The sequence below is a fragment of the Hymenobacter glacialis genome, from assembly GCF_001816165.1.
Classification (GTDB): Bacteria; Bacteroidota; Bacteroidia; order Cytophagales; family Hymenobacteraceae; genus Hymenobacter; species Hymenobacter glacialis.
In genome coordinates, this window is the sequence record NZ_MDZC01000068.1 from 172,161 (window position 1) to 219,626 (window position 47,466).

General features: G+C 60.7%; 41 protein-coding genes (1 of these 41 cut by a window edge). 18 read left to right on the forward strand and 23 right to left on the reverse strand.

The genetic code is table 11. The features are described from left to right. Nucleotides 1–1,231 carry the 3' portion of a geranylgeranyl reductase family protein gene (locus BEN48_RS11035; RefSeq protein ID WP_070734828.1) on the forward strand. It extends 8 nt beyond the left edge of the window, so the window shows 1,231 of its 1,239 coding nt (coding positions 9–1,239); its start codon lies beyond the left edge, outside the window; it ends in the stop codon at nucleotides 1,229–1,231. A 158-nt stretch (nucleotides 1,232–1,389) separates the two neighbouring features. On the opposite strand, the gene BEN48_RS11040 is transcribed toward BEN48_RS11035, so the two are convergent. Both BEN48_RS11040 and BEN48_RS11045 read right to left on the reverse strand, forming a co-directional pair. Further along, complete coding sequence (locus tag BEN48_RS11040) at nucleotides 1,390–2,310, reverse strand: tetratricopeptide repeat protein (RefSeq protein ID WP_070734830.1); 921 nt, start codon at nucleotides 2,308–2,310, stop codon at nucleotides 1,390–1,392. 447 nt (nucleotides 2,311–2,757) lie between these two features. Continuing rightward, nucleotides 2,758–3,426, reverse strand: a complete 669-nt coding sequence (locus BEN48_RS11045) for a recombinase family protein (protein ID WP_070734832.1) — start codon at nucleotides 3,424–3,426, stop codon at nucleotides 2,758–2,760. A 400-nt stretch (nucleotides 3,427–3,826) separates the two neighbouring features. Here BEN48_RS11045 and BEN48_RS11050 point away from each other — a divergent pair, with 400 nt between their 5' ends. Then, nucleotides 3,827–4,192, forward strand: coding sequence for a hypothetical protein (locus BEN48_RS11050; protein ID WP_158010158.1), 366 nt, complete (start codon nucleotides 3,827–3,829; stop codon nucleotides 4,190–4,192). Between the two features lie 194 nt (nucleotides 4,193–4,386). Beyond that, nucleotides 4,387–4,839 carry a hypothetical protein gene (locus BEN48_RS11055; RefSeq protein WP_070734837.1) on the forward strand — a complete coding sequence of 151 codons (453 nt, stop codon included), beginning with the start codon at nucleotides 4,387–4,389 and terminating at the stop codon, nucleotides 4,837–4,839. A gap of 608 nt (nucleotides 4,840–5,447) precedes the next feature. Here BEN48_RS11055 and BEN48_RS11060 read toward each other — a convergent pair. The 3 genes from BEN48_RS11060 to BEN48_RS11070 are packed head-to-tail and all read right to left on the reverse strand — an operon-like array spanning nucleotide 5,448 to nucleotide 7,980. After that, entirely contained in the window at nucleotides 5,448–6,350 is a 903-nt protein-coding gene (locus tag BEN48_RS11060) for an IS3 family transposase (RefSeq protein WP_083320981.1), read from the reverse strand. Beyond that, nucleotides 6,347–6,655, reverse strand: a complete 309-nt coding sequence (locus BEN48_RS11065; RefSeq protein ID WP_070734839.1) for a transposase — start codon at nucleotides 6,653–6,655, stop codon at nucleotides 6,347–6,349. Before BEN48_RS11065 ends, BEN48_RS11060 begins: the two co-directional genes overlap by 4 nt. A 38-nt stretch (nucleotides 6,656–6,693) precedes the next feature. Continuing rightward, nucleotides 6,694–7,980: a tyrosine-type recombinase/integrase gene (locus BEN48_RS11070; protein WP_070734841.1), complete on the reverse strand. Its 1,287-nt coding sequence runs from the start codon at nucleotides 7,978–7,980 to the stop codon at nucleotides 6,694–6,696. Nucleotides 7,981–8,074: 94 nt separating this feature from the next. Between BEN48_RS11070 and lpdA the strand changes: the two genes are divergently transcribed. From lpdA to BEN48_RS19785, 3 genes are all read left to right on the forward strand, one after another. Beyond that, nucleotides 8,075–9,469, forward strand: coding sequence for a dihydrolipoyl dehydrogenase (gene lpdA, locus BEN48_RS11075; RefSeq protein ID WP_070734843.1), 1,395 nt, complete (start codon nucleotides 8,075–8,077; stop codon nucleotides 9,467–9,469). Nucleotides 9,470–9,575: 106 nt separating this feature from the next. Then, the gene (locus tag BEN48_RS11080; RefSeq protein ID WP_241502246.1) at nucleotides 9,576–10,340 is read left to right on the forward strand and encodes a virulence RhuM family protein; all 765 of its coding nucleotides are present in this window, start codon (nucleotides 9,576–9,578) and stop codon (nucleotides 10,338–10,340) included. A 3-nt stretch (nucleotides 10,341–10,343) separates the two neighbouring features. Next, entirely contained in the window at nucleotides 10,344–10,556 is a 213-nt protein-coding gene (locus BEN48_RS19785) for a Fic family protein (protein ID WP_262490088.1), read from the forward strand. A gap of 21 nt (nucleotides 10,557–10,577) precedes the next feature. Here BEN48_RS19785 and BEN48_RS11085 read toward each other — a convergent pair whose 3' ends face one another. After that, on the reverse strand, nucleotides 10,578–11,606 hold the full coding sequence (locus BEN48_RS11085) for an energy transducer TonB (RefSeq protein ID WP_083320982.1): 1,029 nt from the start codon (nucleotides 11,604–11,606) through the stop codon (nucleotides 10,578–10,580). A gap of 35 nt (nucleotides 11,607–11,641) precedes the next feature. Then, the gene (locus BEN48_RS11090; RefSeq protein WP_070734846.1) at nucleotides 11,642–12,574 is read right to left on the reverse strand and encodes a DMT family transporter; all 933 of its coding nucleotides are present in this window, start codon (nucleotides 12,572–12,574) and stop codon (nucleotides 11,642–11,644) included. 114 nt (nucleotides 12,575–12,688) lie between these two features. Here BEN48_RS11090 and BEN48_RS11095 point away from each other — a divergent pair, with 114 nt between their 5' ends. The 3 genes from BEN48_RS11095 to BEN48_RS11105 all read left to right on the forward strand — a co-directional run bounded on the left by BEN48_RS11095 (nucleotide 12,689) and on the right by BEN48_RS11105 (nucleotide 17,115). Next, entirely contained in the window at nucleotides 12,689–14,017 is a 1,329-nt protein-coding gene (locus BEN48_RS11095) for a replication-associated recombination protein A (RefSeq protein WP_070734848.1), read from the forward strand. A gap of 373 nt (nucleotides 14,018–14,390) precedes the next feature. After that, complete coding sequence (gene sppA / locus BEN48_RS11100) at nucleotides 14,391–16,154, forward strand: signal peptide peptidase SppA (RefSeq protein WP_070734851.1); 1,764 nt, start codon at nucleotides 14,391–14,393, stop codon at nucleotides 16,152–16,154. 139 nt (nucleotides 16,155–16,293) lie between these two features. After that, nucleotides 16,294–17,115: a purine-nucleoside phosphorylase gene (locus tag BEN48_RS11105; RefSeq protein ID WP_070734853.1), complete on the forward strand. Its 822-nt coding sequence runs from the start codon at nucleotides 16,294–16,296 to the stop codon at nucleotides 17,113–17,115. 139 nt (nucleotides 17,116–17,254) lie between these two features. Here the strand turns inward: BEN48_RS11105 and BEN48_RS11110 are convergent, their stop codons facing one another. The 4 genes from BEN48_RS11110 to BEN48_RS11125 all read right to left on the reverse strand — a co-directional run bounded on the left by BEN48_RS11110 (nucleotide 17,255) and on the right by BEN48_RS11125 (nucleotide 21,399). Further along, on the reverse strand, nucleotides 17,255–18,151 hold the full coding sequence (locus BEN48_RS11110; protein WP_070734855.1) for a DUF4249 domain-containing protein: 897 nt from the start codon (nucleotides 18,149–18,151) through the stop codon (nucleotides 17,255–17,257). Next, complete coding sequence (locus tag BEN48_RS11115) at nucleotides 18,151–20,511, reverse strand: TonB-dependent receptor (RefSeq protein WP_083320983.1); 2,361 nt, start codon at nucleotides 20,509–20,511, stop codon at nucleotides 18,151–18,153. The genes BEN48_RS11110 and BEN48_RS11115 overlap by 1 nt, the downstream gene beginning before the upstream one ends. Nucleotides 20,512–20,614: 103 nt before the next feature. Continuing rightward, a complete protein-coding gene (gene trxA / locus BEN48_RS11120; protein WP_083320984.1) occupies nucleotides 20,615–20,926 on the reverse strand; it encodes a thioredoxin in 312 nt (103 codons plus the stop codon). A gap of 143 nt (nucleotides 20,927–21,069) precedes the next feature. Next, complete coding sequence (locus BEN48_RS11125) at nucleotides 21,070–21,399, reverse strand: hypothetical protein (RefSeq protein WP_070734860.1); 330 nt, start codon at nucleotides 21,397–21,399, stop codon at nucleotides 21,070–21,072. A 290-nt stretch (nucleotides 21,400–21,689) separates the two neighbouring features. On the opposite strand from BEN48_RS11125, the gene BEN48_RS11130 reads away from it, so the two are divergent. Both BEN48_RS11130 and BEN48_RS11135 read left to right on the forward strand, forming a co-directional pair. After that, nucleotides 21,690–22,019 carry an HNH endonuclease gene (locus tag BEN48_RS11130; RefSeq protein ID WP_241502248.1) on the forward strand — a complete coding sequence of 110 codons (330 nt, stop codon included), beginning with the start codon at nucleotides 21,690–21,692 and terminating at the stop codon, nucleotides 22,017–22,019. A 61-nt stretch (nucleotides 22,020–22,080) separates the two neighbouring features. Next, a complete protein-coding gene (locus BEN48_RS11135) occupies nucleotides 22,081–23,145 on the forward strand; it encodes a DUF6687 family protein (RefSeq protein WP_070734862.1) in 1,065 nt (354 codons plus the stop codon). Nucleotides 23,146–23,164: 19 nt separating this feature from the next. On the opposite strand, the gene BEN48_RS11140 is transcribed toward BEN48_RS11135, so the two are convergent. The 6 genes from BEN48_RS11140 to BEN48_RS11160 form a co-directional block, all read right to left on the reverse strand. Continuing rightward, nucleotides 23,165–24,925 carry an SbcC/MukB-like Walker B domain-containing protein gene (locus BEN48_RS11140; RefSeq protein WP_125932593.1) on the reverse strand — a complete coding sequence of 587 codons (1,761 nt, stop codon included), beginning with the start codon at nucleotides 24,923–24,925 and terminating at the stop codon, nucleotides 23,165–23,167. Next, complete coding sequence (locus BEN48_RS11145) at nucleotides 24,871–26,574, reverse strand: AAA family ATPase (protein ID WP_070734865.1); 1,704 nt, start codon at nucleotides 26,572–26,574, stop codon at nucleotides 24,871–24,873. The genes BEN48_RS11140 and BEN48_RS11145 overlap by 55 nt, the downstream gene beginning before the upstream one ends. Beyond that, nucleotides 26,571–27,809: an exonuclease subunit SbcD gene (sbcD, locus tag BEN48_RS11150; protein WP_070734868.1), complete on the reverse strand. Its 1,239-nt coding sequence runs from the start codon at nucleotides 27,807–27,809 to the stop codon at nucleotides 26,571–26,573. The genes BEN48_RS11145 and sbcD overlap by 4 nt, the downstream gene beginning before the upstream one ends. 126 nt (nucleotides 27,810–27,935) lie before the next feature. Further along, entirely contained in the window at nucleotides 27,936–28,439 is a 504-nt protein-coding gene (locus BEN48_RS18775; RefSeq protein ID WP_125932594.1) for a hypothetical protein, read from the reverse strand. Between the two features lie 75 nt (nucleotides 28,440–28,514). Then, the gene (locus BEN48_RS11155) at nucleotides 28,515–29,894 is read right to left on the reverse strand and encodes an MBL fold metallo-hydrolase (RefSeq protein WP_083320985.1); all 1,380 of its coding nucleotides are present in this window, start codon (nucleotides 29,892–29,894) and stop codon (nucleotides 28,515–28,517) included. 157 nt (nucleotides 29,895–30,051) lie between these two features. Further along, entirely contained in the window at nucleotides 30,052–30,489 is a 438-nt protein-coding gene (locus BEN48_RS11160) for a hypothetical protein (protein ID WP_070734870.1), read from the reverse strand. A gap of 537 nt (nucleotides 30,490–31,026) precedes the next feature. On the opposite strand from BEN48_RS11160, the gene BEN48_RS11165 reads away from it, so the two are divergent. After that, complete coding sequence (locus BEN48_RS11165; RefSeq protein WP_070734872.1) at nucleotides 31,027–32,607, forward strand: amino acid permease; 1,581 nt, start codon at nucleotides 31,027–31,029, stop codon at nucleotides 32,605–32,607. A 247-nt stretch (nucleotides 32,608–32,854) separates the two neighbouring features. On the opposite strand, the gene BEN48_RS11170 is transcribed toward BEN48_RS11165, so the two are convergent. Further along, nucleotides 32,855–34,387, reverse strand: coding sequence for a carbon-nitrogen hydrolase family protein (locus BEN48_RS11170; protein ID WP_070734874.1), 1,533 nt, complete (start codon nucleotides 34,385–34,387; stop codon nucleotides 32,855–32,857). A gap of 223 nt (nucleotides 34,388–34,610) precedes the next feature. Here BEN48_RS11170 and BEN48_RS11175 point away from each other — a divergent pair, with 223 nt between their 5' ends. Both BEN48_RS11175 and BEN48_RS11180 read left to right on the forward strand, forming a co-directional pair. Further along, nucleotides 34,611–35,144, forward strand: a complete 534-nt coding sequence (locus BEN48_RS11175; protein ID WP_070734876.1) for a hypothetical protein — start codon at nucleotides 34,611–34,613, stop codon at nucleotides 35,142–35,144. Nucleotides 35,145–35,211: 67 nt separating this feature from the next. After that, the gene (locus BEN48_RS11180) at nucleotides 35,212–35,751 is read left to right on the forward strand and encodes a hypothetical protein (protein ID WP_070734877.1); all 540 of its coding nucleotides are present in this window, start codon (nucleotides 35,212–35,214) and stop codon (nucleotides 35,749–35,751) included. Here the strand turns inward: BEN48_RS11180 and BEN48_RS11185 are convergent. Then, nucleotides 35,748–35,957: a hypervirulence associated TUDOR domain-containing protein gene (locus BEN48_RS11185; RefSeq protein ID WP_070734879.1), complete on the reverse strand. Its 210-nt coding sequence runs from the start codon at nucleotides 35,955–35,957 to the stop codon at nucleotides 35,748–35,750. The two genes, BEN48_RS11180 and BEN48_RS11185, sit on opposite strands and share 4 nt — an antisense overlap. A gap of 176 nt (nucleotides 35,958–36,133) precedes the next feature. On the opposite strand from BEN48_RS11185, the gene BEN48_RS11190 reads away from it, so the two are divergent. The 4 genes from BEN48_RS11190 (at nucleotide 36,134) to BEN48_RS11205 (ending at nucleotide 43,823) form a co-directional block, all read left to right on the forward strand. Next, entirely contained in the window at nucleotides 36,134–39,235 is a 3,102-nt protein-coding gene (locus BEN48_RS11190) for an amidohydrolase family protein (protein WP_070734881.1), read from the forward strand. A 7-nt stretch (nucleotides 39,236–39,242) separates the two neighbouring features. Beyond that, on the forward strand, nucleotides 39,243–40,544 hold the full coding sequence (locus tag BEN48_RS11195) for an amidohydrolase family protein (protein ID WP_070734882.1): 1,302 nt from the start codon (nucleotides 39,243–39,245) through the stop codon (nucleotides 40,542–40,544). A 345-nt stretch (nucleotides 40,545–40,889) separates the two neighbouring features. Then, nucleotides 40,890–42,920, forward strand: coding sequence for an RICIN domain-containing protein (locus tag BEN48_RS11200; RefSeq protein WP_125932595.1), 2,031 nt, complete (start codon nucleotides 40,890–40,892; stop codon nucleotides 42,918–42,920). 15 nt (nucleotides 42,921–42,935) lie between these two features. Further along, nucleotides 42,936–43,823 carry a DUF6929 family protein gene (locus BEN48_RS11205; protein WP_070734885.1) on the forward strand — a complete coding sequence of 296 codons (888 nt, stop codon included), beginning with the start codon at nucleotides 42,936–42,938 and terminating at the stop codon, nucleotides 43,821–43,823. Nucleotides 43,824–43,847: 24 nt separating this feature from the next. Here the strand turns inward: BEN48_RS11205 and BEN48_RS19790 are convergent, their stop codons facing one another. The 4 genes from BEN48_RS19790 to BEN48_RS11225 form a co-directional block, all read right to left on the reverse strand. Continuing rightward, entirely contained in the window at nucleotides 43,848–44,282 is a 435-nt protein-coding gene (locus tag BEN48_RS19790) for a lactonase family protein (RefSeq protein WP_317043700.1), read from the reverse strand. Next, a complete protein-coding gene (locus tag BEN48_RS19795) occupies nucleotides 44,279–45,037 on the reverse strand; it encodes a lactonase family protein (protein ID WP_070734889.1) in 759 nt (252 codons plus the stop codon). Before BEN48_RS19795 ends, BEN48_RS19790 begins: the two co-directional genes overlap by 4 nt. Nucleotides 45,038–45,314: 277 nt before the next feature. Continuing rightward, nucleotides 45,315–45,803 carry a hypothetical protein gene (locus BEN48_RS11220; protein ID WP_070734891.1) on the reverse strand — a complete coding sequence of 163 codons (489 nt, stop codon included), beginning with the start codon at nucleotides 45,801–45,803 and terminating at the stop codon, nucleotides 45,315–45,317. Nucleotides 45,804–46,322: 519 nt separating this feature from the next. Further along, nucleotides 46,323–46,985 (reverse strand): YceI family protein, encoded by a 663-nt coding sequence (locus BEN48_RS11225; RefSeq protein WP_070734893.1) that lies wholly within the window; start codon nucleotides 46,983–46,985, stop codon nucleotides 46,323–46,325. Between the last annotated feature and the right edge of the window lie 481 nt (nucleotides 46,986–47,466).

Sequence of the window (47,466 nt, forward strand, 5' to 3'; positions counted from 1 at the left end):
CGATATCTGCATTTTGGGTGCGGGCCCCGGTGGCGCCACCGCCGCCCTGCACCTGGCCAACGCCGGCCACCCCTGCCTACTGCTGGACCGCGCCGCTTTCCCGCGCGACAAAGTGTGCGGCGACGCCCTAAGCGGCAAAGTCCTGAGCGAGCTGAAGCGAATTGACGAGAAGCTGACCAGCCAGTTGGCCGCTGCGCCCATGCAGGTGCCCAGCTGGGGCATCGATTTCTTTGCTCCCAACGGCCAGCAGCTCGGCATTCCCTTCAAGCCCGATTTCAACAAAAACACCGACCGCGCCGCCGGCCACGTAGCCAAGCGCATCGATTTCGATAATTTCCTGGTGGAGGAAGTGCGGCAGCGGCCCGAAATCGACTTTCGTGAAAACGTGGACGTGGCCCGCACCGAGCGCACCGCCACCGGCTGGCAGCTCCTCAACAAAGCCGGCGAGGAAGTGGCTACCTGCCGCATTCTGCTGGTGGCCAACGGGGCCCAGTCGGAGTTTGCGCGCAAAGTGGCCGGCCACGCCCTCGAGCCCGACCACCACTGCGCCGGCCTTCGCACCTACTACGACAACGTGACCGGGCTCAGCCCCAACAACTTCATCGAGCTGCACTTCATCAAGGATTTTCTGCCCGGCTACCTGTGGGTGTTTCCGCTGCCCAACGGCCAGGCCAACGTGGGCGTGGGCATGCTTTCGAAAACCGTGGCCGCCAAAAAAATCAACCTCCGCCAGCGGCTCGACGAAATTCTGACTACGCACCCCACCCTGGCCCCGCGCTTCGCACAGGCCGAGCGGCTGGGCCCCGTGCGGGGCTTTGGGTTGCCGCTGGGCTCGAAGCGCCGGCCGCTGTCGGGGGCCAACTACCTGCTGCTCGGCGATGCCGGCTCGCTCATCGACCCGTTTAGCGGCGAGGGTATTTCGCACGCCATGGTGAGCGGGCGCCACGCCGCCATCTGGGCCGCGCAAGCCGTGGCGAAAGGTGATTTCAGCCCCGCATTCCTCAAAAACTACGACAAAGCCGTGTACAACCGGCTCTGGCAGGAACTGCGCCTGAGCCGCGTGATGCAGCGCCTGCTCAACTTCCCCAGCCTGTTCAACATCGTGGCCAACCGCGCCGTGAACAACCCCACGCTGGCCGAAACCCTCTCCGCCATGTTCATGGACCTGGACCTGCGCGAGCGGCTGCGGCAGCCCAGCTTCTACTTCAAACTCCTGTTTGGCAGGAAGTAGAAGCCGGTTTAAAGCGGAGTTTAAGGAAGGGACAAAGGGCCGGTCATGCTGAGCGCAGCCGAAGCATCTCTACTGCAGTAGTAAACCCAATCGGTAGGGTCACTATTGCGGTAGAGATGCTTCGGCTCCGCTCAGCATGACGTTCTTAATTTATCGCTCTACTTCTTAATAGGGGTCGGGCGAGGCGCTACCTTAGCAGCTGGCGCTTTGATGGGTGCCCGGCCTTCGTTGCCCACGTAGCGCCGCAGACTCTTGGCGGCTTCGGGGTTGAGCTTGGTAGCCCGCTCCAAATCGCGGCGGGCTTCCGAGAGTTTATCGAACGAAGAATAACTGATACCGCGGTACTCCCAGGCGTCGGCGTAAGTGGAATCCAGCTCGATGGCGCGAGTGAAATCGGCCACAGCGGGCTTGTACTGGTACATCTGCATGCGGGCCACGCCCCTGCCGAAGAACGACTCTTTGTCATCGGGCCGGTACTTGATGGCCCCCGAGAAGTCGGCGGCGGCCGATTTGTACTGCTTCATCATCAGGCGGTTGACGCCGCGATTGTAAAAGGCGTCGGGGTTGGTGCGCTGGTAGCGCAGGGCGGCGGTGTAGTCGGGCAGGGCATCGGCGTATTGCTTGAGGTAGCTTTTGGCCTTGGCGCGCTGCAGCAGGGCAGTGCCGTTTTTGGGGTTGGCTTTCACATCCGCTTCGGCCGTGGCCAGCATGGTGCGGTACTCGGCCACGCTCATTTTCTTTTCCTTGGCCCGCTCCGCCGATGCGGCGGCGGCACTCGGTGCGGCTACCACGGCAGTTTCGGTGGCCGGACTGGCGGCAGGAATGCCTACCGTCGCGCCTGGGCTGGTGGCCACGGGCTCGCCGGTCACGGTGGGAGGGGCGGTAGGCAGCGTGCCGGCGTCGGCTACAGAAGCTGCGGTTCCAGCGGAATCAGCCCGCGTGGCGCCCGTGGCAACGGGTGCTTCCATGGGCTGGCTCATGGCCGAGGGTTTCTCCTTTTCGCTAACTGTAGTAGCGCAATTGGTAAGAAAAGCCAATAGCCCGAGGGCGGCCAGCGGCGTGCGGAAAGGTGATTTCATAAGAGCAAAGGGGGTAAAGGCAAGGCAAAATACGCCGGAGGCCGCGCCTTATACGGAGCTTGTTTAAGATTGGCTGTGGCGTTGCGCCATATGGGCAGCTAAAGTACAGCCGGCCGAAATAGCGGTGCGGTGCGGAGGCGCGGCTATCTTTGCGCTACAATGGGTGGGTCCCCCAGGCGGGCCCGGTGTACTTTTTTCTTCCTGAGAAGTTTATGGCATTGCAATTTGATTTGATTATATTTGAAAATAACAAATTGTAAAACACTATAAATCAGACGTATATATCTTACCTGCTTGATGAATTTTCGTTTAGTCCCACAGATAAGAAGAATTAAGGGGACTGATTATGGACTAATTTGGTATTTACAATTCCTTGCTAAGAATTGCACTATAACACTTTTTATCGGCCAATGGTCAGCCATTGCGCAGTTACTTTAGGATTGCGGCCTAGCTAGAAGGTGCGAGTTGCTTGGCAAGCCGGTAGACGTGGGTGGGGCTGTACTGGCCGCCACGCCGGGTCCGATACCCTTTCGCATTCAAGTGGTCCGCGACAGCTTTCAAAGTCATATTCAGTCTGAGCTTGTCGGCTACGATATCTGAGGCTTGGACGTTAGAAGTGTGAGCAGTGGCGTTGGCTTTCCGGACTTCAATGCTCTTGAGTCTCCCGGCGGCCGTCAGGTTAGCGGGGGTACCCAATTTTTCACCGCGTGCCTTCTTGGCTGCGAGCGCGTCCTTTGTCCGCTTGCTAATCATTTCGCGCTCGTGCTGGGCAATTACAGCGAAAATCCCAATATTTAGGGTGTTAGCGTCAGGCATGTCGCAGCACTGGAAGCTTACTCCGGAGTCCCTGAGTGCAAAAATGAAGCCCGCGTTCCTTGAGAGCCGGTCCAATTTGGCAATTAGTAAAACGGACCCTGTTCGTTTGGCTTGGTCGATGGCCTCCGTCAGTTTGCTGCGGTTGTCCTTCTTGCCAGATTCCACTTCTATGAATTCCGCCACCACTGTGGCGTGGCTGCCAACGAAGCTGGCCACGGCGGCCTGTTGCGCTTCCAAGCCCAAGCCGCTTTGTCCTTGCTTCTGGGTTGACACGCGGTAGTAAGCGACGTAGGTTTTCATTGGGCCGGGGTTGTTGTGGAGTGTTAGCCAAAGGTATGCGATATATTACATTTGTCAAACGTCCGTTTAATAAATGTAATGAGTTCCAATATCGAATTCCTTCACTCTTATGTTCTTCCATTATAAATGGCGTCTCCTGCCTCCACGATGAGAGAAAACTTGTGTATTAAGTCGTTGCCAACGTTGGTTTATCCGTTCAGAGCTACGGCTTTGGCCTTTTTGACTACTTTTTGAGCAAGATTTTGCAAGTGTAGTCCATAGCTAGGTGCAAATCGGAACAGTTTAATGAGGATATCGCTGCCATTAAAAGTTGCGTCGTGGGGTAGGCAACTATATGGGGCTTCTTTTCTACCTTCCGAATATGAAACAAATTATACTCTGGTTCTTATCGGGGCTCGTCTTGCTCAGCTGTTCTAAATCGTCGCCTGCCCCGAAGCTCGTGGGAACGTGGGAGCGGGTGTCCAGCCGCAAGCTCGTCGTGTACAACGATGGCCGGGCGCCCTACGACCAAACGGACGTGGACCCGCCGGGAAACTATTTGTGGGAGTTTGCCGCCGATGGGCAAGTCAAAATCATTAGTAGTGGCACTGTAGGCACCTCTACGTACACCTACAGCGGGGAAAATATCACCCTTAGTACTTCCAGAACCATTACTGGAGGTGTCTGGCGCGTAACCGAATTAACCGACCACCGGTTGGTGCTCGACATTCACCAATATGGCCACGGTGGCGCATCCATTAACTTCATCGGAACCTTCAAACGATAGCGACGGCTGTGGACAGGCCATTGGCTGTCGCTTTTGCCCGTCAAGAAGGCAACACAAACCATCACCCCTGCAATCGGCTTGCAAGTTCACGCAAACGGTAGGGCCTTGAACCCGCTCCGCTCAAGTGAAGGAGGGTATAAACGGTAGCAAGGTTCTATAATTGATACACCTACTGCTTCTACCTTTGAATTCCCATGAAAAAACGCTCTTTTCCACACCATGTTGCCTTCCTGTTGTGCTCCAGCTTAGCAGTGGGAAGCTGCGAGAAAAAGCAGGTGGCTCCCCAAACGCCCAGTCCTTCGGTTGCCAACCCCGCGTATCAGGATGCCACCATTATTGGGTTCGACCCCTGCACGGGCACGAGCGGGCGTGGGTTGGTCTTGGCCTTTGCCAAGGATACCGTCGTCACTTACACGTTCCCAGCCGGGGTGTATGAGTTTCCCGCCGCGCTCTTTCAAAACGGAAGCATCGACTGCTTTTTTCCCACCCCGGAGGCGGCTAAGTATAGGGTTCGGGTGGCCTATTACTCCACGCCGAACGCGGAAAAAGTCTATTCGCTATGCCTCGGCATTATCAACTTGGCAGACTTTAATCGCGTCACCAAAGGCCGACAAATCATCATTACCACCGCAGAGAAGCGGCCCTAGATTCCGACCACATCACGTTTCGGGAGGCATTCGAAGAAACGGTGGTGGCTTGAACGAGCTTTGTTAAAGAATAAAATATTTTGCTACTCGTAGAATGGTCTTCTTTGATAATAACTCGTCTACCTTAGCATGATGAAAAGAATCCTACTCTGCTCACTGGTGGGGCTTGCCTTGACAAACTGTTCCAAATCGTCGCCTGCTCCAACCCTTGTCGGCACATGGGAAAAGGTGTCCGTACGCTCGGTAACTGTGTACAAAGATGGTAAGGCGACCCGCGATGAAACGGAGCACATATCTCCGGGGAGCGTTTTGATGGAATTTACCGCCGATGGGCAACTCTTTTTTCCCCGTAGCAGCTGTATCTCGGGGTGCGGCGCCTACTCCTATAGCGGTGGAAACCTCACCATTCGTATCGTTGGTCAAAGTGTGCACCCGGTTAGCGAATTAACAGAACACCGGTTGGTGTTCCATACGCACAACGAGTCCAAAGACGAATCAACGGACCATACCTTAACTTGGAGGCGGTAGCGAACGGTTTGCGGAATAAAACAAGGTTTTTTATTGCCTGTTGGAGAAGTAGGAAAAACAGAGCACCTGAGGTGGTCCGATTAGTTTGGACAGTTTAGGGCAGTAGGTTGAAGAAGTTGTTGATGAGCGTGATAGGGCAGTTGGTAGCCGATGCTGGAGTGCAGCCGGTGGTGATTGTAGTAGTCAAAATACGTGGCGACGCTTTGCTGGGCATCGGCCAAGTCGGCAAACACGGGCCGGTCGCGGAGTTCGAGCACCTCCGTTTTGAGCCGGGACCACAGGCTCTCGGCCTGGGCGTTGTCGTAGCAGCCGCCGCGGCGGCTCTGCGAGCGCAGGGCCTGGTGGTCGTGGAGCAGTTGCCGGTAGGCGTTGCCGCAGTACTGCCCGCCGCGGTCGGAGTGCACGAGCAGGCCCGGGGTGGGCGGTTGGGAAAGAAAGCCCCGCTGCAAGGCCGTGGTGATGAGTTCTTCGGGCATGGTGGCCATGACGTGCCAGCCCACGACCTGCTTGCTGGCCATGTCCTGGAAGGCGCACAAATAGGCCCAGCAGCCGTTAGCGAGCGGTAAATACGTAATGTCTGACACCCACACGCGGTTGGCCCGGGTCGGCTTGGGCTGGTCCAGCAGCCGGTTGGGGGCACAGCGCAAGCCGTGGGTGGAATCGGTCGCGCGCGGGGTGTAGGCCTTGGGCTGGAGCGCGTGCAGGCCCCGGCGGCGCATGGCCGTGCGCAGGCGCTGGCGGCCCACCCGGTGGCCTTTTTCCCGCAGCGCCACCCGCAGCCGGCGGGTGCCGTAGCGGCGTTGATGCCCCCCAAAGACCTGGACCAGCGCCGTTTCCCAGGCCGGCGTCTTCGGACCTGCCACCGCCTGCTGCTGAGCGGCTTGCCAGGCATAGTAGCCGCTGGCGGGCACGCCCAGCACGTGGCAGAGCCGCCGCACCGGGTAGTGGCCGCGCTCGGCGGCGATGAAGCGGTAGCGGCTCATAGGGTCGGGGTCACCGAGAAGATGGCGATGGCTTTTTTTAAAATGTCTAACTCCTGCGCCTGCCGCCGGGCCAGGGCCCGCAGCTGGCGCAGCTCGGCCGCCGTGTCCGGGTCCAGGGCCGTCCCCAAGGCGGCCGCCACCGGCGTTTGGGCCGCTTTCTGCCACTGGTGGATGCGTTTGGGGTCAATGTTGAGTGCCCGCGCGGCGGCCTGGGTCGAGCGGCTTTGCTCGGCCAGGCGCAGGGCTTCGGCGCGGAAGGCCGCGTCGTACTTGCGGCGTTTGTCGGGTTTCGGGGTGTCTTTCATGACGAAGGAAAGATACCACCCTGTTCTGTCCAGATTATCTAGACCACCTCATTGTTCCCGATGGAAAACGTTTTGATGCTGCCTGCCTGCATGGACGGCATTTTCTTGCAGATGATGCGCAGGGTTTGGTTGAATTGGGATTCCGGAATCAACCGAAACGAGTGCCCGGCTTCCTCGAACAGTTGCCGGGCTTTGGCCGTGAGGGGAATGGCGACCTGTTTGCCCGTTTTCTGCGTGGCCAAGACGATGGCGCTGCCTTGCACGTTGGCAGCAGTCACGTTGTAGTCAGACCGGCGCAGCCCCGTTTCCACGGCAAAAAGGAATTGTTGCCGGACTTCGTGGTGGACGCGGGCTTTCAAGGGTAAGGCTTCAAGCTCCGCTACTTCTTGCGAGGAAAGGAAAATAATGTTCTCATCTTTTCCCGCTTTTACCATTTTGAATTTGCTGAAAAACCCCAACGGCAACCCTTCATCGTCCGCAAAGTATTTGTAGATGCCCTTGATTCGGCTCAGGATGCCCCGGATGGAATTGTTGGTGACGCCCCGCTTCACAAGGTGCTGTTGAAATTCTTGAAAAAAGGCAAGGTCAATGTCTTTTAATTTCAATTTGCTGTTGAACCGGTCAACCGTGTTGCCAATAACCGTGTAATTGCCCAACGTACTTTCCTTTACGTTGTTGAGCCGTTGAATCCGGATGTACTCGTGTAGCTTTTCTTTGAAGAGTGCGCTGCTGACCAATCCCATGTCTTCTTGTAGTTCCGTCACGTAGGCCCGTATTTCCTCCGCTTCAGCCTCCAACACGGCCAACCGCTGCTGAGAGTCGCGAAGTATGCGTTCAAAGCGCTGCTGTTTGGGGAGATGGTATTCAAGGATGTACTTATGCCCGTCTACCAAGCTGCGCAATTCCTTTAGCTCGGCTTCCAAGGCGTCAATCCGTTCTTCGCGCTCCGCAACGAGGCCCCACCCTTTATCAACCTTTTTGGCGCGTTCCTGCTTTTCTTCCGTTTCGATGGCAAGCATCGCTTCCACGTTGGCCCTCGTGACGGGGCGACCAACGGATTCAATGTCGCGACAAGCCCGTGCAAACGCTTTGGCCACGGTTTCGATGCGTTCATTCTTTTCCGGATGTAACGCATCCCTCATGCTAACTTTGCCTGTGGCTGGGTTGAAGTGCGTCGGTTTGACCGTTACCCCCGTTGATTTGGCCACAGTGCCTTTTCGGTAAATGAGGTAAACCGTTGGCTCACCTGTCTTTTTGCTTTCACCTTTCAGTTTGTAGAACATTACCGGGTTTGCCCGTGGGGCGATGATGGGTGCCTCTTTCAAAGATAGTTAGGCCCCGAAATCTACTCCCATCTTAGTCCCACTTCCTTTTTTACTCGCAAGTAAAACACTGATAAATAACACTTAAAAAATAAATATGGCATTGCAATTTGATTTGGTCGTGGTTGGCAGCGGCCCCGGCGGTTACGTAGCCGCCATTCGGGCGTCGCAACTGGGTTTGAAAGTAGGCGTGATTGAGCGCGAGTCGTTGGGCGGCATCTGCCTCAACTGGGGCTGCATCCCCACCAAAGCCCTGCTGAAAAGCGCGCAGGTGTTTGAATACCTCAACCACGCCGCCGACTACGGCCTGAAGGCCGAAGGCGTGAGCTACGATTTCGGCGCCGTAATCGGCCGCAGCCGTGGTGTGGCCGATGGCATGAGCAAGGGCATCAATTTCCTGTTTAAAAAGAACAAGATTGAAACCGTGATGGGCACCGGCAAAGTGCTGGCCCCCGGCAAAGTAGAGGTGACCAAAGCCGACGGCAGCAAAGAAACGGTGGAAGCCAAATCCATCATTCTGGCCACCGGCGCCCGCTCGCGCGAGCTGCCCACCATGCCCGTCGACAACAAAAAAATCATCGGCTACCGCAAGGCCATGACCATGGAGCAGCTGCCCAAGCGCCTCGTGGTGGTGGGTTCGGGCGCCATCGGCGTGGAGTTTGCCTACTTCTACCGCACCATGGGCTCGGAGGTGACGGTGGTGGAGTTCCTGCCACGCATTGTGCCGGTGGAGGACGAGGAAGTGTCGCGCCAGATGGAGAAGTCGTTCCGCAAAATCGGCGTGAACGTGCTCACCAACGCTGAAGTAACCAAAGTGGACACCGCCGGCGAAGGCTGCAAGGTGACCGTGAAAACCGCAAAGGGCGAGCAGGTAATTGAGTGCGACGTGGTGCTGAGCGCCGTGGGCGTGACCACCAACCTCGAAAACATTGGCCTCGAAGAGCTGGGCATCAACGTGGAGCGCGGCCGCATCATCGTGGATGACTTTTACCAGACCAACGTACCCGGCATCTACGCCATCGGCGACATTGTGCCCGGCCCCGCGCTGGCCCACGTGGCTTCGGCCGAAGGCATCATCTGCGTGGAGAAAATAGCCGGCCACCACCCCGAGCCGCTCAACTACCAGAACATCCCCGGCTGCACCTACGCCTCGCCCGAAATTGCCAGCGTGGGCTACACCGAAGCCGAAGCCAAAGCCAAAGGCTACGACGTGCTGGTGGGTAAGTTCCCCTTCTCGGCTTCGGGCAAAGCCAGCGCCGCCGGCGTGAAAGACGGCTTCGTGAAAGTCATCTTCGACAAGAAGTACGGCGAGTGGCTGGGCGCCCACATGATAGGCGCGAACGTGACCGAGATGATTGCCGAAGTAGTGGTGGCTCGCAAATTGGAAACCACGGGCATGGAAATCATCAAGGCCGTGCACCCGCACCCCACCATGTCGGAAGCCATTATGGAAGCCGCTGCGGCAGCTTACGGCGAGGTGATTCACCTGTAGAATGTCCTGCGTTTAGACGCAAAGAGGCCCGGCTGGTTCAGCCGGGCCTCTTTGCGTTTTGGTTATTGGAATCAGCTACCTTGCTACTACAGTCACCATTTTGAATATGTCTTCTACCGATAATATCCTACTCTACCAGGCGCCCGATGGGCAAACGCAATTGGAGGTGCAATTGGACCATGAAACCCTGTGGCTTAATCAAGCCCAATTAGCACAGCTTTTTGGTCGTGAACGGAGCGTTATAGGCAAACATTTGCGTAATATCTTCCAAACAGGCGAGCTTGTAGAAGAAAGCAATGTGCAAAAAATGCCCATTGCTTTTTCGGATAAACCCGTAAGATTTTATAATCTGGAAGTTATCATTTCAGTCGGCTACCGTGTTAATTCTATTAAGGGTACGCATTTTCGGCAGTGGGCTACCGGTATCCTGCGCCAGTACCTCGTGCAGGGCTATGCCTTAAATGAGAAGCGACTACGCGAAAGCGCCCGCCAACTGGCCGACCTCAAGCGGCTGGTGCAGTTGCAAGGCGAAGTGGCCATTAACCAGGAATTGACCTCCGACCAATCGGACGCGCTGCTGCGGGTGCTGGGCGACTACGCCCGCGCCCTCGACGTACTCGACCAGTACGACCATCAGCGGCTGCAGGTGCGCGGCACGGCCACCGAAGAGCCTTTTGAGCTGACGTATGAAGCGGGACTGAAAGCCGTGGACAGCCTGCGCACGCAGTTTGGTGGCAGCTCCTTGTTTGGGCGCGAGAAAGACGCCTCGTTCCAGAGCTCGGTTCGGTCACATTTTACCAGAGCTTTAATGGCGAAGACCTGTACCCGAGCGTGGAGGAAAAAGCCGCAAACCTGCTATATTTTGTGGTGAAAAATTCATTCATTTTCGGACGGAAACAAGCGCATCGCCGCCTTCTTATTCGTGTGGTTTCTCGACCGGAACCGCTGTCTATGCCACCCCGACGGCTCACGCCGGCTGGCCGATAATGCGCTGGTGGCCCTCACGCTGCTCATCGCCGAAAGCAAACCGGAGGACAAGGCCACGATGGTGACGCTGGTAGTGAATCTGATTAATCAGGACAATTAAAGGTAGCGGCTTGGCAACGCACTATTTAGGAACTGCGGTGACGGCTTCCGCGAAATTCAGGTACTTGAAAACGGGGGCGAGTTGAGCGTCCAAGGTAGCCTTATCGTCGGTAAAGGCAGGTGCGTTTTCTTGCTCCAGGTGCCAGGTGCCTACGTAGTGGACCTTGCCCGGCTGAACGGTGAACAGGTAGCGACTGGCTTGCAGAGAGTCGTTTGAGTGCGCCGGCTTGGGCTTGCGCACATTTTCCTCATGCATCTCGGCCCCGTACCACTTGCTTTCAGCAAATTCATACCTGTAGAGGGCGTAACGACCGGGCGGCACCACGTAGCAGAAGGGGTTTTCCCGGCGCGAGCGCAGCAGCGGTTTCACTTCCAGGAGCAGGGCTTTGCCCGTAGTGAGGTTGACCAGCCGGACGTGTTGGCTCAAACCGCCACTGCTGAAGCCCAGGCGTTGAATGCAATTTCCGTAAACCAGACCTTGCTGTGGGTCAAAAAGGCGGTTGTAGGGTGGCCAGGAAGGGTGAGGGTGAACAAATTTACGAAATGACCCCACATCCAGCGAATCGCTCAACGCCTGGTGTAGCTGCTTGCCGTCGATGTTAAAATTTATGGGCGCGGTGAACGAAACAGTCACCGGTCGGCCATTTTGCGTGCCAGGCTCCCATTGGATGGCGTCAAGGCGGTGAGCGTTGCGCAGCACTTCGGCATCCACATCGGCGCGTAGGCCTTTCACAATTTTAATGTCCTGTGTACGGCCCTGGCCATTCACGGAAAATGAAAAAAACACTTGGCCCGCAACGCCATCACGCAGGGCCCGGGGCGGGTAACGCACATCGGCGTTGATAAAGCGCTTGAACCGCTGGTTGGAAGGCACGGCGCTATCGCCGGGTGCCAGCACCGGGAAAACCGGCATCCGCTCAATGTAGGTGTATGTTTTTGGGCCGGTAGAGTCCGGGGTTGGCTTGGGAGTAGTCGGCAAGATTTGCGCCTGGGCGCTGCTCAATCCGCCGACCAGCCAGAGGATTCCTGAAATAAAAAGAGTGTTGCGCATAGAAGCACAAGGTAGGGAGCAAGAGTTGTTCCATTTCAGCTCTGCACCGTTTTTACCGCCACTTCTGACACCACCGCCTTTTTCGGCTTCTGGCTTACCAGCCACACGCCCAGAAAGATGAGCGCCGCCTGCCCGGCCTTGCCCCAGCTGAAATGGTCTTTGCCCAGGGCCACGGCGATGAGCACGGCCAGCACCGGCTGCAGGTAAATGTACACGCCCAGGAGGGCGGGGGAAGCGTACTTCAGGGCCCAGTTGTTGAGCAGGTAGGCCAGGATAGTGAGAAAAACCACCATGTAGCCGATTTCCAGCCAGATGTAGAGCGGGAAGCTGGCGTAGTCGGCCGTGAGGGCTTCGCGCCAGCCGAAAGGCACGGCGATGACCGCGCCCACCAGAAAAATGCGCGAGAGCACCGTGAAGGCATGGTACTTGCGCATGAGCGGCTGCACCAGCACCAAGTAGAGGCCGAAGACGGTGGCATTGGCCAGGATAAAAATGTTGCCCAGCGTGGCGTGCGGGTAGATAGCGGCCTGCGCGTTGCGGCTGAGAATGAGCGAGGCCGCGCCCGCCGCGCCCACCGCTATGCCCAGCACCCGCGGCAGCGTAATCTTCTCGCTCAGGAGCACCGCCGACGCAATGACCACGATAATGGGAGCGATGGTTTGCAGCAGCGAGGCACTGATGGGCGAAGTCAGGTTCAGACCCGAGAAAAACAGCAGCTGATTGACCCCAATGCCGCAAATGCCGCACAGAATGGACCGGACGTTGTCGGCCCGGCCAACGATTTTGTCCCGTGGCGCTACCACATATTTGATGATGGTGAAGAAGAGCACCGCGCCCACGATACGCAACGTGACAATGCCGAAGGGCCCCATGTAGCGCGGCATCACGTCCTTGGACAGCGAATAGTTGGCCGCGTAAATGACGGATACAAAGAACAGGGCCGCGTGCACGCGGAAGGAATTGCGCATAGATTAAAGCAAGCAGTAAGGCGACCTTTGTGGTTCGCCTCCTCGCGGTGCCAGAACCCGGTTTGCCGGTAATCGTTCTGGCAGCACGCGCTACAAAGGTCGCGCACCTTCCGCATGTCCTCTCTCTTTCCCGACGACGAACCCGCCGCTTTCGTGCCGCAACCCGGCCCCGGCCCCGATGCCCCGCTGGCCGAGCGCCAGCGCCCCCGCCGCCTGGCCGACTACGCCGGCCAGCAGCACCTGGTGGGCGAAACCGGCGTGCTGCGCCGCTACCTCAACGCCGGTCGGCTGCCCAGCCTCATTTTGTGGGGCCCGCCCGGCGTGGGAAAAACCACCCTGGCCCACCTGCTGGCCAGCGAGCTGAAACAGCCGTTTTCGGCCCTCAGCGCCATTAATGCCGGCGTGAAGGACGTGCGCGACGTTATCGACAAAGCCAAGCGGCAGCGGGGCACGGTGCTTTTTATTGATGAGATTCACCGCTTTAGCAAGGCGCAGCAGGATGCGCTGCTGGGCGCGGTGGAAAACGGCACCGTGACCCTAATTGGGGCCACCACAGAGAATCCTTCGTTTGAGGTGATTCCCGCGTTGCTTTCGCGCTGCCAGGTGTACGTGCTGGAGGCATTGAGCGCCGACACCCTGCGCGGGCTGGTGCAGAAAGCGCTGACGGAAGACGAGGCGCTAAAGAAGAAGAAGGTCACCCTGAAAGAAGACCATGCTCTGCTGGCCCTGAGCGGCGGCGACGCCCGCAAGCTGCTCAACCTGCTGGAAATAGTAGTGCAGAGCACGCCGCCCGACAAAAAAGGCGTGGTGACCGTGACCGATGCCGTGGTGCAGCAGGTGGCCCAGCGCCCCATGGCGCGCTACGACAAGGGCGGCGAAATGCACTACGACGTCATTTCGGCTTTCATCAAAAGCATGCGCGGCTCCGACCCCAACGCGGCGCTCTACTACCTGGCCGTGATGCTGGAGGGCGGCGAGGACGTGAAATTCATTGCCCGCCGCATGCTCATTATGGCCTCGGAAGACATCGGCAACGCCAACCCCAACGCCCTGATGCTGGCCACCAGCTGCTTCCAGGCCTGCACCGTTATCGGCCTACCGGAGTCGGACCTGATACTGGCCCAGACCGTGGTGTACCTCGCCACCTCGCCCAAAAGCAACGCTTCGTACCTGGCCATCAGAGCAGCCCAGGCTGAGGTGAAGGCCAACGGCGTGTACCCCGTGCCCGTGCCGCTGCGCAACGCCCCCACGCGCCTGCTCAAGCAGCTGGGCTACGGCAAAGAATACGCCTACTCGCACAACGGCGAGGGCAACTTTGAGGCGCAGGAGTTTCTGCCGGACGCGCTCAGCGGCAAGCGCTTCTACGAGCCGGGCCACAACGCCAGCGAGCAGAAGATTCAGGAGCGCCTGCGCGGCTGGTGGGGCGAGAAATACGGCTATTAACGCGGAGTGGTGAGTGAATCAGGTTCGTGCCCTTGTTCTTGAACAAGCAAAAACAAAAAAAGAACGTCATGCTGAGCGCAGCGGAAGCATCCCTACCGTGCCTCCTGAGCTTAGCGAAGGACCTCCTCACCCAGAAACGATTTGTATTTTGGTGAGAGGATGCTTCCTGCGTCAGCATGACAGGTGGCGCGGTGAAAATGCTTCGGCTGCGCTCAGCACGACGTTCTTTTATCGCACATTTAAACGACTTTGATTTGTCGGCCGACTGTAATGCCGAGGTAGAACCGCCGATTAAGTACTGCAACTGGCCCGCCAGCCGCCGGCATTTGCGGCCGCGACCTACATTTACTACCTAAACTCACCTTCTGCATTCATGCGTCAATTTTTGAAATTTGTGCTGGCTACCATTGTTGGTCTGCTGGCCTTTAGTTTTCTGGGCTTCGTGCTGCTGGCCGTCGTGATTGGGGCGGCCGCCAGCAGTGGCGACCGCAAGAAAGTGGCCGCCAACTCCGTGCTCGAACTCAAGCTCAACGAGCCGCTCGCGGAGCGCGGGCGGAACAGTAAGTTTAATTTTGGGGCCAACAGCTCTACGACGGGCCTGGTCGACCTCAAAGCCACTATCCGCCGCGCCAAAGGCGACGAGGACATTCGGGGCATACTCCTGAACCTCGACATTGTGCAGGGCGGCATGGCTTCGCTGGAGGAAGTGCGCGACGCCCTGCTGGACTTCAAGAAGTCGGGCAAATTTGTGGTGGCCTACCACGAGGTGTGCTCCGAAAAGAGCTTCTACCTCTCGTCGGTGGCCAACCAGATTTACCTGCACCCCCAGGGCAACCTCGAATTCAACGGCCTGGGCACGGAAGTGCTGTTCTACAAGCGGCTGTTCGAAAAAGCCGGGATTGAGCCCTACATCTTCCGGGTGGGCTCTTTCAAAAGCGCCGTGGAGCCGTTTTTCCGCGAGAGCTTCTCCGACTCGGCCCGCTACCAGACCGTGTCGTTCCTGAACTCCATCAACGGCTACATGGTGAAGCAGATTGCCGCGTCGCGCGGCATCGCGCCGGCCCGCCTCATGGTCATTTCCGACTCCATGCTGGTGCACAACGCCCCCGACGCCCTGCGCCTGAAGCTGGTGACCAAGCTGGGCTACTTTGATGAGGTACAGGACTACATGCGCAACCGCCTGGGGCTGGCCAAGAACAAAAAAGTGAACCTGGTGAGCCTGAGCGAATATGCCGACAACGACCAGGACGCCGAAGTCACCTCCAGCAACCGCATTGCCGTGATTTACGCTGAAGGCGACATCGTGACCGGCAAAGGCAGCGACGATAACATCGGCAGCGAAAAATTTGCCGAAGCCATTCGCAAGGCCCGCCTCGACGACAAGGTGAAGGCCGTGGTGCTGCGCATCAACTCGCCCGGTGGCTCCTCGCTGGCTTCGGACATCATCTACCGCGAAGTGGTGCTCACCAAGAAGGTGAAGCCCATCATTGCGTCGATGTCGGACGTGGCGGCTTCCGGCGGCTACTACATTGCCATGGCCTGCGACACCATCGTGGCGCATCCCAACTCCATCACGGGTTCCATTGGCGTATTTGGCGTGCTGCCCAACATTCAGCCCCTGCTGGCCGATAAGCTCGGCATCACCGTGGACCGCGTGAACACCGGCAAGTTTTCCGACCTGCCCACCATCACCCGCGCCCTCACTGATTTTGAGAAACGCACCCTGCAGGGCGAAGTCGACAACATTTACGCCGACTTCACCACCAAAGCCGCCAAGGGCCGGGGCATGTCCGTGGAGCGCCTGCGCCGCCTGGCCTCAGGCCGCGTCTGGAGCGGCCTCGAAGCCAAGCAAAACGGCCTGGTGGACGTATTGGGCGACTATTCTGATGCCCTGCGCATTGCCGCCGCCCGCGCCGGCCTCAAAAAGGACGACTACCGCGTGCAGCAGCTTCCGCGCCGCAAGTCGGAGCTGGAAAATATTCTTTCCATGTTCGGCGGTGGCGACGAGGCCGAGGTGAAAGCCAAGGCCATGAAGGCCGAGCTGGGCCCGCTTTACCCCGCCTACGCTCAATACCAGCTGCTAATGAGCATGCGCGGCGTGCAAGCCCGCCTGCCCTACGAGCTGGACATTAAGTAATATTTTGTTGCTAAGCCCTCTGTCATCCTGAGCGCAGCGAAGGACCTTATCACCGTTGGACTTTACTTGTTCTTCGGTGATAAGGTCTTCGCTGCGCTCAGGATGACAGCTTTTTAGCCGTTTCCCCCAACTCATATTTATGCTGAAGCAAATCCAGGCCGCCGCCGCCCACATCCGCACCCAATCCCAAAACTTTAAGCCCGAAACGGGCATCATCCTCGGCACCGGGCTGGGTGCATTGGCCAATGAAGTGGAGGTAGAGTACGAAATCAACTACGCCGACATTCCGCATTTTCCGCTTTCCACGGTAGAAAGCCACGCGGGCCGGCTGCTGCTGGGCCGCATGGAAGGCCGGAAAGTGGCCGTGCTGCAGGGGCGTTTCCACTACTACGAGGGCTACACCATGCAGCAGGTGGCCATGCCCGTGCGGGTGCTCAAGCTGCTGGGCATTTCGCAGCTTCTGGTGAGCAACGCCGCCGGCGGCCTCAACCCCGACTTCCGCCTCGCGGACCTCATGCTGATTGATGACCACATCAACCTGCAGCCCACCAACCCGCTCATCGGCCCCAACCTGGACGAGCTGGGCCCGCGCTTCCCCGACATGTTTGCGCCCTACGATGCCGGCCTGCTGGCCCGCGCCGAAGCCGCCGCCAAGGCCCTGGGCCACACTGGCACCACCCGGCGCGGCGTGTACGCCAGCGTGCCCGGCCCCATGCTGGAAACCCCCGCCGAATACCGCTACCTGCGCACCATCGGAGCCGATGCCGTGGGCATGAGCACGGTGCCCGAGGTGATTGCCGCGCGCCAGCTGGGCCTGCCGGTGCTGGCTGTTTCCGTCATCACCGATTTGTGCGCGCCCGGCCACCTCAAGCCCGTGGTGCTGGCCGATATTTTTGCCGCCGCCGCCCAGGCTGAGCCCCGGCTCACGGCCCTGGTAAAAGCGGTGGTGGCGGGCCTGTAGCCACATGGCCGTCATGCTGAGCCTGTCGAAGCATCTCTACCGCGCAGGTAATTGATTTACTATCGCGGTAGAGATGCTTCGACAGGCTCAGCATGACGTTTTTTTGTCATAAGGTTTTCATGTACTACAGCATAGCTGCTCATTTCACCACTTTCGTGGCTCGGGTGGCGCTTAGCACCGAAAAGATGCCCACGCCGCCCTGTACCGTGCTGAGAATAGCCGCCGGCTGGGCAAAGGGGTTGCCATTGGCACTGCGGGCGTCGCGCACCGACTGCCGGAAGCGGTAAAATGCGGCGTCGGTGTGGTAGAGCGTGACCGTGACGGTGTCACCGGCCACGAAGCGGTAGCTGGTGCCCACCACCACGGGTTTGCCGTTCACCAACTGGTCTTCCAGGGAAATGTCTGTTTCCGGACGCTTGAGCAGGGCTCCTTTGGCGGGGTTTCCTTTGTGCAGCTGCACACGGTAGGCATCGTTGGGCGTGCTGGGGTCGCGGAAGTTGGTGAGGAAGTAGGCCTTGCGTTCGGAGCCGGTTTTGTCGTTGAATTTGTATTCCACCGAGTCGATGGGTACCAGGGCCAGCATGGTGGTGGTACCCGTCACCACGCGGCCTTGGGTGTCGCGCACGTCGAGCTTGAACACGTCGCCCGGGCGGGCCTTCAGCGTATCGCGCCCGATGTGGGTGTAGAATTTGATGACCGAGCCGGTGTCCAACAACACTGCGTAGTTGGGGCGGAACTCCAGGGCCACCGCCTTGCCATCGGGCAGGGTGAGGGTCACCTTCACATCGGGCGGCACCTGGGGCAGCGTAGCGCTCAGGTAGGGCACCGAGGTGGTGACGGCCAGGCTGGGCACTTTGCCGGGCTCCAGGTAGCATTCCACCACCAGCTCGGCCGAGTAGCTGGGCAGCGGCACGTCGATGTCGTTTTGCAGGCTGCCGCAGCCGGCCAGGCCCGCCAGGAGCATCGCAAAGCCAACCGATTTGATGAAGTGGAGCATAAGAGGAGTAGTGGGCAGGGAGGCCGTTAATGCCAGCATCAAAACCGGAAATTGTAGGTCAGGGAAGGAATGACGGGAAACAGCGACACCTGCTTGGCCTGGAAGCCCGTGATGCGGTCGTTTTCGTCCTCAATGTCTTCGAAAAACACGAAATAGGCGTTGCGGCGGTTGTAGGCGTTGTAGATGCTCAGGGTGAGGTCCTGGTTGAGCCGCGCCCCTATTTTGTACACCACGCCCAGGTCGAGGCGGTGGTAGGGGATGAGCTGGTAGGAGTTGCGGTTGGGGTAAATGGGCACCGGGCGCGGGTCGATGCCGGTGCGCGAACCCGGGATATCCTGCAACCCAAACCGGCCCAGCGGCAACGTGGTGAGCGAGCCCGACGTGTAGATGAAGCTCCCCGTGAAGTTGAGGCGCGGGCTGAGCTGGTGCAGCACCACCACGGTCAGGTTGTGGCGGCGGTCGTAGGTGGGGCGGAAGTCCTCGCCGTTGTTGATGCCGTTGGTGCCGCGCTGGGGCTGGAAATTGCGCCAACTCCAGGCCAGGGTATAACCTATCCAGCCGGTGGTTTTGCCGGTTTTCTTTTCCAGGTACAGCTCGTTGCCGTAGCTCCAGCTTTTGCCGAATATGAATTCGGTATCCAGCTCGGGGTTGACGAACAGCTGGGCGCCGTCGCGAAAATCCACCTGGTTGCGGCCCCATTTGTAGTACACCTCGTTGGTGAGCAGGTACTTGCCCTTACCCAGCAGGAAACTGGCCCCGGTGCTCACCTGCTGCGACTGTTGCGGCTTCACCGACAGCCGCGAGGGGTACCAGATGTCGGTGGGCAGCGAGGCTCCGGAGTTGGTCACCAGGTGCACGTACTGGTACATCATGGCGTAGCTGGCCTTCAGCGACGTGTTGTTGCTGAGCGAGTAGCGGGCCGAGCCGCGGGGTTCGAGGCCCCCGTAGCGGTTGCTGCCGCTCTGGAAACCCGTGAGGCGCAGGCCGCCTTCCAGCTGCAGCTTGTCGGAGGCCTTGTAATTGTCGGAGGCATAGAGGGCGCCGTCGAGGCCATTGTAGCTCACATCGGAGCCAAAATTAACGCGGCCATCGCCGGAATTGGCCTCCAGCCGGCCCACCCCAAACCGGTGCTGGGTGAGCTGGGCGCCGGCCTTCAGCAGGTGCCGGTCGTTGGGCGTGTACTCAAAATCGGTGCGGGCGCTGTAGTCCGTGATGTTTGAGCCCAGCCCGAAGCTGAACTGGTCGAATCGGTTGGTGAGGTCGTAGTTGTAGTCCGACACCGACACCGAGGTGTTCACAAAGAGCTTGTCCGAAAACGTGTGGTTCCAGCGCAGCGAGCCAATGGCATTGCCCCAGTTAAACTTAAAATCGAAGCCGCCGGGGCTGTTGAACCCAAAGGCGTCGCGCCCCAAGTAGCCGGTCAGGAACACCTGGTCTTTCTTGCCCAGCGTGTAATTGGCCTTGAGGTTGAAATCGTAGAAGTAATAGTCCGGAATGGGGCTGTAGTCCTTGGTATCCTCGTTGGCCTTGTTAAGAGCCCGCGTGAAGATGTCAAAGTAGGTGCGGCGGCCCGATACAATGAACGAGCCCTTGCCCTTGTTGATAGGGCCTTCGAAGGTGAGGCGCGACGAAATCAGGCCCACGCCGCCCGTCACCACATTTTTTTGCCGGTCGCCCTCGCGCATCTTCACATCCACCACCGACGAGAGCCGCCCGCCAAACTGCGCCGGAAACCCCGACTTGTACAAATCCACGCTTTGCACCGCATCGGAGTTAAACACCGAAAACAGCCCGAACAGGTGGTTGGGGTTGTACACCAGCGCGTTGTCAATCAGCACCAGGTTCTGGTCGGCCGAGCCGCCGCGCACAAACAAGCCGCTGGTGCCTTCGCCGCCGCTCTGCACGCCAGGTTTGAGCTGCAGCGTTTTCAGAATGTCGACCTCCCCGAAAAGCGCCGGCAGCAGCTTGGCCTCCCGGATGGTGAGTCGCTCCACGCCCATTTGGGTCGATTTGAGCTTGGCGGCCAGCGTCACGGTGCCCTGCACCACCACTTCGCCCAGCTCATTGCCACTGGCTTCCAGCGCGAGGTTCAGCCGTTGGTTTCGGGTCAGGTTCAGCTCGCGGGTGAGTTGCTGGTAGCCCACAAAGGCCACCACCAGCTGGTGCCTTCCCGCTGGCAGGGGCAGGGCAAAATGGCCTAGCGAGTCGGCCGCGGTGCCCGTGCTGAGGGCCGGCACCGCCACGCTGGCGCCAGGCAGCGCTTCCCCCTTATCACCGCGCACCGTCCCGCTGATGGTATAGCGCGGGCCCTCCTGGGACCAAACAGACCCCCAGAAGCCGGCCACGCACACCACCAACACCACCAATAGCAGACAACGCGCAGCAGAACTAAAAAGCATAGGGGGCAATCGGGAAGTATACGGAGGGGTTGCCGTACCCAACGCCCGAACCCCGCAGATAGTTTGACTGCTCCTGTCTGGAAAACGCCGCCGCCGGGGCTGGTTATTTCCCCACGTAGGGCTGCAGGGCCTGCGCAATCTGGGCTGCCGGCACCACGCCCGCCTGCCGCCACACCGGCTGCCCCTGGTGGAACAGAATCAGCGTTGGGATGCTCTGCACGCGGTATTGCTGGGCCACGGCCGCGTTGCGGTCCACGTCAATCTTGATAACCCGCAGCTTGCCCCCGTGCTGGGTGGCCACCTGCTCCAGAATGGGCGCCATGGTTTTGCAGGGGCCACACCAGGTGGCGTAAAAGTCAACCAGCACGGGCATGCCGGGGCTGTTGATGAGTTCGGGGAAGGACTTACGAGGCACGACGAAACAGAAGAAAGTGAAACCACCAGCGGCCAAAAGCGCCGCGCGCCCAATCGGGCCGGTACCGCACCTAAACGAAAAAAGCCGGGCGCACGGCCAGGCTTTTTTCGTTTTAACGCGAATAACCGAAGTTATGGCGGTGCTTATCTGGTGATTATCGTGATGTCATTGCCCACTTCGGGCAAATCAAACCGGCCGCCAACGGCTTTCACACCCTTCACCAGGCACTCCCAGGTGTAGCGCCCCGGCGTGGCCGAAGCAGCTTCGCCGCTAGCGCTTTTGAAGTAGTTGGGGTCAGAGGGGTCGGAGGGAAACATCACATCAACTCCCATCTGGCCGGGGCCCAGCTCCTTTATCAAAAGGTAGTCTTTGCCGGTGCGCTCGTTGTGCACCACAAAGGTGGCCGTGTAAGGCCCAAGCTGCCCGTACTTGTCCAGAATGCCCAGCTTTACCTGCGCAGTAGTGCTCACCATCCACGTTTGAGCTTTCGCCGAAGGTCCTGCAGCAACTAGTAATAATACTACCAGGGCTCCCGCCAGACGGCCAACCAAAGTAGTGTGCTTTGGTGTTGAAAAAGGGGGTAGGGGTGTTGTCATAAGTGAAACAGGAATGAAATTAGTGCCGTGTCAGGCCCGGTAAAGAAATACCAATAAGCATATTACCTGCCAAGATAGGTTGCTTAAAATTAATGCGCAACTTAGCGCGGCGCAATGGTGTTTAAATTCAATAAAATATTTTCTCCAAATCTGCCCTTAGCTGCGCTATGCCCAGGCGTCGTTCGCTGCCGGCCACCTGGCCACCATCCAATTCATCGGTCGCCGCAGAAATCCGTTGCGGCCTCTGCGAGCGCGAGGTGCAGTCTACTTCCCGCCACCACTTGGTGCCGCGCGAAGAAGGCGGCCACCACGGCCCCGTGGTAGACTTATGCCAGCCCTGCCACAGCAGCGTGCACCGCTTCCTAAGCAACCGCGACCTGGCCCGTCGCTACGCGTCGGTAGAGGCCCTGCGCGCCGCCGAGGAGCTCCAAACCTACCTGCGCTGGATTCGCAAGCAGCGCGTGGAGCGCATCAGCAACCGGCGGGGCCGGCGCTAGGGGAGCAGCCGCCCCACCGCCGGGCGCTGCCCGAACCGGATTTATACCCCAGCTTTGCTGCATGAACCGCTATTTCGTGCCCTTCGCGCAGCTTCGGCAGCAGCCCACCATTGTGGTCGATAGCGTGGGCAATGGCGCCGCCCTCACCCTGGCGCATTGGCGCGGGGCTGCCACGCCGGTGCTGCTGCGCGATGACACCAGCGCCGGCTCGGCGCTGCGTGCCTTGCACCAGCCCGCCACGCCCGGCCTGTCGGCAGCGGCCGTCACGGCCAACCACTTCGACATCGACGGCTTCGTTGGGGTGTGGAGCCTGCTGCATCCCGAATTGGCGCTGCACCACGAAGAATTGCTGCGTCTGGTGGCTGTATTGGGCGATTTTCGGGAAATAAACTGGTCGCACCCGCTGGCCGACCATGCGCTGCAACTGGTGTGCTGGCTGAACGCCGAAGAAAAGGCCCGCTTCTACGAGCCCTTCGGTGCGCCCTTGCGCCGACGGCGCGAGGACGAGGCCTCCGCCGAAAAGTTTGAGTGGTTTCTCCCGCGCTTCGCCGCCGTGCTGGACAATCCTGCGGCAGGCCGGCCGCTATGGCTACCCGAATTCGAGCGGGTGAAGCAGGCCGCTACGGTAGTGGTGCAGGGGCCGCGGAGCCAGCACCGGACCTACCCCGCAATAGGCCTAGCGGTGGTTAATACGCCGCAGCCCGTGCCGTATTATGCGCTTTTCGGTGCTACGGCGGGGTCCGATATCGTGCTGGCCCTTTACGATGGAAACCGCTACGAGCTGGAGTACAAATACACCACCTGGATTGACCTGGCCAGCCGCCCTACGCTGCCGCGCCTGTCCCTGGCGCCGCTGGTAGCACGCTTGAATGAGCTGGAAACCAACGCCCAGACCTGGGCCGCCGACGGCATAACCGACACTGGCCCACTGCTGCGCCTCAGCGGCCCGCGCAAGCTCAGCAAAGCCCAGCGTTACGCCGACCCTGACGGCCGGCCTATTTACTCATCATCCATTCCGCCCGAAATATTCGAGCAGGAGGTGCTGGCCTTTTTCCAGCAGGGTTACGCCCACATCAAGCCCAAAAGCTACTGGACCTGGGCCGAAGTAAAAGCCGCCAGCCAATAGTGTGGGATTGGAGCCCGCGTTACAACCCAACCACCCGAATTGAGCTGACGCCGCCCGCGCCTTTGCGCACGTTGATTTGGGTACTCACCCGCTCCTTCAGCGCCTCCACGTGGGAGATGATGCCGATGGTTTTGCCGGTGCCCTGCAGCATTTCCAGCGCCGTGAGGGCCACGTCCAGCGCTTCGGGGTCGAGGGTGCCGAAGCCTTCGTCGATGAACAGCGTGTCGATTTGCGTCTTGCGGCCGGCCAGCTCGCTCAGGCCCAGGGCCAGCGCCAGACTTACTAGGAAGCTTTCGCCGCCCGAAAGGGAGTTCATGGAGCGGGAGCTGCTGGCCTGGTACTCATCAAGAATGAGTAGGTCGAGGTGCTCGTTGGGGTTGCGCAGGATGCGGTAGCGGTCGGTGAGGCGGGTGAGGTGGCGGTTGGCCAGGTCCACAAGGCGCGCCAGGGTCAGGCCCTGGGCAAACTCGCTGAACTTCTTGCCATCGGCCGAGCCGATGACTTCGGCCAGCTGGCGCCAGCGGCGCGCTTCCTGCTGCTGCTTGTCGAGCTCGGTGGCCAGCGCCGCGTGGCGTTCCAGGCCGTTGCGGTGGCTGTGGAGGCGCTCCTGCCGCTGCCCCAGCTGCTGGTTGAGGTGGGCCAGCTGGCTGGCGTGGGCGGCCAGCTGCTCGGCAATAGCGGCCAGGGGCTCGGGCGTGAGGGCGCGGCCTTCTTCGGTCTGGAGCTGCTGGGCGGTTTCGGTAAGGGCGTGCTGGGCGGCGGCCACGGCCTGGTCGTGCCGGGTGAGCTGCTGGGTGAGGCGCTGGGCCACGTCGTCGGGCAGCAGGCGCTCGGCCAGGGCGGTGGGAGCGGGCGGCAGGCCGGCGGTGCGCAGCTCGGCCACCAGAGCGGCGTAGCGCGTGTCGCGGGTTTCGGCGTGCTGGGCGGTGTCCTGTTCGCGCTGCTTCAGCTGGCTTTCGGTGTTCACCAGGGCCGTTTCGTGCTTCTGGAGTTCCTGGTCGGCTTGCAGGAGTTGGTGCTCGGCGCGCTCAAGCGCGCCGGCAAGCTCGGTGCGGGTTGCGGCCACGTCGGGGCCGGCAAAAAGCTGCTGGCGCTCCTGCTGCTGGGCCTGCATGGCCTGGTGCTGGGCGAGCAGGGTGGTTTTACGGTTTTGCAGCCATTTGTGCAGCTCGTCCCGTTCGTCCTCCTGCTGCTGTAGCACGGCCGCTATGGTGCCGGCCTCTTTTTCGGCGGTGGCCTGGGTTGCTTTCTGGCGTTGGTACTCCGCGCCCGAATCCTTGAGCTGTTTCATCAGCTCGGGGCCGTTTTCGCCGCTGAAGGTCAGGCCAAAGCTGCTGCTCAGGCTGGCCAGCTGGTCGCGCACCAGCGGCTCCCGCTCCCGGGCATCGGCCAAGTCGCCGCGCACTTTGGCCAGCTCCCGGACCAGTTCGCGCTGCTGGTCGGTGGCCTGCTGCGCCCGGCTTTGGGCTTTGGTCAGCGTTATGTCCAGCTGGCTTTGCTGCTGTTGCAGGCCGCGCAGCTGCTGCACCAGCGCCCGCACTTTCGTTGGCACGGTGGCTTCCTCGGCCTCGCTCAGCGGTGGCAACGGGACAGGGTGGGGCTGGGCGCCGTTGCTGGTCAGCAATTCGCCAAAGGTGAGCAGGTGGTTGAGCCGCGTGTTGAGGGCGTGCACGCGCTGGCCCAGCTCCGCCTCGCGGGCCTCGTCGGCTCGCACCGATTCGCTGCTCACGCCCAGCTCCCCGGCCGCGAAGGGGTGCTCCAGCGCGCGCACAGCGGACACGGGTCGCCCGCGGTCAGGTGCTGGCGGGCTTCTTCGTGCGTCAGAATAAGGTGCTGCGTTTGCAGGAGGCGGCGCAGGTCGGCGTGGGCCCGCTCCAGGTCGGTGTGCTGGTGGCGCAGGGTTTTTTCGTGGGCTTGCAGGCGCGTGAGCCACTGGTCGCGGCTGCTGGCGGCGGTTTGCTGCTGCGCGTTGGCCGCCACCAGGGCCTGGGTGGCGGTGGCGGCATCGGCCTGGCCCTGGGTGGCGGCTGCTTCGGCAGCCGTCAGGCGGCCCTGCAGCGAGGCTTCGGCGCGGAGCAGCTGGCCCAGCTCAGCGCGCAGGTGCTCCCAGTCCTGCAGGTTGGCGGCCACGGTGGGCAGGGTGTCGCCCAGCTCCTCCAGGTGCAGGTGCAGGGTGAGCCACTCCGCTACCTGACCGCTTTGCCGCCGTAGGTCGAGCAACCGGGCACTGGCGGTGTCAATGGCCGCTTTCAGCTGCTTGCAGCGTTTGTTTTTATTGTCGTATTCCTCTTTGTCTTTCTTCAGCTGCTGGCCAGCGGCCTGCACCTGCACGTCCAGCTTTTCGGCTTCGCGCAGCCGGGGTTCCTGCTCTTTTTGGGTGGCCACGGCCGTGTCGCGAGCCGTGGCGGCGGTGGCGCGGGCGGCGCGGGCGGCGGTCAGCGCCGTTTGCAGCTGCGGCAGATGCAGGCGCAGTCTTTCAGTCTCGATGCCCAATTTCTGGTGCTGCTCGTCGGCCTGACGCAGCAGGGCCCAGGGCGTCTGGAAGGGGAGGGCCTGCTCGTGCCGGGCCACGCGCTGTCGCACCGGCGTGAGGGTTTCGGCTTCGGAACTGAGCTCGTGCAGGCGCGACTGGCTGCGCTGCTGCTGCCCGGCCAGCTCCTCCAGGCGGCGGCGCCAGGCCTGGGCTTCGGCCAGGCGCTGCTGCGCGGCGGTGGCAGCCTGCAGGTGGCGGCCCAGCTCCTGCACGTCGGCTTCCAGTTCGGCTACTTCCTCGGGGCCCAGCAGCACCACGCCGGCCAGGCCGGAGCGCAGCGTTTCCACGCGCAGCGTTTCCAGCTTGGCGCGCTCGTAAGCGGCTTTGGAGATGTCGGAATACTTGCGGGTGTCGGTCAGTTTTTCCAGCAGCTGGGCCCGCTCGCCGGCCGAGGACTTCAGGAACTTCGTGAACTCGCCCTGGGCCAGCAGCACCGAGCGCAGAAACTGCCGGTACTCCAGGCCGCTCAGCTCGGCTACTTTGGCCGGCACGCGCGACTTAAGATTTTCCAGAAACGGCCAAGTGGCTTCGCCATCCACGAACACCTGCTCGCTGAGCTCCATTTTGGAGTCCTGCAAGGGGTTTTCGGGGCGGCGGCGGCCGCGGTGCTGGCCCCACTTGGCGCGGTACACCTTGCCGCTGGCCTGGAACTCTACTTCGGCCCAGCTTTCGCCGGTGCCGTGGCTCATCACCTGCTCGGGGCCGCTGCCGTCGTGGCGCGGCACCTGGCCGTAGAGCGCCAGCGTGATGGCGTCGAGGATGGTGGTTTTGCCGGCGCCCGTGGGTCCGGTAATGGCAAAGAGGCCGGCGTCGGAAAGCGGGCTGGTGCCAAAGTCAACCTCGTGCTCGCCGCGCAGCGAGTTCAGATTACAGAAACGGACGCGGAGAATCTTCATGCGTGGGGCATTCCTTCCAACAATTCATCAAAGGCGGCCAGTAGTTCCGCGCGCCCGGCTTCGGGCTCGCTTTCCAGGCGCTGGGCAAACACCTGGCGCTCGGTGAAGTCGTGCAGGCTGGGGGTGAGGGGCTCGTCGCCTTCGCCCGGCTCGCCCAGCGGGCGCAGCTGCACCAGGCGCAGGTGGCGGCGGGCCAGCACCTCCACCTGCTGGCGGTCTAGGGCCTGAATGACGGCGAGCAGCGCCTCGGCTACTTCCAGCTGGGTGCGCTCGGAGCGCACTTCCACGTCGACCCAGGCGGGGAGCAGGTAGCCAGTGTTGTCGTAAGCCACCAGCAGGGCCACCACTTCCTCCAGCCCGCCGTGGAAACGCAGCAGCCGGCGGGTGCCCGGCACCGGCAGGGCCGTGAGCGCGGCCAGCTTGCCGGCTGCAAAATCCAGCAGCAGCACTTCCTTGCCGTGGTCTATTTCGGAAAAAGACAGCGCAATGGGCGAGCCGGAGTAGCGGATGTGCTCGCGCCCGCCCACGCGCTGCGGCCGGTGCAGGTGCCCCAGTGCCACGTAATCAAACACTTCCGGGAAATGCTCGGCCGTGACCTGGCCCAGGTTGCCCACGTGAATGGTGCGCTCCGAATCGGAGGGCGCGGCCCCGGCGGCATACAGGTGGCCGGTGGCCAGCACGGGCAGGCCCTGCGCCTTGAGCTGCCACACGTGCTCCACCTCCGCGATGCGGGCGTAGTGGTCGGCGATGCCTTGCTTGAGGCGGGCTTCGCGCTCCTCGGCCGTTTCGCCGGGCACAGACAGGCGCACGTCGCGGTCGCGCAGGAAGGGCACGGCGCACACCACCAGGCCGGGCTGGCCGGCGGCATCGTTCAGCACCAGCACCTGGTCGTCGAAGCAGTCGGGCACGCAGCCCACCACGTGCACCCGCAGGTGGCGCAGCAGCCGCGCCGGAGCGTTGAGGGTCGCGGGCGAGTCGTGGTTGCCGCCCACCACCACGATGTCGCGGCAGGCGGTGCCCTGCATTTGCAGCAGGAAATCGTAGTACAGCTCCAGCGCCTGGTTGGCGGGCGAGCCGCTGTCGAACACGTCGCCGGCAATGACCAGCACTTCCACGGCCTGCTCGCGCACGGTGGCCACCAGCCAGGTCAGGAAATGGCGGTGCTCGTCGGTGCGCTCGTGCCCGCTAATGAAGCGCTGCCCGAGGTGCCAGTCGGCGGTGTGTAGAATGCGCATAGGGTAGAGATAATCTCAAAGATACCCAGGCGGTGGGAAATGGGGAAAGCGCCGGCAGGTGCGCCAAAATATTTGAAAATACCAAAAAGCCCTATTTAACCATCAAATTACAAGTAGTGTAAGTAGTTATTTCTTGTATTTTAACCTGCCAAGGAGTGCCCTCAGGCTGTCGCTCCGTTGATACCCGGCTTTGGAAGGGTAAAGGGTGAGACTGGAAGTCATTTCCCCTTGAGGTGGAATGTAAAAACCGGTTACCTCATCTTGCGTCACGGAATAAACGAGGTGCCCAGCAAGAGTGTCGAGTTTGATTTGCTCAGTGGAGGCATGGTTTCTTAAATCAGGTGCAAACATGCCGTATTCGTAATTTATAAACTCGTTTCCTGTCCACAGGGCACCAACATATCCAGGACAAGTTGAGTTAACCGTAATGTTTCTCCAGCTTTTAGGGGTTTTTAAGTCTGCCCATTCCGTTGAAACAAGTTGCATGTTATGGTCCACAGGGCGATAAGCTGTTGATAAAGTTTTTTCCCAATTGATTTCGCCTACGAAAAGATTCAGAAATAAATTTAGAAAAAGGAATGCCATCAGGGCTATCAAAAGACTTGAGAGAGCAAGTTTGGTTTTCTTCATTTCTCTTGTCAAGCTAATGTGTCAATCAATTTCTTATACTGCGATTCCAAACAAAAAAACTTGGAATACATAATGTTAATGCACCTCCTGTCCCTGAAACTCCGCAATGGCCTCGCCCAAATCCAGCACGTCCACGCCAGGCAGGGCCTGCTGCACAATGCTGGCCCCGGCCGCCGAGCGGTAGCCGCTGGCGCAATGAATCAAGACGGGTTTATCAGTAGGTATTTCGTGGGCGCGCTCCCGCAGCTCGGGCAGCGGGATGAGCAGGGCGTTTTCAAAGACCGGGGTTTTGGCCTCGGCGCGGTTGCGGATGTCCACAATGGTGAAGGCTTCGGGGTGCTGGCGCACCTGGGCCACGTCCACGGCGGGGGAAGTGTTGGGCAGCACCAACGGGGCCAGCAAGGCGCCTTTGATGTTGCCCTCGTAGCCGATTTTGGCGGCTTTACGCACCACCGCGTCCAAACCAATTTGGGAGTCGGATAGTAAGTAAAACGGCTCGGCAGGGCCTATGATGGAACCCAGCCAGGTCTCGAACTTGCCGCCGTCCTGCAGGTTGAGGGCGCCGGGCAGGTGGCCGGCCCGGAACTGCGCGGCGGGGCGGGTATCAATTATCAGCACGCCGGGCTCTAGGGCGGCGTTGCTGCCGGGGTGGGGCACCGCCCGGATGCTGTCTTCGAAACCGGGGACGCCCTGGCGGTTGAGCTGCACGTTGTGGCCGAAGTACTTGGGCACGAAGGGCTGGTCTTCGAGCAGCACTTTGACGAACTCCTCCTGCGACATGGGCTGCAGGGCGTAGTTGGTTTTCAGCTCCCTGGCAATGGTGCTGTCGAGGTCGGTGCTGGTGGTTTTGCCGCAGAGGCTGCCGGGGCCGTGGGCGGGGTACACCCGCGTGGTGCCGGGCAGGGTCATGAGCTTGTTGCGGGTGCTGCGATAGAGCTGGGCGGCCAGCTCCTGGCGCTGGTGGCCGCCCACGGCCTCGTCCTCGCGCAGGTCGGGCCGGCCCACGTCGCCCACAAAAAGGGCGTCGCCGGTAAACACGGCGCGGCTCTGGGCCAGCTCGTCCAGGAGCAGAATGCTGATGCTGTCGGGCGAATGGCCGGGCGTGTTGATGGCGTGCAGCTCCACAGTGCCCAGGCTGATGCGGTCGCCGTCATCAAACGTTTTGTGGGGGTACCTGGCGCCCAGCAGCTCGCTGCAGTAGATGGTGGCCTCGGTTTCCTGAGCAATTTCCAGGTGCGACGACACGAAATCGGCGTGCAAGTGCGTCTCAATCACGGCCACGATGTCGGCCTCGTGCTCGTCGGCAAAATCGTAGTAGGGCTGCGGGTCGCGGGCCGGGTCGATGATGGCGACCTGGCGGCCGCAGCGCACGGCGTAACTGGCGTGTGCCAGGCCCTTGTCGTAAAACTGCTGGATTTGCACGGCCGAGGCCGTGCTACTGGGGAGGGGTGGCATGGGAAGGGAAGTAGTGGCTAAACAGACAGCCGGGTGTTTAGGCCAAATATAAGCAAGCAGGCCGGGCAAAGGCAAAATGCGTTCGGCTGGCTGCTAAACGCAAAAAGCCCCAGCCAAATCTGGCTGAGGCCCCTACGGTACGAGTGCTAATCGGCGATTACGCTTTGATTTTTGCCTTCATTTTGCCGCCGTCTTTCAACTTGGCGTTGCTGCGGCGTTCCGCCTTCAGCTGGCCCAGCTTAGCGTACTGGTCGGCAGTCAGGATGGCCTTGAGCTGGCTTTCGTAGCGGCCGTGGGCGGCCTGCTTCTCGCTGCGGCCGGCTTTCTTGTCGGTGCCGTACTTGGCCTTGAATGCGGCCGATTCCTGTTGGCGGGCCACCAGAAGCTGCTCTACGCGGGCTTCCTGGTCGGCGGTCAGGCCTAGTTCCTTGGCCATTTTGGCGGCGTGGCGGTCGGCTTTTTGGGCAGGCGTTTTAGCGGCATTTGAGGTTCTGGCTTTGTACTGCCTGGCGGCGGCGGGCGTGGTGGTTTGGGCGAAGCTGGTGCCGGCGGTGGTGAAGGCCAGGGCCGCGAGCAGCATGAGGGTCTTTTTCATAGGGTGGGGAAGAAATAATACAACTTGTTGAGAAGGGGGGTGGAGCGCGAAAGTGCTTCGTTGCTCACTTGCTGGGGTGTTTGCAAGTGCTGTGCCAGCATTGCGGCGAGGCTATTGGCTGCCCGAAAGCCTCGACAAAGGGGAGGGTATTATCTATAGAATGGGCTGGTTATTCTCTTCAACCCCGGCGCAGCGCTCCCGCACCGGGTCGGGACACAGGTCAAGGTCTTTGGGCAAACCTTGTGCGGCTCGCGGACCTTGTGGCCGCGAGCGCACAGGAATTTTTTTTTGTAAGGAAAAGAGAAGAGGAGTGAAGGAATTGCGGGCTTGGATGCGGCCAAAGTGCCTGAGTTTAACAAGGTGGCAGCCGCGCCGGGGGAGAAGCTGAACAGGTACAAACCGGATGGGAGCGAATTTGCTGCCTATATTTCGGGCCCGTCGCTGCCATTGCCCGCAATTTTTGAGGACAGAAGCACTCGGCGGTTCCATTGTTAAGTTCTTTTTATTTCACACTTCTTCTTTCATTAACCCTAACAAATGGCAAGTATTTTCGCCAAAAAACCATTGGCCGTGCTACTGGGCGAGGCCAACTCCACCGGGCACGGCACGCTGAAGCGGACGCTGGGCGCGGGCAACCTCGTGGCCCTGGGCGTGGGCGCCATCATCGGGGCGGGCCTGTTTGTACGCACCGCCGCCGCCGCCGCGCAAGCTTCGGGGCCGGGCGTGACGCTCGCCTTCATTCTGGCCGCTTTTGGCTGCGTGTTCGCGGGCCTGTGCTACGCCGAGTTCGCCGCCATGATTCCCATTGCCGGCTCGGCCTACACCTACGCCTACACCACCATGGGCGAGTTGGTGGCCTGGATTATTGGCTGGGCGCTTATCATGGAATACGCGCTGGGCGCGGCCACCGTGTCCATTGCCTGGAGCGAGTACCTCAACAAGCTCCTGGAGACGTTTGGGACGAGTATACCCTATAGTTTCAGCCACTCCCCCTTCGAGCGCGCCGTAATCAACGGCGTGGCCGAACACGGCATCATCAACCTGCCGGCGCTGCTTATCATCATAGCGCTGAGCTTGTTGCTGGTGAAAGGCACCCAGGAATCGGCCATGTTCAACGCCGTTATCGTGGTGCTGAAGGTGCTCATCGTTATCGTATTCATTGGCGTGGGCTGGCAGTTTGTGAACCCCGCCAACCACGAGCCCTACCTCATTCCGGCCGATGCCGTGGTGAAAAACGCCGCCGGTGAGGTGGTACGCACCTACGAAGGCTGGAACAAGCACGGCTGGGGCGGTGTGCTGGGCGGCGCGGGCATCGTATTCTTTGCCTTCATCGGATTCGATGCCGTGAGTACGGCTGCACAGGAAGCCAAGAACCCCAAGCGCGACATGCCCATCGGCATTCTGGGCTCGCTGGCCCTTTGCACGGTGCTGTACATTCTCTTCGGCCACGTGCTGACGGGTGTGGCCAACTGGCGCGAGTTTGCCGACCCCGCCGTGGGCGGCGAAGCTTCGGTGACCTACGCTATTGTGACGCACATGAAAGGCTACGAGTGGCTGGGCACCGCCGTGACGGTTGGCATTCTGCTGGGCTTCACTTCGGTAATGCTGGTGATGCTCATGGGCCAGAGCCGGGTGTTCTTCTCGATGGCCAAGGACGGGCTGATGCCCAAAGCCTTCTCGGCGCTGCACCCCCGCTTCAACACCCCCTACAAGTCGAACCTGATGCTGATGGTGTTCGTGGGCTTGTTCGCGGCCTTCGTGCCCGGCAACCTGGCCGGTGACCTGACCTCGTTCGGTACGCTGCTGGCCTTCGTGCTGGTGAGCATTGGCGTGTGGGTGATGCGCAAGTCGGACCCCGACCAGCCGCGTCCGTTCCGCGCGCCGCTCTCCTCGGCCAGCTTCCCGCTGGTGCCCTTCATGGGCGCGCTCGTGTGCTCGGGCCTTATCATTGGCCTCGACGCTGCCACGCTGGAAGTAGCCGCCGGCTGGATGCTTCTGGGCTTCTTCGTGTACTTCCTCTACGGCAAGCGCAACTCGCTGCTCCAGAAGGGCATTGTGGTAGTGCCCACAGAGATGGACGAGCAAGCCTTCATCGACCCTGACAAGGACAACCTGTAAGGAGCCCGCAAGGAACTGCTTATCTAGCAACAAAAAACCCCGCCGGATATGTCCGGCGGGGTTTTTTGTTGAGAAGCAATCAGGGAAGTCGTTTGGAAAATAATCAACCCACCAGAACGTCATGCTGAGCTTGCCGAAGCATCTCTACCGCTTCGTTGAATGGCTTATACGAAGCGGTAGAGATGCTTCGGCAAGCTCAGCATGACGTTCTAATGGTTTTCAGATTCTCTAAACAGCTTCGGATACATCAATGCTTGGGCATGAGCTCCGATGCGCTGAGCTTGTACATGTCGTGGCGGCGGCTGCGCAGGTTTTGCACGCTGCCCTGGGTGCGCAGGCGGTCGAGAATGGACAGGTCCACGTCGGTCACCAGAATCATCTCGGTGTTGGGGGTGGCTTCGCTTTTTACGCCGGTAGTGGGGAAGGCGAAGTCGCAGGGCGTGAGCACGGCCGACTGCGCGTACTGAATGTCCATGTTCTTCACCCTGGGTAGGTTGCCCACCGAACCGGCAATGGCCACGTAGCATTCGTTCTCAATGGCCCGTGCCTGGGCGCAGTGCCGCACGCGGGAGTAGGCCGTCTGCGTGTCGGTGAGGAAGGGCACGAACAGAATGTCCATGCCCTGGTCGGCCAGGAGCCGGGCCAGCTCGGGAAACTCCGAATCGTAGCAGATAAGGATGCCGATGCGGCCCGAATCGGTGTCGAAGGTCTGGAGTTTGTTGCCGCCGGTGAGGCCCCAGTACTTGGCCTCGTTGGGCGTAACGTGAATTTTCTCGTAGCGCTCGGTGCTGCCGTTGCGGCGGCACAGGTAGCCCACGTTCATCAGCTTGCCGGCTTCATCCATCACGGGCATCGAGCCGGTGATGATGTTGATGTGGTATTTCACGGCCAACTCGGTGAAGCGCGTCAGAATGGCGTCCGAAAACTGGCTCAGCTTGCGAATGGCATCAATCTCGGACAGCTCGTTGGCATCGGCCATCAGCGGGCCGTGAAACAGCTCGGGAAACAGCGCAAAGTCGGCGCGGTAGGCGGCCAGCGCATCCACGAAGTATTCTACCTGTTGCAGCAGGTCTTCCACGCCACTGTAGAGGCGCATCTGCCACTGCACGAGGCCGAGGCGCACCTGCGTTTTCTGGGCAATGGGCTGCACCGGGCGGGTGTCGTACATCATGTTGTCCCACTCCATGAGCAGGGCGTAGCTGCCACTGGCCTTGTCAGAGGGCAGGTAATTGCGCAGCACGCGCACCGGATGGAAGTCGTTGGAAAGCTGAAAATTCAGCGAAGGGTCCATTATTTCGCGGTCCTTTACCTTCTGCACGTACTGCTTGGGCGTGAGCGTTTCCTGGTACTCGTGGTAGCCCGGAATGCGCGCCCCGAAGGTGATGGAGCGCAGGTTCAGGCGTTCGCAAAGTTCCTTGCGAGCCTCGTAGAGGCGGCGCGCCAGCCGCCGCCCGCGCATGGCCGGCACCACAAATACCTCAATGCCGTAGAGCGTGTCGGCGGTGGGCTGGTGAGTGCTGAAGGTGTAGTCGCCCGTTACCTGCTGAAACGTGTGGTCTTCTTCGAACTGGTCGTGGTCGACGATGAGGGCAAAGGCAGCGGCCACCACTTCGCCGTTCACCGTCACCACAAACTGGCCCTCGGGAAACAGGTCTACCAACTTGTTCAGCTGTGCCTCCGGCCAATAGGAGGCCAGGCGCGGGTAGGCCAGTAGCATGGCGTTTTTGATGGCTTCGGCGTCGGTTTTTTGCAGGTGGCGAATCTCAGTCAGTTCATTCATAAAAGTGGTTATCTTGGGTATTCATGGCTGCGCCCGCGTTAAAATTGCGGCCGCGCCGCAAGAGCGGAAAACGCCAGATTGCGGAGCGTCAGCCGACAGGTTTTAGAGCCCGCTCATGTAAAAATAATTTGCCGGCGCGTCTTTACGGTACGCAGAAACAGCCGCAAACGCCGAAATCAACCCAGTTCGTCAGTTTTGGACTATTACTCACTATGCCGTCCACATGAACAAAACACGTAAGCCCGCGCCATTCCTCAGCCTCTGGCCGTTGCTGGTTCTGAGTGCCGGCCTCGCGGGGTGCTGCGGCAGCATTGAGTGCGACTGCGACGCTGGCTCGGCCAGCGACGTAGTGGTGTCTTTTGACCAGGACAGCTTGCAAAGCGGTTTCCGAGCCGCCGAAATAAGGGGAGCGTATGCGGTGCGCTACGTCCGGCCGGGGTTTTTAACGCCCCTGGATACTGCCCGCCAAGTGCTTGCCAGTACCAACTTCAACAGCACCAACTATATCAGCCTGCAGACGCTGCGCTGGCCCGCCAACCCCACGTTGCCGACCGCCGGGGAGGCGTTTACCAGCTACAACTACCGACTGGTGCTGCCCAATGCCAGCCGCAGCTACAGCATCAGCGAGCTGGAAGTGGCAACTGGGGCCGGGAGTGGCTGTTGCGGCTGCCCGTTTAACATCCGGCGGCGCTTTGTGCTCAACGGCAATCCGGTAATAGCCGAAGGGGGCGCTGCCTACACCGTGCTGCGTCGGTAGCGGATACATTTGTGTGCGAAACGCAACCCCGAAGTCAATTCCCGCGGTGCCATCTAAGTTCACAATCATGACCCGTTTTGCTCTTTTCACCCGCCTGGGATACATTGGAGTGTTGGCTGCTGGGAGTGTAGCCCTTGCAGGCTGCGGCGATAAATGCGCGGATTACACCTGCGCCCCCTGTACGCTCACGGAAAACTTATCGGTACGCATCGACACCGACCCCCAGCGCGGTGGGTTCACCAACGCCGAGGTGGCGGGGGCCTACGTTGTGCGCTATGCCCAGCCCGGCTTTATCACACCGCTCGATACGGTGCGGAACGGGCTGTGCGACTCCAATCTTTTCTGTGTCGTGAACTTGCAGACCCTACCCGTTCCGGGTGCCACCGGCGTACAGCCCGCTTTGGCCTATGCCGCCTTCAATTATCGGTTTGTGCTGCCCAATGCCGGCCGCAACTACGACCTCAGCAGCATTGACATGGCGAGCCAGCCGCCTGGGAAGGGCTGCTGCAGTTGCGGAAGCAACCTGCGCCGGCGTGCGGTGCTAAACGGTACGCCCGTGGCCGATGACGGGGCCGGCGACGGCAGAGGCATTTACTTGCGCCGCTAGCTCGCCGCTTTCACTTCGCTCTGGAGCTTGAGCACTTTGTCGCCATTCTCCTGCACGATGACCAGCGCGGGGTCGTCGGCCGAGCCATTGCGGTGAATCTCGGAGCCTTTGATGGTGCGGGCAATGGGCTCTTTGTGCATGGACTCGATTTTGCCAGTGGCCGTGCCGGTGCCGTATTTCCAGGTGACTTTGGTGCCTTTGCGCATGGGAAGCAGGGGAGGAGGAAGGGGATAAGCCGGATTGTACAATTCGTTACCACATTATTACTGGTATTTGTAGGGAACTGTTGCCGGGCCGTGGCCCGTGGCCCTACATTTGACGGCAGCAGGGCGAAGGCGCCCGTTTCATTGTGCATTCTCCAGGCGTGCTTTCTCGTTGTTTCATGAAAATTTCTACTCAGCAGCTGCCCTTGGCGGCCTTGCTGGCGCTGCTGGGCCACGGGGTGGCCGCGCAGCCCGGCACCTACCCGCGCAATGGCGTGGCCGACCAGCGCCCGGGCGTATTCGCCTTCACCCATGCCACGCTGTTCACCGACTACAAAACCCAGATTAACGACGCCACGCTGGTTATTCGAGATGGCAAAGTGGTGGCTGCCGGCCCGGCGGGCGCCGTAAAGATTCCGGCGGGCGCGGTGGTGCAGGACGTGCGCGGCAAGTTCATCTACCCCGGCTTTGTGGACGTGTACACCAGCTACGGCGTACCCGAAACCAAGGCGCCCGAGCGCCAGGGCCGCCGCCAGGGCCCCCAGTTCGACAGCCAGAAAACGGGGGCCTACAACTGGAACCAGGCCGTGCACCCCGAAGTGAACGCGGCCGAAATGTTCAAGGTAAACAACGACCAGGCCACTGCTTACCGGGCCCTGGGCTTCGGAGCAGTGCTCACCCAGCAAGCCGACGGCATCATGCGCGGCACAGGCGCCCTGGTTAGCCTGAACACCAACCGCCGCGAAAACGAGGTGATGCTGCTGGAAAAGGCCGCCACGGGCTTGTCGTTCGACAAAGGCACCAGCACCCAGGATTACCCCAGCTCGCTGATGGGCAGCATCGCACTGCTGCGCCAAACCTACCTCGACGCGCAGTGGAACCAGCGCGCTCCCCGCCGCGAGCAGAACCTGTCGCTGCAGGCCCTCACGCAGCAAAAAGCCCTGCCGGCCATCTTTCAGGTGAGCGACAAGCTCTCGGCCCTGCGGGCCGATAAGGTGGGCGACGAGGCCGGCCAGCAGTACATTATCAAGGGACGCGGCGACGAATACCAGCGCCTCAACGACCTGAAAGCCACCGGGGCCACCTTCGTGCTGGCCCTCAACTTCCCCGATGCCTACAACGTGGAGGACGTGTATGACGCCCTGCGCATTCCGCTCGAAGACCTGAAGCACTGGGAGATGGCGCCCGCCAACCCCGCCCGCCTCAGCCAGGCTGGCGTGCCCTTCGCCCTCACCGCCGCCGACCTCAAGGACAAAAAGAAGTTTCTGCCCAACCTGCGCAAAGCCGCCACCTACGGCCTCACCGAAACCGCCGCCCTGCGCGCCCTCACCGAAACGCCCGCGCGCCTGCTCCGGGCCCAGGACCGCATCGGCGCCCTGCGGCCGGGCATGGAAGCCAACTTCGTGGTGTGCTCGGCCCGCTTCCTGGCCGACGACAACGTGCTGCTCGACAACTGGGTGCAGGGCGAACGCTACCAGTTGAGCACCGTGCCCGCCGACTACCGCGGCGTGTACACCCTCAAAATAGGCGACCAGCCCGAAGGCCGGTTCCTGATTCAGGGCAAGCCCGAAGCCCCGGAACTGAAAATAGTGCCCACCGCGGGCGACACCATCAAAGGCAGCCTGACCGTGAGCAGCGACCTCGCCACGGTGGTCTTCAACCCCAAAGACAAGCAAAAGGGCAAGGCTCCTAAGGCTGCGCCCGACAACTCAACCCTTCCCGCCGGCTCCGTGCGCCTGAGCGGTTACTATACCCAGGAGGGCCGCGTGTTTCAGGGCGATGGCCTGCTGGCCGACGGCACGCCCGTGAAGTGGCGCGCCGCCCGCCTGGAAGAAGCCACCCGGATTGCCAAGCGCGACTCGGCCAAGGCCAAGCCCGTCCCGGTGGTGGGCAGCCTCATTTTTCCCTTCGCAGCCTATGGCCGCAGCGCCATGCCGGGCCAGGAGCCCACGCTCATCAAAAACGCCACGGTATGGACCAGCGAGGCTGCCGGCAACCTGGAAAATACCGACGTGCTGCTGATAAACGGCAAAATATCGAAAATTGGCAAGAACCTGGCGCTGCCCAAAGGCGGCCGTACCATTGATGGCACGGGCAAGCACTTGTCGCCGGGTATTATCGACGAGCACTCCCACATTGCCGTGGCCGGCGGCGTGAACGAAGGCACCCAGGCCGTGACCAGCGAGGTGCGCGTGAGCGACGTGGTCGACAACGAGGACGTGGGCATCTACCGCGACCTGGCCGGCGGGGTGGTGGCCGCGCAATTGCTGCACGGCTCGGCCAATCCCATCGGCGGGCAGTCGGCGCTGATTAAGATGCGCTGGGGAGCCACGCCCGAGGACATGAAAATTGCCGGGGCGCCGGGCTTCATCAAGTTTGCCCTGGGCGAAAACGTGAAGCAGAGCAACTGGGGTGAGCAGAACGTGCTGCGCTTCCCGCAGACGCGCATGGGCACCGAGCAGGTGTTTGTGGATGCTTTCAGCCGCGCCAAGGAGTACGAAAAGGAGATGGCTGCCTACAACAAGCTGGGCAAGGGCAAGCAGAAAACCACCGAAGGCCCGCGCCGCGACCTGGAATTGGACGCGCTGGTGGAAATCCTGAACCGGCAGCGCTTCATTACCTGCCACAGCTACGTGCAGAGCGAAATCAACATGCTCTTGAGCGTGGCCGACCGCATGGGCTTCAAGGTAAACACCTTTACGCACATTCTGGAAGGCTACAAGGTGGCCGATAAAATGAAAGCCCACGGTGCCAATGCCAGCACGTTCTCGGACTGGTGGGCGTATAAAAACGAGGTGCGCGACGCCATTCCCTACAATGCCGCCATCATGACGCGCGCCGGGGTGAACGTGGCCATCAACTCCGACGACGCCGAAATGAGCCGCCGCCTGAACCAGGAAGCCGCCAAAACCGTGAAATACGGCGGCCTCACCGAAGCCGAAGCCCTGCGCCTGGTGACCATTAACCCGGCCAAAATGCTGCACTTGGATGCCAACATGGGCTCCATTAAAGAAGGCAAGGACGCCGACGTGGTGCTCTGGACCGACAATCCCCTGAGCATTTATGCCAAGCCCGAGTACACGTTTGTGGACGGCCGCGAGATGTTCAGCCTCACCGCCGACGCGGCCCTGCGCGCCGACATCCAGAAGGAGCGGCAGCGCATTGTGCAGGCCATGCTGCTGGCCAAAAAGGGCGGGGCGGCCACCCAGGCCGCCTCCGACAAGCCCCAGGGTCTGTGGCATTGCGATACCATGGGCCAGGAAAAAGAACTAGCTAAATAGAGTCCTTATGCGCGTTATTCTCACCCTTGCTTTAGCTAGCACCGCCTTCGCCGCATTGGCCCAGGTGCCCATGCCCACGCCCGCCCAAACCAAACCGGTGCTCATCACCGGGGCCACGCTGCACGTGGGCAACGGCACGGTGGTGCCCAATGCCACCGTGGCCTTCGACAAAGGCCGGCTCACCTACGCCGGACCCGCCGCCGGCTTCACGCAGGACCGGGCCGGCTTCGATGCCATTGAGGCCACCGGGCAGCATCTGTACCCCGGCCTGATTGTGCCCAATACAACGTTGGGCCTGACCGAAGTGGAGTCCATCCGGGCCACCGTGGACGACGAGGAAGTGGGCACACTGAATCCCAACGTGCGAGCCATTGTGGCCTACAACACCGATTCGGACATTCTGCCCACGGTGCGCACCAACGGCGTACTGCTGGCCCAGACCACCCCCCGCGGCGCCCTGCTGGCCGGCCAAAGCAGCGTGGTGCAGCTCGATGCTTGGAACTGGCAGGACGCCGTGGTGCGCGCCGACGACGGCCAGCACCTCACCTGGCCCCAGATGGTGTTCCGGCTGAACCCCAGCGAAGACGCCACCGCGCTTGACCGCCGCCAGAAGGCCCGCGAAACGCAGCTCCGCAACCTGGAGCAGCTCTTCGGTGAAGCCAGCGCCTACCGCCAGCAACCCGCCGGCCGCCCCGAAAACCTGCGTCTGGCTTCCCTGGCCGGCATCTTCGACGGCAGCAAAACCCTGTACCTGCACGCCGACTACGGCAAGGAAATCATCGAATCGGTACGGTTTGCCCGGCGTATGGGCGTGAAAAAGGTGTCGGTAGTAGGTGCCCGCGATGCTTGGATGGCGCTGGACTTTTTGAAGCAGAACGACGTGAGCGTGGTGGTGTCGCGGGTGCACGCCCTGCCCCGGCGCGATGCCGACGACTACGACCAGCCCTACAAGCTGCCCGCGCAGCTGCAGGCCGCCGGCATCCGCTTCTGCCTCGATTACCAGGGCGACCAGGAAACGAGCGGCTCGCGCAACCTGGCCTTTGTGGCCGGCACCGCCGTGGCCTTTGGCCTCACCAAAGAGCAGGCCCTCACCGCCGTCACGCTTTCCACGGCCCAGATTATGGGCATCGACAAAGACTACGGCACCCTGGAAACCGGCAAAAGCGCTACCCTGGTGCTCAGCAAAGGCGACCTGCTGGATATGCGCACCAACGCCGTTTCCCGCGCCTTTATCGACGGCCGGGGCATCTCCCTGGAAAGCAAGCAAACATACCTGGAGAAGAAATTTCGCAGCAAGTACGGGCAGTAGTACTTGTCCAAATATCTCGTCATGCTTACAAGACGGTCATGCCGACTAGACGGTCATGCTGAGCTTGCCGAAGCATCTCTACCGCTTCGCCTGTCATGCTGACGAAGGAAGCATCCTTTTACCTTAGAACAACTCGTTTACCAGGGATAAGGTCCTTCGCGGGGCTCAGCATGACAAGAGGTGCGGTAGAGATGCTTCGGCAAGCTCAGCATGACGTTCTTTTTTCCAGAAGTTTAAGGTGTCAGTACCGCCAGTGCCAGGAGCCGGCCGCGGCGAATTTCGCCTTTCCCGCCGTTCTTTTGCACCGTACAACCACGCGTGCTCTTTGCTGGCGCGCCCCCGCTGATGCTCCGTTTTCTTTCGCTGTTTCTACTATTTCCGTTTTTTGTTCAAGCCCAGGATGCTTTTGCTCCCGATGAGCGGGCCTACTATGGCATCATTAACCGGGGCAGTGGGCGCAGCCTCGACGTGGCCAGTGCCAGCCCCACCAGTGGGGCGGCGGCCGTGCAGTGGGAGTTCACGCACGCGCCCAGCCAGCAGTGGCGCTTCGTGCCCCTGCGCGCGGGCAGCGAATACTACCGCATCGAAGCGCGCCACAGCAAGCAGTGCCTCACCGTGAGCAAGGCCGGCGAAAGCATGGCCCTGTTGCAGCGCCCGTTTCAGGGCAGCGCCGAGCAGCAGTGGCGCCTGGTGCCGGCGGGCCCGGCGGGCAGTTTTCAGCTCGAAAACAAAAGCGAGAACCGCACCGCGGCTTTGGCATCGGCCGATAAGTTCAACGGTACGCCGGTGCTGGCGCAAAAAAGCAACGGCCGCGCCAGCCAGCAATGGCGCCTGTTTCTGCTGCGCCTCAACGTGGCGGAAGGGCCTTCTCCGTTTGGCACTCCCCAGCCCCTGGCCGGCCCCGTTAATTCACCTGGCAACGAGGTGAACCCCGTGCTGAGCCCCGATGGCAACTCACTGTACTTCGCGCGCACCAAATTTGCGGGCAACACCGAGGGCAACACCGATTCCGGCGACGCCTGGCTGAGCCGCAGCGCCGACCAAGGCCAGACCTGGGGCCCCGTCACACGCCTCGACGCCATCAACACCCCCCAGAACAACGAAGTGGTGGCCGTGGCCGGCGCCGAGGGCCAGACCATTTACCTGCGCGGTACCTACGAAGGCGGCACCTCCCGCGACGAAAGCCTAAGCCGAACCAGCCGCGCTGCCGCCACTGCCGGGCCCACTAAAAACTTCAAACCCGACGCCGTGCGCGTTGCGAATTATTACACGGCCGTGCCGGGCTCGGGCTTCTTTATCTCCAAAGACGAGAAAATCATGCTGCTCTCGCTGGAGCGGGGCGACTCGGAGGGCGGCAACGACATCTACCTGAGCCGCGCCGATGGCAGTGGGGGCTACACCGAGCCCAAAAGCCTGGGCGCGGTGCTGAACTCGCCAGGTTTCGACTTTGCCCCCTGGCTGACGCCCGATGGCAAAACGCTGTACTTTGCGTCCTACGGCCACATGGGCTACGGCTCAGCTGATATTTTCGTGAGCCAGCGCCTCGACGACAGCTGGACGCGCTGGAGTGAGCCCCGCAACCTGGGGCCCGCCCTCAACGGCCCTGGCTTCAATGCCTACCTCAGCCTGACGCCGGACGGCAAAACGGCTTATTATTCTTCCTCCCCCACGCCCAACGCGACCAAGGACATCTGGCGCACGGGCCGGGCCGTATCGGCCGATTCGCTGCCCGTGGCGCCAGTGGTGGTGGTTACGGAAGCATCGCCGCGGGTTTACGTGAGCGGCCGTGTGCTGGACGCCCGCACCAAGCAGCCGGTACCGGGTGCCATTGTGAAAGCCAACCTACAAGCCAACGCGGCCGGCATCCAGTTCAACGCCACCAGCCGCGCCGATAACACCGGCGGCTACCAGATGTCGCTGCTGCCCGGCAAATACTACCTCACGGCCACCGGCGGCGGCTTCCTGACAGTGGGCGACACGCTCATTGCCAGCGGTTCGCCGCGCCGCGACTTGCTGCTGCTGCCCGCCGCCGTGGGCGCCAAAGTGGACTTGCCCAGCATCATCTTCGCCCAGGGCAAAGCCGGCCTGCTGGGCTCTTCCTACACCGAGCTGAACCGGCTGGCCATTGCGCTGCAAGCCAGCCCCGGTACCGAAGTGCGCCTGGAAGGCCACACCGACAACGTGGGCCCAGCCGATAAAAACCAGCAGCTTTCCGAAGACCGGGTGGCCGAAGTGAAACGCTACCTCGTGGGCCGCGGCGTCAACGAAAACCGCATCACTACCGTGGGGTTCGGCGGCACCAAGCCCAAGTTTAAGAACGACCGCGAGGAAACCCGCCGCCTCAACCGGCGCGTGGAGCTGGTAATTGTGAAGTAAAAGCTTAGGAGCTACATGACTGCCGCCATTCTCTCGGAAGACACCATTCCCGGCCTGCCGTCGGCCTCCGGAATTGAGGTGATTGGCCCCGTGGCCTACGTCATTAGCGACGATGCGCCCTTTGTGTACCTGCTCGACGCGACCACCCTGGCCGTGCTGGCGCAGGTACAGCTCTTCAAAAGCACGGAGTTTGGCACGGGCCGCATTCCCAAAAGCACCAAGCCCGACCTCGAAGCCCTCACGGCCCTGACGTGGCCCACGGGCCAGGCCGGCGTGCTGGCAATGAGTTCAGGCAGCACGCCGGCCCGCGAAAACGGCTGGTTTCTGCCGGTGTCGGGTGGCGCCCCGGTGCCGGTGCGCCTGACCCCGCTCTATGCGCTGCTTCGGTCACTGCTTGCCCCGGGTGCGGTGCTCAACCTGGAAGCGGCCGCCACCTCAGCCACGGAGCTGCTGCTGTTTCAGCGCACGGTGGGGGCTACGGGCGGGGCTTTGCTGTTTCGGCTGCCGCTGGTGGCCACGCTGCGGTTTCTAGCGGGCTACGGCCCCGCGCCGGCAGTAGCCCGCCCGCAGCTGTTTGCCGTGCCCACCATCGACGGCCGACCCGCCGGCTTTTCGGGCGCTACGTTTGTTGAAGACCGGTTATTCGTCACCGCCTCGGTGGAAGACACGGCTGATGCTGTGCTGGATGGTCCTGTGCTGGGTTCTTTCGTGGGCATTATCGACCTTAAAAAGAACACTGGAACCTTTGCGCTTCTGGCCTGGGCCGATGGCCGCGCCTACCACGGCAAAGTAGAGGGTTTGTCCGTACGCCGGGCAGTGGCGAAGGGCCGGTGGGAGCTACTGTTGGTAACCGATGACGACGCAGGCGGCAGCACGGCCGTGGTGGCAGAAGTGGTTTTGTAGGCAGAATTGGCCCTGCCGTGCGCCTTACTTCCTGAAATCCTCCACAACCTGCAAAAACATGGGCGAGGGCACTTCCGCCGTTTGGCCGGTGGGGGTGAGCCGGCCCGTCTGTTGGTCCACGCGGTAGCTCACCAGGTTGTTGGAATTCTGGTTGGCCACCAGGAGCAGGTGCCCACTGGGGTCGAGGACGAAGTTTCGGGGTGTCTTGCCTTGCGTAGGTACGTGCTGCACGGGCGTGAGGGCACCGCTAGCTGTATCAATGCTGAACACGGCAATGCTGTTGTGGCCCCGGTTGGAGGCGTACAGAAACCGTCCGTTGGGCGAGACGTGAATGTCGGCGCAGGAATTGGGGCCGGCGAAGTCAGCGGGCAGGGCCGAGAGGGTCTGCAGCTCCCGGAACTGGCCCGCCGCCTCGTCGTAGGCCAGGGCCGTTACGGTGGAGTTGAGTTCGTTTATCAGGTAGGCGCGTTTGCCGTCGGGATGGAATGTGAGGTGCCGGGGGCCGGCCCCGGCCGGGCCACAAAGGCAGGCTCGGCGGTTTCCGTCAGCAGGCCCTGGGCGGTATTTAAGCGGTACCGGTGCACGCGGTCGGTGCCCAGGTCCACGGTGAAAGCGTACTCGTTGGCGGGGTCCGTGATGATGCAGTGGGCGTGGGGGGCCTCCTGGTTTTTGTGCGGGCCCTGGCCGGTGTGCCGGGCCACGGCGCTGGGCGGGGCCAGCTGGCCATCGGCCCCTATGGGCAGCAGGCTGCTGGTGCCGCCCACGTAGTTGGCCACCAGGGCCACCTTGCCTTTGCCGTCGAGACTGATGTAGCAGGGCGCCGCCCCCGCCGAGGGCTGCTCGTTGAGCAGGGTGAGGCTGCCGGTGCGCTGGTCTACCGCGAAAGACCGCACGCTGCCGCTTTTGGCTCCCTGAAAGGTCTGGGTTTCATTTACGGCGTACAGAAACCGCTTCTTGCCGTCCAGGGTCAGGTAGGTGGGGCTGGCGCCGCCGGGCTGGGCGCTCACCTGGGTAAGGGCCCCGGTAGTGGAGGAAAGACGGTAGAGGAAAATGGTGTTTTCCTGGTTTGAAGCCACATTGGTGCCCACGTACACCAGGTAGTCCTGCGGGCTGGCATTCACCGCCGGCCGGGTGCAGCCCGCCATTCCCAGCACAAGCAAGCCAATGCCGCTGATGATTGAACGGCGGCGAGACGAAACAGGGGCGAAAAGCATCAGGAGCACGAGTTTGCAGGTGAGCTACAAATGTGCGACAAACCCTGCATACCAGGGCGACTGGCCAAACTGGTTGTGCAACAAAGAAGGAGAGGTGCTTTGGCTGCGCGGCTGCCGCATCAATCGGAGCCGTGGTACTGGCGCAAAAAGCCTACTAAAGCCGCCGAACGACCAGTTCTGACTTGGTTGGTGCGTTGCGAGCAGCCGCCAAATGAGCCTGACGGGGCGCTGTGTGGAGGTGCGGGCCTCAGTCCAAGCAGCCGGCTGCGGCCAGTCGTTATTTATTGGCGAGCTGCTGGGGCGTGGCATTCGATTCGTTCCCGGCGTGTCTGTTTGCTGCTAAACTGGAGCTGGCGGCTTGTTGCTCGGCACGCAGCCACGCCTTGGCATCGTCGATGTTGCCAAACATGCGCATTACCAGCCGGCCGCCCAGGCCCAGGTGCATGGCCTGCGCCGAGAGGGCGGCCATGGATTCGGGGCTGACCACGTTGGCAAAGTGAGTAAGGCCCTGGGCCAGGGCACGCGGGGCCCAGTCCATCACAATCCACTCCACAGCATGGTCCCAGGGCCCCACCACTTCGCGGTTGTCGTTGAGCAGGTAGGCGCAGGCGTTGGTTTGCAGGTGAACCAGGCAGGCATCCGCCCCCGCTTTGATACCAGGCTGGGTCTGGTACCCTATCCAATTGTTGTATACCCACTTATTGGAGCTATCGTACTCGATGGTCAGGTACACCTTGCCAAAGGCATTCGTTAGTTCTTGGAGCATGAGCAGAAGGGGAGAGCACTAGGGGCGTGCCGGTAAATAAACATGGAAAGAGCAGAGCCTTGGGCCGTGAAGGTAGTTGTAGTTACCCGGATGAAGGCATCAGGCCCGCATTATTAACGCTGCCACTAAGGAATGACAGCAAGCGTAATGCCTGACAAAGTAACTCTTGCTGAATTCCACGGTCCCACATTAACGATGCCAAAAGTACTGCTGTTATCGTTTGCTCTTAGTTTTACCAACTATATCGGGTCTTAAACCCAATAAAGACGGCTTTGCCTACCTCACAACCCATGCTTATCCCATCAGCAGCTTGGGGGGGCGGTATTGAAGGTATTTTCCAAAGTCGCGGCCTATTCAACGCCCTGACCAAAACTCATTTGCCACCTGTTGGTGCAGCATGCATAAAGGGAATTCCTATGCTTTAGGTAAAACTTGTTGGGATGTAGGCGAAAGTCATTTGCGCATAAAAAAAGGCTCCACCTGAATGGCGGAACCTCTTTTATGTCAAGACGACAAAAACTAGCGCTTGGCCACGCCGTCCGATTTGGCGATTACGTTGAAGGTCAGACTAAAGGTGTCGTCGATGGCCTTGTCGCCAAGGCTTTCAAAAAAGGACTTGGAGCGGTAGCGGATGTCGTACTTGGTGCGGTCTACGGTGGCCGTGCCGGTAGCTGCCGCGATGCCGTTTTTCACGCCTGTTTTGGCCGGGAAGCTCAACGGGTTGGTTTTGCCCTTAATGGTCAGGTTGCCTGTGATGGTGGCGTTGTTGCCATTGGCATCACCCTTCAGCGGTTTCACACTCGTGATGACAAACGTGGCCGTGGGGTTGGCGTCCACGGCAAAAAAATCCTCCGATTTGAGGTGGCCCAGCAACTTCCCATTGGAGCCGGCATCGGTTATATCCTCAACTTTCATCGACGCCATGTCAACCACGAACGTGCCGCCGGTTATCTGGCTGCCCTTCACCAGCACCTGCCCGCTTTGGAACTGCATGGTGCCGTTGTGCTGGCCGGTAACCTTTTTGGCCAGCCAGCCCAGCGTGCTGAGCTGCGGCTGCACAGCATATGCTTCGGGCGTGGGTTTGGTGAACCCAGAGGCAGTAGGCGCGCCAGTGGAGGCAGCCACGGCGGGAACCGCCAGCCCAAATGCTGCGAACAACAAGGGAAGGATAATCTTTTTCATGAGCAAAATAAATGATGTGATTTGCAGTAAGGTAACAAGTTAAGCTAAAAATCGAGCCGAATGTTCTCGTGCCGCATGGTTTCGCTTTCATGAACGTATCAGGAGTATTCATGCAGTTGTGCTCCGGCGCATTGGCGTGCTTTTCGTCGCCTTATGGGGCTATTTGTACCGTAGTAGCGAGGCGCGTATGGGAGAGTGGCTTTCTGCTCACCTAAAGCCCCCCCCATAGCATTGGTCAGGCTGTGGTAAAACACTTTCTTGACGGCAATGCTACGGATGCATTCGACTTGAGCCGAACGCAAAAAAAGCCTCAAAAACTGCATCTGCGAACAGATTTACAGCTTTTGAGGCTAGCATTGGGGGTGGTCGTTAGACCTTCCTAGTACCCGGAGCCGGGGTAGCACTAACTTGCTATTTAGTCTCCTAACTAACTAAAAACGTGTTGTTTGAATCTATTGGATGATTTGCTGAAAAAGAGTAG

Coding starts and splice junctions, on each gene's coding strand:
- BEN48_RS11165 (WP_070734872.1), top strand. CDS start 31,027: ATGGCAAGTATTTTCGCCAAAAAACCATTGGCCGTGCTACTGGGCGAG.
- BEN48_RS11055 (WP_070734837.1), top strand. CDS start 4,387: ATGAAAAAACGCTCTTTTCCACACCATGTTGCCTTCCTGTTGTGCTCC.
- BEN48_RS11170 (WP_070734874.1), bottom strand. CDS start 34,387: ATGAATGAACTGACTGAGATTCGCCACCTGCAAAAAACCGACGCCGAA.
- BEN48_RS11200 (WP_125932595.1), top strand. CDS start 40,890: ATGCTCCGTTTTCTTTCGCTGTTTCTACTATTTCCGTTTTTTGTTCAA.
- BEN48_RS11125 (WP_070734860.1), bottom strand. CDS start 21,399: ATGGTGAGCACTACTGCGCAGGTAAAGCTGGGCATTCTGGACAAGTAC.
- BEN48_RS11085 (WP_083320982.1), bottom strand. CDS start 11,606: ATGCGCAACACTCTTTTTATTTCAGGAATCCTCTGGCTGGTCGGCGGA.
- BEN48_RS18775 (WP_125932594.1), bottom strand. CDS start 28,439: ATGAAGAAAACCAAACTTGCTCTCTCAAGTCTTTTGATAGCCCTGATG.
- BEN48_RS11045 (WP_070734832.1), bottom strand. CDS start 3,426: ATGAAAACCTACGTCGCTTACTACCGCGTGTCAACCCAGAAGCAAGGA.
- BEN48_RS11160 (WP_070734870.1), bottom strand. CDS start 30,489: ATGAAAAAGACCCTCATGCTGCTCGCGGCCCTGGCCTTCACCACCGCC.
- BEN48_RS19795 (WP_070734889.1), bottom strand. CDS start 45,037: ATGCTTTTCGCCCCTGTTTCGTCTCGCCGCCGTTCAATCATCAGCGGC.
- BEN48_RS11205 (WP_070734885.1), top strand. CDS start 42,936: ATGACTGCCGCCATTCTCTCGGAAGACACCATTCCCGGCCTGCCGTCG.
- BEN48_RS11195 (WP_070734882.1), top strand. CDS start 39,243: ATGCGCGTTATTCTCACCCTTGCTTTAGCTAGCACCGCCTTCGCCGCA.
- BEN48_RS11155 (WP_083320985.1), bottom strand. CDS start 29,894: ATGCCACCCCTCCCCAGTAGCACGGCCTCGGCCGTGCAAATCCAGCAG.
- BEN48_RS11090 (WP_070734846.1), bottom strand. CDS start 12,574: ATGCGCAATTCCTTCCGCGTGCACGCGGCCCTGTTCTTTGTATCCGTC.
- sbcD (WP_070734868.1), bottom strand. CDS start 27,809: ATGCGCATTCTACACACCGCCGACTGGCACCTCGGGCAGCGCTTCATT.
- BEN48_RS11145 (WP_070734865.1), bottom strand. CDS start 26,574: ATGAAGATTCTCCGCGTCCGTTTCTGTAATCTGAACTCGCTGCGCGGC.
- BEN48_RS11130 (WP_241502248.1), top strand. CDS start 21,690: ATGCCCAGGCGTCGTTCGCTGCCGGCCACCTGGCCACCATCCAATTCA.
- BEN48_RS11080 (WP_241502246.1), top strand. CDS start 9,576: ATGTCTTCTACCGATAATATCCTACTCTACCAGGCGCCCGATGGGCAA.
- BEN48_RS11110 (WP_070734855.1), bottom strand. CDS start 18,151: ATGCTGGCATTAACGGCCTCCCTGCCCACTACTCCTCTTATGCTCCAC.
- BEN48_RS11175 (WP_070734876.1), top strand. CDS start 34,611: ATGAACAAAACACGTAAGCCCGCGCCATTCCTCAGCCTCTGGCCGTTG.
- BEN48_RS11135 (WP_070734862.1), top strand. CDS start 22,081: ATGAACCGCTATTTCGTGCCCTTCGCGCAGCTTCGGCAGCAGCCCACC.
- sppA (WP_070734851.1), top strand. CDS start 14,391: ATGCGTCAATTTTTGAAATTTGTGCTGGCTACCATTGTTGGTCTGCTG.
- BEN48_RS11040 (WP_070734830.1), bottom strand. CDS start 2,310: ATGAAATCACCTTTCCGCACGCCGCTGGCCGCCCTCGGGCTATTGGCT.
- BEN48_RS11060 (WP_083320981.1), bottom strand. CDS start 6,350: ATGAGCCGCTACCGCTTCATCGCCGCCGAGCGCGGCCACTACCCGGTG.
- BEN48_RS11095 (WP_070734848.1), top strand. CDS start 12,689: ATGTCCTCTCTCTTTCCCGACGACGAACCCGCCGCTTTCGTGCCGCAA.
- lpdA (WP_070734843.1), top strand. CDS start 8,075: ATGGCATTGCAATTTGATTTGGTCGTGGTTGGCAGCGGCCCCGGCGGT.
- BEN48_RS11190 (WP_070734881.1), top strand. CDS start 36,134: ATGAAAATTTCTACTCAGCAGCTGCCCTTGGCGGCCTTGCTGGCGCTG.
- BEN48_RS11185 (WP_070734879.1), bottom strand. CDS start 35,957: ATGCGCAAAGGCACCAAAGTCACCTGGAAATACGGCACCGGCACGGCC.
- BEN48_RS11180 (WP_070734877.1), top strand. CDS start 35,212: ATGACCCGTTTTGCTCTTTTCACCCGCCTGGGATACATTGGAGTGTTG.
- BEN48_RS11225 (WP_070734893.1), bottom strand. CDS start 46,985: ATGAAAAAGATTATCCTTCCCTTGTTGTTCGCAGCATTTGGGCTGGCG.
- BEN48_RS11105 (WP_070734853.1), top strand. CDS start 16,294: ATGCTGAAGCAAATCCAGGCCGCCGCCGCCCACATCCGCACCCAATCC.
- BEN48_RS11065 (WP_070734839.1), bottom strand. CDS start 6,655: ATGAAAGACACCCCGAAACCCGACAAACGCCGCAAGTACGACGCGGCC.
- BEN48_RS11115 (WP_083320983.1), bottom strand. CDS start 20,511: ATGCTTTTTAGTTCTGCTGCGCGTTGTCTGCTATTGGTGGTGTTGGTG.
- BEN48_RS11220 (WP_070734891.1), bottom strand. CDS start 45,803: ATGCTCCAAGAACTAACGAATGCCTTTGGCAAGGTGTACCTGACCATC.